This is a genomic window from Hymenobacter sp. BRD67, assembly GCF_013256425.1.
Lineage (GTDB): Bacteria > Bacteroidota > Bacteroidia > Cytophagales > Hymenobacteraceae > Hymenobacter.
This window is the reverse complement of record NZ_CP053904.1, coordinates 2,045,348-2,098,545: the sequence shown is the minus strand read 5'-3', so window position 1 is coordinate 2,098,545 and position 53,198 is coordinate 2,045,348. Positions and strand designations below refer to the sequence as shown.

Sequence of the window (53,198 nt, the reverse complement as noted above, 5' to 3'; positions counted from 1 at the left end):
TATAAGGAGGCCAAGCCCGACTATGCGGCGGCCCTGCGCACCATGCGCGGCAACCCCGACCTGTACTACAACAAGGCCGTAAACGAGCTGATGCTGAAGGAGTACAAGGCGGCGGCCAACGACTTTAGCGGGGCCGTGAAGCTACGGCCCGACGACAAAGAAGCTTTCTTTGGCCGCGGAGTAGCCAAAATGCAGATGTATCAATACAAGGCGGCCGTGTCGGACTTTACCCGCGCCATTGCTCTCGACTCGCTTTATGCCGATGCCATTGAATACCGGGGCATCAGCTACGCCAGCTACGACCGCATGGCTGAAGCCCGCAAAGACCTGGAAAAAGCAGCCAAGCTGAATCCGGAAGCCGAAAAAAGCCTGCGTCGCTACGGGAAAGGCAGTAGCATGGTGAGGAAGTGATGAGCAGTAGGCACTGGATAATAGTAAATTAATTTACTATTATCCAGTGCCTACTGCTCATCACCCATTAGACTTGTTCCTAAATTAAGAAAATCAAGAAAAAACGTCGGTCATGCGATAGAGATGCTTCGACAAGCTCAGCATGACGTTCTTATAGCTTTTTATTAGGGCAGGTTCGGACTGGCAGAACAGGAGCGCGGACTTTTAGTCCGCGCTACTTGCCAGCCGTACACTGACTGCCCTTTACCCAAGTAAGGAAAGATGGGCCAGGTGATGCTGACCGTGCCAGGCGTACAGCGCCAGGGTCTGGTCGAGGGAAGCAGTCTTTTGATTGCCGGGGTGGTAGAAGGTGCGTTGCCACTGCGCCTCATCGAGGTGTTGCAATAGGGTTACCCAGCGGCTGTGCAGGTGTTCGAGCAGGGCCAGCGATACGGTGATGGGGGTGGCGGCCACGTCGGGCAGCTCGGCCCAGGCCTGCTCATCATAGGGGCGAATAGTAGGGGTATCTTCGGTGAGCGCCAGCCGGAAGCGGCAATAGGCGTTCAGGTGCGAGTCGGCAACGTGGTGGATAACCTGCCGGCCGGTCCAGCCGCCGGGGCGGTAGGGCAGCTGCAGGCGCTCGCCCCCGCGTGGCGGGCCGCGGCCGTAAGCTGGGCAGGTAATTCGGCCAGCTGCTGAAGGTAGCGTGTGCGTTCAGCCGGGGTAAGAGGCGCGGCTGGCAGCTGGGGCCGGCCGATGGGGTAGCGTAACGGGTCGAGTTCAGACATACAAGCGAAGAAGAAAAGAAAACATATAAAAAGCTTAATATTTAAGCGATGTTCAGCCAAATGCCCAGCAGTACACTGGCGGCACCCAGCGCCAGCAGCAAGCCATAGAGTGGCCCGGCAAAGCGCAGCCACTGGTCGTAGCGTACGCCGCAGGCGGCCAGCATTGCCATGAGCGCTCCATTGGTAGGCGTGAGGAGGTCGGTCATGCCCGCGCCGTATTGGTAAGCCAGCACCGTTACCTGCCGGGGCAGGCCAATGAGGTCGGAGAGCGGCACCAGCAGCGGCATCGTGAGCACCGCCTGTCCGCTTACGCTGGGCACGGGCAGGTGCAGGGCGGTTTGCACGCCCATCATACCCAGGGCGGCCAGCGCTACGGGCAGGTGGGCCAGCGGGGTAGCCAGGCCCTGCACAATGGTATCGACGATGTGCCCCTGCTCCAGCACGACAAAGATGGCCCGCGCAAACCCAATCAGAATAGCCGAGAAGGCAATGTCGCGGAAGCCCGTTACAAAGCCCTCGGCCGTACCCGTAAAGCCCAGGCCGCCCAAGAGCCCGGCTCCCACGCCCAGCACAAAAAACAAGGCCGACATCTGGTCAAAATCCCAACCCAGGCTCACGACGCCATAGGCAAAGAGGCTGAAAGCAAGGAGCATGAGCAGCAGTACCAGCCCGTGCCGCCCGGCACCAGCAGCGGGGTCGTCAGCCTCCGGCGCGCCGATGTCGGGGGCCGTGCGGTAGCGGGTGGCGTAGCGCACGGTGCCGGCTATCCAGATAAGCAGGGCCAGGCCCAGAAATACCAGTCGGTAGCTGGCGGCTGACAAAAGCGGCAACTGGGCCAGCTTCTGGGCAATGCCGACCTGGAAGGGATTAATGGGGCTGAACGCCGCCCCGACCACGGCCGCCCCCAGGCTGGCCGCTACGGCGGTAAGCACCGGGTAGCCGAGCCGCCGCATCAGAACCAGCAGCACCGGCACGAGGGCAATAATCTCTTCGCCCATATTTTCCAGGGCGCCCATGGTGGCAAACAGCAGGCAAACAAGCGGAATAAGCAGCACCTCGCGCCCCTGGGCGTGCCGCAGCAGCCAATCGACGCCGTAGCGCAGCGCACCCGTCTGGTCTACTACCGTGAAGGCCCCGCCGGCCAGAAAAATCAGGAATACTACCGCGCCGGCTTCCAGCAGTCCTTTCGGGACGGCCAGTGCTACCCCCAGTGGCCCCACGGGCGTAGCCGGCAGCCGCTGGTACGAGCCCGGAACTACTACCTCACGGCCGGTAGCGGCATTGAGACGGCGGTCGAACTGACCAGCGGGCAGCACGTAGCTCAGGGCAGCGGCCAGCATTATAAACAGGGTAAGCAGCACCAGCGGGTGCGGAAAGCGAAACGATTTCATAGCCGCAAAGTTGCGGAGCCGGCGCTAAGCACGGCACTATCGGGCCCGCCCGTTGTATCTTCGGGATACTCCTATGACGTTTGCCACTTTTAAAAACCTGCACCAGCGCCAGCAGGCCGATTACCTGACCCGCCACGGCCACCCGCTGGCTCAGCGCACCGAAGACAGCTTCGACCTACACCTGTTTGCAGTCGGAAGCTTCTATGCTGAAGTGTGGCGCAGCCGCGGCGAGGACGCTATTTTATTTATCCACGTGTTTGAGCATGCTGGCGGTCTGCACGACTACCTGGCCTTGATTTCCATCGGCAGCTATTAGCCTGCTTTAGCCAGGGCTAGCGGGTGGGGGCTAATTTTTATGGTGCTCTACGGAGGTAAGCTGCTGCTCTATCTCCGTGGCCAGGCGCTCAATCTGCTCCAGGCCGGTGCGAGCCTGCTCCAGCTCGCCGCGCTGGTACTGGCGCACCAGGCCCTGGCCGGTATCGAGCGTCTGGCGAAGCAGCCGCTCAATAGTAGCCACTTCGGGCCGATGGCCGTACTGAGGCTTCAGCACAGTAGTAAGCCACTGACCCAGTGGGTTTTCTTTCATCGAAAATAAGCCGGGCTCTGCTTCCCGCACCCCATACAGCACCGAGCGCAGGCGCGACTTAAACAGCACCTGCTTGACGCGGGCTTGCTGAAAGTCGAGGGCGGTAAGCTCCATAAAAGGTGTGGAAAAGGAAGTGGCAGGGCCGGTCTGCTGGTTATAACTACCGGCCAGCGGGATAGCCAAAAACAAGTAAAAGGCGTTTTTGTCTCCGTAGAGGCAACCAGCTGCCCTGCAAATTAACGGCCAAACTGGAGAAAATCTGTTCTCTATTGGTGCGCAATAAGTCAGAGAACAATTTCTGACGGCAAAGGTTGCAGCTATTCCTGTGCTTTACGGGCGGCTACCAGCTCGGTTACTTCAAAGGCAAAAACCATAATGCCGGCAACCTGTCCCAATTCCTTGAATTGCTGATAGGTAAAGTTGAAGTACCCCTGGCGCATCTCAGGGCTGCCTTCGTGCAGCTGCAGCTGTAGCGGCACCTCGTTGCCAATATAGGTTTTGCCGGTTTGGTACACGCCATTGAGCAACTCTAAAATACCTTGGCGGCTCACTTCCGGCAGGGCCTCCTGCAGGGGGCGCCCAACCAGCTGCCGGTCGGGAAAGAGCGACTGATAAGCGGTGTTTACGAACTCGAACCGATGCTCGGGGCCGCGCAGAATGCAGATGAGCGCCGGGGCCTGCATAAAGAGCCCGTGGTAGGTAGCCCGCTGGCTTTCCGCCCGCTGGTAGTTCTGATACGCCTGCTCCGAGAGCAGCGCTTGCTGCTCGTTGGCTTCCAGAATCTCCTGCACCAGCATTTTCTGGTCGTGGATATCGGTAGCCCCACCCACCCACATGGTAATCTGGTCGTTGGCGTCGCGGCGGGCCTGGGCCCGTGCCAATATCCAGCGGTACTGGCCATCGTGGCGGCGCAGGCGGTATTCTACCTGGTAGGGCGTGCCATTTTTCACGGCCTGCTGCCACTGGGTACGCACCCGCTCTTGGTCGTCGGGGTGGAGGTCGTTCAGCCACTGGTAGCCTTGCTGGTCGGCTAGCTCCTTGCCCGTAAAGCTCAACCAGCGGGAGTTAAAAAAGTCGCGTTGGCCATCGGGCGTAGCTGTCCAGATAAGCACCGGCAGGTTGGCCAGCACGAAGCGCGTACGCTCCTGCTCATCGGCCAGCTTTTGCTGCGCGTCGGCAGTCGCCTGGGCGTTGCGCAGCTGCTGGGTGACGTTCTGGGTGCGCTGCAAAATATATTGCAGCTTGCCATCGGGGGTCAGCAGCGGGTAGTGGGTCGCCTGCCAGTACGATTCCTCAAAGCCGCCGCCCTGCTCGGCCGGCCGCTCCAGGTCGTAGCGGATAACAGGCATGGCATGCGGCTCCAGGAAATTGCGCACGTGCTCGTGCGACTGAAAAATGACATCACCCTCGTTTTTGTCTACCGATGGGTAGGCCTCAAACAGCGTGCGCCCCAGCACAGCTGCCCGGGGTTTCATTGATACGGCTTCGTGGCTATTGGTATTATCCAGAATAGTCGAATCGGGAGCCATCAATAGGAAGTTTTCGGGCAGCGCCCGAAAAAGCTGTTGATAATCGACGGGCAGAGCAGGGGTGGGCATAGCGCAGAAAAGTAAGCGTGCCGAAAGTTAAGCACATAGGCCCTAAACGCGAGTGCAAGCCGGGTGTTGCGGGTTTTCGCCCAACCTCTTCTGCCAACGGTTCAGCTTCGGCTTTTGCTGTTTCGGGCACTTTTACTTGAAGGCCGCCGGCCGGGCCGGGCACCTTTGAGCCAGTCAATCGCCTCCCTTGCCGGCCCATGAAAACCCCGCTCCTTGCCGCCCTGCTTACCCTGAACATTCCGCTGGCTGCGCTGGCCCAAGCGCCTGCCCCCACTGCTTTTTCGGCCGCTACCAGGCTCAGCGGCCTGGTGCTCGATGCGGCGGGCCGCCCGCTGCCGGGGGCTAATGTCTTTCTCAAAACCACCTTCGACGGCGCCATTACCGACTCGCTGGGCCGGTTTAGCTTTGCTACCAACGCTACCGGCACCTTGCCGCTGGTTATCACGCTCATCGGCTACGAGTTGCAGGAAACGCCGCTGGCGCTGCCCGCCGGGGGCGGGCCGCTGGTGCTGCCGGCCCGTCGCCTGCGCGAAAGCCGGGCCTCGCTGGGCGCGGTCGTTATCACGGCCGGGGCTTTCGAGGCCAGCGACGAAAAGCGCTCGGCTGCCCTCAAGCCGCTCGATATTCTGACCACGGCCGGGGCGATGGCCGACATCGCCACGGCGCTCAATACCCTGCCCGGCACCACGCGGGTAGGGGAGGAAGGCAAGCTGTTCGTGCGCGGCGGCGCGGCCTCCGAAACCCGCACCTACCTGGATGGCCTGCCTGTGCAAAGCCCCTACGGCGGGGCCGTGAGCGGCGCACCGGCGCGGGGCCGGTTTTCGCCGTCCTTATTTAAAGGTACCATGTTCAGCACCGGCGGCTACTCGGCCGAGTACGGGCAGGCGCTGAGTGCGGTGGTGGGGCTGAGCTCCATCGACCTTGACCCCGAAACCCAGACCGGTATCTCGCTGCTGAGCGTGGGCGGCAGCCTTTCGCGCACCCAGCGCTGGGACCGTACTTCCGCCTCGGCAAGTATCGACTATAACAACCTGGCACCCTACTACGGCCTCACCAGCCCCGATAACCGCTGGGAGCGGGCCCCCGAGCGCCTCGGCGGCTCACTGCGCCTGGCCCATCGTACCGGCGAAACCGGCATGCTAAAAGCCTACGCTACTTTCAGCAGCCAGCAGGTAGCCGTGCGCCAGCCCGACCCCGAAGCCGCTTACGCGGCCAATGGCCGCCTTACCGGCCTGCGCAACGACAATTTCGCCCTCAATACCACTTACCGCACGGCCCTGCGCCGGGGCTGGAGCCTGAACACCGGCCTGGCCCTGGGCCGCGAGCGCAACACCATGCAGCCCGAGCCCCAGCGCATCGAGGAGCTGGAACAGACCGCCACCGGCCGCCTGGTGCTCACCAACGACTCGGCCAGTACCTGGTTCAACCTCAAGCTTGGGGCCGAAACCACTTTGCAGCGCTATGGCCTCACCTATCAGGCCGCGCCCGACTCGGCCAGCTATACGCCGGGCTTTCTGGAAAAACGCACTGCCTTGTTTGGGGAAAGCGACCTGAGCCTGGCCCCGCGCATCACGGCGCGGGTGGGGTTGCGCGGCGAGTATTCGGCCCTGCTCGGCCGGGCCAACCTGGCCCCGCGCCTGGCCCTGGCCTGGCAGCTCGGGCGGCCAGCCAGCTCTCGGCCGCCGGCGGGCTGTTTTACCAAAACCCCACCAACGACCTGCTGCGCGTGCGCCCCGACCTGCGCTTTGAGCAGGCGGCGCATTATATAGTAAGTTATCAATATATGGCCCACGACCGCACCCTGCGCGCCGAGCTGTACTATAAGGATTACCAGAAGCTGGTGCGCTTCGATGGCGCTAATCCGTTGAATGCGGCGGCTTATGCCAACTCGGGCGGCGGCTACGCCCGCGGGCTCGACCTCTTTTACCGCGACCGCTACCAGACTTTTAAGAAGATAGACTTTTGGGTAAGCTACGGCCTGCTCGATACCCGCCGCCAGTTTCGGGCCGACCTGGCCCCGGCCGTGCCCACCTTCGCCGCCACCCACAACCTCAGCCTGGTGGGCAAGTACTGGCTGGCCACACTGCACACGCAAGTGGGCGCTACCTACAGCTACGGTAGCCCCCGCGCCTACTACAACCCCAACCTGCCCGGCTACAACCAGGGCCGCACGCCCAGCTTCCAGACCCTCGACCTCAGCCTGAGCTACCTCACGCACCTGGCCGGGCAGTATACCATCGTGTACCTGGGCGTCAGCAATGTATTGAACCGCGACAATATATTCGGCTACCGCTACGCCGCTGCGCCCGATGCCGCTGGCCACTACGCCGGCGTGCCTACCCGCCTGCTGGCGCCGCAAATGCTGGTGGCCGCCGTGTTTATCTCGATTAATAAAAAGGCTCCCGGCGATACCACGGTAGCGCCCGACTAGCCGGGGCACGCTTTGGCAGCCTTTGCCCTCGCTTCGGAAGCGGCTTTTGCGGCTTCGGCTCCGGGAATTTTTGCGGCGCTCCCTCTCCCGCCACCTTTGAAACAGCAACCCGCTCATCTACTTTCTCCTTCACCTACTTCCTCATTGCCATGAAAAAGTCGCTCTTCACGCTCGCCCTGCTTGCCGCGGGCTTCGGTGCTTCGGCCCAGACTATACCTGCCACTACTGCCGCTAAGACCCAGGTGGCTATGCCCGCCGGCTATGCCGACCTGCTCGGCGCAACCATTACCGAGGTAATGAACACCGGCGATGCGGCCACGCTCAAAGGCTTGGCCAGCAAGCTGGAGCGGGCCGCTGCGGCGGCCCCGGCCGACTGGCTGCCGCGCTATTACCAGGCCTACGCGCTGCTTATTAATGTTTTCCAAAGCAAAGAGGCTGCCGATGCCAAAGACAAGACCCTCGACCAGGCCGAGGCGGCGTTGGCCCAGGCCCGCAAGCTGGGCGGCGACGAGTCGGAGCTGCTGACGCTGCAAGCCTATATGTACCAGGCGCGGCTGGGCATTGCGCCCCAGCAGCGCGCCCAGAAATACTCGGCAATGGTGGCCGAAACCGTGGGCCAGGCTGAAAAGCTGAACCCCGCCAACCCGCGCCCTTACCTCGTGGCGGCTAATAATGTATATTACACGCCGGCTATGTTTGGCGGTGGCTCCGAAGCTGCCCGACCACTCTACGAAGCGGCGAAAGCGCGCTTTGCGGCCTTTCAGCCGGCTAGTGCCCTGGCGCCCAACTGGGGCCAAAGCCAGGTGCTTGGCCGGCTCAGGCAGTACGAAATGGCCGCTACTGCGCTACCAGCAACCCATTAGCTAACCTGAAAACCACGCGAAGCTACTGGGCTTCGCGTGGTTGCGTTGTAGCTTTCGCCCTTGTTTTTTGGATATAAATGAACGTCTCTGCCCTCTCACCCGAACCGGCGGCCTGCGCTACGGCTAAGTCTGGAGCACGCTGGCAATCGGCGGAGCTGCGCCGCATACTGCTGTATATGGTGCCCGTGGCGGTCATCGTAGCGTTTATGACCAGCGGCCCCGACTGGCGCAACCCGCTGGCGTTGGCCTTGAACTTTGGGTATGCCTACTTATTCGCGGCCGGACTGGGCGTGGGCAACAGTCTGCTGGCCGATTGGCTGAGCCTGCGCGTAAGCTGGACCAAAGAGCCCACAAAGCGTCTCTGGCTCTCGCTCACGCTTACGCCGCTTGTATCGGCAATAATTATTGGGGCCGTCGATGGACTCACGGTAGCTATCTGGCAGCTATCGCATCACGCGCTGCTGTTTCGCATCAGCTGGTTCTGGAATTTCTGGTTTCCGCTGGTTATCACCAGCGTGATTTCGCTGGGCTTTCATTCCAGCATTTTTTTGCGAAACTGGCAGGCCGCGGCCGTGCGGGCCGAGCGCCTCGAAAAGGAAACCGCCGTGGCCCGCCTCGACTCGCTGCGCCGGCAGGTCGACCCGCATTTTCTCTTCAATTCGCTTAACGCCCTCACCAGCCTGGTAGAGGAAGACCCGACCCGCGCGGTGCGCTTCATCCGGCAGCTCAGCAGCGTGTACCGCTACGTGCTCGACAGCCAAAGCCAGGAGCTGGTGCCGCTCGGCGAGGAGCTGGTATTCGCCGAATCCTATATTTTTCTGCAAAAAACCCGCCTCGCCGATGCCCTATGCGTGGAGTTTAGCGGCCGGGAGGCTACTGCCAGTGGCTTCTATCTGCCGCCGCTGGCCTTGCAGCTTTTACTCGAAAATGCCCTGAAGCATAACACTGCCTACCAGGCCGACCCGCTGCGCCTGCGCGTGAGCGTGGACGCCGCCGTTGCCACGCTCACCGTGCGCAACACGCTGCGCCCCCGCCGCTTGCCGGCCGATGAAGCCTCGGGCCGCGGCCTGGCCAACCTGCGCGCCCGCTACGCCTTTCTCACCACGTGCCCCGTCGAGGCCGGGCCGGTGGGAGAGGAGTTCGTCGTAACCTTACCGCTGTTGAAGCTATGAATTCTAAAATGCTACTACCACGATTTCGGAGTTGCGGGACAGTAACGCGGACTTTTAGTCTGCCAGTAGGCCGGCCGGATGCGGCCGGACAAAAAGGCTGCGCTACTTGCCCGGCCGAACACTGACTCCGCCATTGTGCTAATAATTAAATAAACCCTATGCTCCGAGCCTTACTCGTTGAAGATGAGCCTCTGGCCGCCCGCCGGCTAACCAACCTGCTGCAAAGGCAAGCTGAGCCGTTTGAGATACTCGGCCCGGCCGAGTCGGTAGCGCAGGCCGTGGCCCTGCTGCAAGCCGGCCCCGCGCCCGACGTACTGTTCCTGGATATTCACCTGGCCGACGGCCTCAGCTTCGAGCTGTTTGAGCAAGTACGCATTACCTGCCCCGTCATCTTCACCACCGCCTACGACCAGTATGCGCTGCGGGCCTTCAAGGTCAACAGCGTCGATTACCTGCTCAAGCCCATTGATGAGGAGGAGCTGCGCGGGCCATCGCCAAGCTACGCGCCCGGCTCGTCCCGATGCCCGGCGCAGTGCCTGCGCCCGTGGCGCCCGCGCTCGATGCCGCCACGCTGGCCCAGCTGGTGCAGCAGCTGCGCCAGCCTACGCCCAGCTACAAAACGCAGTTTGTGGTGCGGGTGGGCGAGCACCTCAAGGTGGTGCCCGTCGAGCAGGTGGCGTACTTCTTCAGCCTCGAAAAAACGACGCTTCTGCAAAGCACCGACGGTCGTAAGTACGTGGTCGACTACACGATGGAGCAGCTCGAAAGCCTGCTCGACCCGACTCAGTTCTTCCGTCTCAACCGCGCCTACCTGGCCCGGCAGGCGGCCATCCACGACATCATTCACTACACCAACTCGCGCCTGCAAACGGTACTCAAGCCCGCCCCGCCCGAAAGCGAAGGCCCCATCCTGGTAAGCCGCGAAAAAGTAAGCGTGTTTAAAAGCTGGCTGGACAGGTAGGGAAATCAGTGAGCAGTGAATTGTTCACTGCTCACTGTTCACTGATTTACTGTTGTCGAAGGCGGCGTAGCTCCAGGGTGAAGCCGGGTAGGACGGGCTCGGCGTTCAGCAGCTGGTCGAAGCCGACGACCGGGCGCACAGGCTGGCCGGGCTCAAAAATGTAGGCCGATTCGCTGGCCGGTACCAGCAGCCAGCCCAGCCGGGCGCCCGCTTCGAGCCACTGCTCCATCTTGCGCATCGTATCGGTGAGGCGGTCGGAGGGAGAAAGCAGCTCGGCCACAAAATCGGGGCAGATGCGGGCGAAGCCGCGCCGGTCGTCAGCAATCAGCGCATCCCAGCGCACCCGGGCAATCCAGCTGGCATCGGGCGAGAGCATGGCCCCGGTCGAAAGCGTGAAGCCGGCCGATGAGTCGAAGGTGAGGCCAAGTCCGTGCTGTCGGTTCCAGCTAACCAGCTGATAGGTTAACTCGCTGTTGGTAGAGCCGGTTTCGGAGCTGGCGGGGGCATAATGGTGATTTGATGGGCGGAATCGCGCTCAATGCGCAGGTCGCGGTGGTCCTGACAGAACTCGAAAAACTCCGCGTCCGTGAGGCGGTCCAGCACCGGGGTTTTCAACTTGATGACGTCCATAGCGGCGGGCAGTTAAGGCAACAAGATACGGGAAAACTCAGCCTTCGAGCCAGCTTTTTACGGCGCCGGCGCGCTCCTTGCTCACCAGTATCTCGTCGGCTGGCGCGGGGTGCAGCTCCACCAGCAGCTTGCCGCCGAAGTGCGGCACCAGCCGACGCACGGCCGGCAATTGGGCAATGAGCTGGCGGTTGAGCCGGAAAAACTGGGCCGGGTCGAGCAACCGCTCCAGCTGTTCCAGGGTGTAGTCGACCACAAAGCGGCGGCCGTCGTGGGTGGCCAGCGTCACGGTTTCGTGGCGGCTCCAGAACCAGGCCGCCTCGCCGGTGGGCAGCGGCAGCAGGCTCTCGCCCTGGCGCACCAGAAAGCGCGCCTTGTAAGGCCGCTGGGGCCGGGGCAGCGCATCGAGCAGGCGCTCAATGGAAAAGTTATGAGTTATAAATTCTGAGTTAGGAGTTGCGCTTGGAGCGGCGGCCGGCACGGTGGGCAGCTCATACCGCATGGCTTGTAGCTTGGCAAGAGCTGCTTGCAGCTCGGGCAGCTTTAATGGTTTTAGTATATAGTCGATACTATTAGTCCGGAAAGCTTGCAACGCGTACTGGTCGTAGGCCGTGGTGAAGATGACCGGACTGCGCACCACGGTCTGGGCAAAGACGTCGAGACTGAGGCCGTCGGCCAGCTGGATATCACTGAGAATGAGGTCGGGCGCGGGGTGCGTGTCGAGCCAGGCCAGCGCCCCGGCCACGGTGTCGAGCACGGCCAGCACCTGGGCCGTAGGCGCGGCCTGGCTCAGCAGCCGCTGGAGGCGCTCGGCGGCCGGGTACTCGTCTTCGAGAATCAGGATACGCAGGTCAGGCATGGGGCAGGCGGGCGGAAAGCAGCGGCAAGGTTACGGCAAACTTGTCCGCCGTCTGCTCCACGCGCACCGGGTACGCCGCGCCCAGCAGCGCGTAGCGCTGGCGCACGTTGGCCAGGCCCGTGCCGGTACCGGGCGCCAGCCCGGCGGTGCGGGGCTGCCAGTCGTTTTCGACGCGCAGGCTGGCCGCGTCGGCCACGAGGCGCAGGTGCAGCGGCCGGGCCTGCGAGGCTTCGTTGTGCTTAAGCGCGTTCTCGACCAGCACCTGCACGCTGAGCGGGGCAACGTGGCCCGCCAGCGCAGCGTCGGCAATGTCGTAGCTCACCCGCACGTTGTCCCGAAACCGCACTTTTTGCAGCGCCACGTAGGTCTGCACGAAGGCCAGCTCCTCGGCCAGCGGCACGGTGGGGCGCTCGCGACTCAGCAGCACGTAGCGGTATACATCGGCCAGGCCCTCGACGTAGTGCTGCGCCGGCTCGTTGGCCGGCTCGATGAGCGCGGCCAGGGTGTTGAGCGAATTAAAGAGAAAGTGCGGGTCGAGCTGCCGGGCCAGCGCATCGAGCTGCGCCTGGGTGCGGGCCTGGGTTAGCTGGTCGGCGCGGCGCAGGTTGGCTTCCCACTGCTCAAACAGGTGTCGGCTTTCGTAAACGAGCAGCACGATAAGGGTCGAAACCAGGTTGAGGCCCGTTTCGCGCAGGGCCTGGGGCAACTGTAGGTGGTAGCCTTGCAGCGCCCCCAGGCCCGCGCCGAGGGCCAGCGTCACGAGCAGCGTATAGCCCACCGACCCGGCCGCCAGCCACCACAGGCGGTGGGCCGTGTCGCGCGCCTGGGGCCAGCGCAGCAGCAGCCGGCGCCACAGCGCCACGTTACCAAGCCACAGCGCCAGCGTGAACGTGAGCGAGATACCGTAGGCTACCAGCCAGTGCCGGCCCGGCGGCACCTCGAAGATGCCGCGCGGCACCAGCTCCAGTGCTGCCACCAGTAAGATACCCACGCGCAAAAACTGCCGGTTGTTCATCGCCGCGAAGGTCGGAGTAATTGCCGGGCCGGGCGCTAGAGCAGCGGCCGGCCCGCCAGTGCTTGCAGCAGCAGCCCGCCTACGGCAGCCGCGTACAGTGCCGCGCCCACCCACGTCAGCACTGCCGCCCGGTGCGGCACCTGGCGGCTGAGCGCCCAGCCCAGCAGCGGCAGGGCCTGCAAGGCGTGCATCCCCAGGAAGTGCGCGATGCGCAGGTCGCCGGCTGCGGTGCTCCAGCCCAGGCCCGGCAGGCCAGGCCCCCCGTCGGGCGCGCCTATGGTATGCTGCTGATTGTGAATCATGAAGCCGCCCAGCGCCGAGCCCACCAGGAACACCAGCAGCCCCAGCCTCAGGCCCCACACGTAGCCAGCCGGACCGTGCGGCCGGTAGCGCCAGGCCAGGTACAGCGCCCAGCCGGTCATGGCCGTGTTGACTACGATAAACACCCCCATCAGCCCAAACAGCACGCCGTTGAGCGGGCTGCTCACGTTGTAGTGCGAGGTAATTCCGCGCCCGGCCTGGATGAAAATCACGGCTTGCTCGACCACCATGCTCAGGGCCACGCCGCCGCTGAGGCGGCGCACCGCCCGTTGGGCCGGCGCGGGCAGGTCGGCCAGCAGCCAGGCCAGCGTCCAGGTATAAGCCACGATGGAGAGCGAAAACTTGAGCGGCTTCACCCACACCAGCACCCCGGTAACGTGGCGATGGTCGAGGGGTAGCAAGGCCAGCGCCAGCGCGGCCAGGCCCACGTTCAGCCAGCCGGCGGTCGACAGGGCGGGGTTGACGCGATGCAGCACGCGCCGGGCGTCGGCCAGGCGCTGGCCCAGGCCGGGCGCGGCGGCCGGGCCAGGGGCGTTCGTGCTGAAATCAGCGAGCGAGAGGGTTTTCATATGTTTGATTGCTAGCGGGTTGAGGGAATGTTTTTTGTCCGAAAAGGCGGCGCACCCCGAAGTACACCAGCAGCCCCACCGGCCCGAACAAAAAGGTGAGTGCCAGCGCCGGCACCAATGCCCAGTGCGGCACGCCGCGTCGCTGGGCATCGCGCACTTCCCAGGCCCCCGTAAACAGGTCGAAGCACAGGTAGTGTACCCAGCCCGCCAGCAGCGCCCAAGGGTCCTGAAACAACGCCGCCACCTGCGCCAGCGAGCCGAAGCCGCCCGCGCTGCCGTGCGGCCCCAGATAGTGAGCGGTGATGAGCCCGGCGTAGGCCAGGCCTAGGCCCAGCGACCACGCCCCGCTGAGGACCAGGGCTTTGGTAACGCGCCAGCGCGGGGCCAGCACCAGCAGTACCCAGCCCAGCAGGGCCAGCGAGTTGGCAATTGAGAATAACAAGTCAGGAGTCAACAGCATGAGGCAGGAGTGGGTAGGTGCCTCAAAAATAGCGTTTGCCCCCACTGGGGTGGCGGTGGTTTCGGGGTGAGGCGGCGCTTTGGGCCCGTGAAGCGGCCGGGGGCCGGGGTGAAGCGCTGGCGGGGATGGGACTATATTTGCGGCCCGGTCAGGGTCAGGCAAGCCGGTAGATGCTATGCTGGTTTTGGTACAACACACGGCCTGGCGGGGCCGGTTTTTTTTAGAGACAATGGGCCGTTTTCGGCTGGTGCTGGCCCTGGCGGCGCTGCCGCTGGGCGCCGGCGCCCAGGCGCGGCACCCAGCGCCGCCCTTTAAGGCCCCGGCTTTTCGGTCGTCCACGCCCGAGCCCGTCGGGGCGGGCGTTGTGGTGAGCGGCCACCTCGATAAAGCGCCGGCCAACGTAATTACCCTGAGCTATGGGCCCGACTGGCGGGGCACCTTACCCAAACGGTGGCCGCCAGGCTGAGTCCGACCGGCGATTTTCGGCTGGTGCTGCCCCAACTGGCTGCTCCTACCGAAGCCCGACTGGGCTACAACAACGAGTACGCTACCCTCTATCTTACCCCCGGCGACGACCTGCGCCTCTCCTTTGACCCCGCCCGCCTCAACCAGACGCTGGCCTTTGCCGGGCGCGGGGCCAACGCCAATAACTACTTGACCCAGAGTAGCCTGGTAGCCAGTCTCGACGACGAGGCCCGCCGCGCGCCCGATGCTCAGGCGGCCCACCTCAGCGCCGCCGCCCTGCGCGGCGCAGCCGATACCTACCGCCAGCAGCGGCTGACCGCGCTCACGGCCTACGCCGCCCGCCGCCCGTTGCCGCCCGCTTTTGTGCGCCAGCAGCAGCAGGCCATTACCTACGAGTGGGCCAGCACGCTGCTCAGCTACTCGTCGCGGCAGTCGGCGGAGCGTCGGCGCGATGGCTATGCCACGCTACCGGTGAATTACTACGATTTTCTGCGCGAGCTGCAGCTCGACCGCCAGGATTCGGCCCTTACCCAGAATGCGTTTCAGAGCCTGCTCATGACGTACGGCTTCACCCAGCTCAACGACGAGGCCGGCAACCTGCCCGCTGGCCCCGATGCCGGCCGCCGCCTCTACCAGCGGGCCACCGATGCGCTCGGCGATGGCCGCGTGCGCGATGTGGCTGTGGGGCAGTACCTGATGGGCAAGGTCGAGTCGGAGCATACTGATATCCGGGCGCTGCTGCCCGATTTTCAGGCCCACAATCACGACTCAACCATTGCCCGCGACCTGCGCCGGGCCGTGCGTGCGCACCTGGCCCTGGCCAACGGCCAGCCCGCCCCCGACTTTACGCTAACCGATGCCAGCGGCAAAAAAGTAGCGCTTAGCGAGCTGCGGGGCAAAGTGGTGTACCTCGATTTCTGGGCTACCTGGTGCGGGCCCTGCCTGGCCGAGATGCCCGCCAGCCTGGAGCTTCGCCGTAAATTCGCGGGGCGGGATATAGTATTTCTCTATGTATCGCTCGATGCCAGGGCGGCCGACTGGCAAAAATACCTCACTACCAAGATGGTCGCTACGCCCAATGCGGTAGAGCTGCACGATGGCGGGGCGTTTGACGGGCCCGCTGCCCGGGCATTTAATGTGCAGTCAATTCCCAGCTACTGGCTTATCGGGCGCGATGGCCGGCTCATCTCCAATAATCCGCCCCGGCCTTCTACCAGCCCGGCCATCGACAATGCCCTGGAGCAGGCCCTGAAACCTTAGCCTTGCCGGGTAATTAAGAAGGTATTATTATTTATTTGCAATAATGTATCCATATCTTGCGCGCCGGCTGCGTGCAGCTGTTAGCTCATTTGCTTGCTCCTACTACTGCCTTAGCTCAATTGCCTGGAATATTGGTTCTTATACTGCTGGTAGCCGGCCCGGCTCGAGCTGACCCCGCCCCAGCCGATACGCTGCGGCCCGAGCCACTTTTTGCTCGGCGGCGGCTGGTGGTGCAGTACGACTCGCGCTACTCCATCATCAACAGTCACTTTTGTACTATCAACGGCCTCAAGCTGGGGCTAGAGTGGCGCGGGCGGGTGCGTACCGGCGCGGCCGTCTATTTTCTGAGCTCAGGTATCCCCACCGTGCGCGAACTGCCCGATAATGCGGCCGATGCCGCCAATGCGCAGCTGCGCTTTCGCTACCTGGCCCTTTACGGCGAGTATGCCATCTTAGAGAATCCCCGCTGGGAGCTGAGTGGCAGCCTGCAGGCGGGCCTGGGCTCGGCGTACGTGCTTTATCAGAACGAGGACAATGTGAGCGACACCACCCCGCGCGACCTCATCGGCCTGCTCGAACCCTCCGTCGCGGCCCAGATGCGGCTCTTTCCGTGGGTGAGCCTGGGGGCCGGGGCCGGCTGGCGACAACCGGTTTTCGTGCCCCAGCCAATTCGTCGCGAATTAAGCGGGCCCGTCTTCTACCTCAGGGCCAAGGTGTTGCTGGGGCCGCTGGTGCGCACCGTGTGGCAGCATAAGCCGCTTTTTACGCAGGAGGGCCTCCAGGTGCAGCCCCAGAGGCATCACCGTCGTTAACGCGTACTCCCTGGCCGGCTATACCAGGGAGCAGGAAATACAATAGCTTATTTGCCAGTCGAATACGTAAAGCCTACGGTCAGGTTTGTATTGAGTGAGCTGCGATTCTCCACCGCAATGCTTTCGTAGGAGTACGTGTAGGCGGCCGTCAGGGCCAGGTGCCGGCTCACGCTGAAGCTCAGGCTGCTGGTCGAGTTGAGGCGGTAGTCGTGAGTGAAATCCTGCAGCGAGGGCTGGTAAAAGCTCAGTGCCGTGAACACTACCGGTCCCTTGCTCAGGCGTAGCTTGAGGCGGGTAGAAGCACGCGGCACTTCGCGTAGCAGTCCTTCGAGATACTGCGTGTGCTCATACAGAAAAAACTGGCTGAGACTGACTTCATTGCGCAGCGTATCGAGGTACAGCTGATAACCCGCCCCCACGCCGCCTACCAGGCGCCGCGCAATGGCGCGCAGGTTGCTCTGCTCGCCTTCGGCCAGGGCATAGTACTTCAGGCGGCCCCGCTTGTAGGCCGGGGTCAGCAGGCCCAGCAGTTCGCGCTCGCGCAGGGCGCCGTCCTGCTTGCCGTAGCTGAAGTTGAGCGCCGCCGGCAGCAGCCAGTGCTTGCCAAACGCCAGGTTGCCGGTGTGGCTGGTGGTGAGGTACACGCGCTCTACCGTGCCCGTGCTGTAAATACCCGTGAGCGCCGCCGTGTAGCGGATGCCCTGGCCACTCACGTTATAGGTTTCAAACTCCGACGACGGCAGGCCACCCGCCGCGTTGGTGCTGGCCGCCACTACCGGCGCGGTCGTAGTTGCAGGCGCCGTGCGGGTCGAGTCGGCCGGGGTTTGGGCTGGGGCCTGATGTGCGGCAACCAGCAGCGCGCCCACGATAAGGAGTGTTTTAAATATAATTTTTACTATATTCATCGGGCCGGCTTACTGGTCGCGGCGCGGGCTCTCCACGCCCCGCAGCGTAGCGGGGCGGTCAAGCTTGCCCGAGGCCGTAGCTTTAAAGGCGGGCACGTATACCACGCTCTTGGGTACCTCATATTTAGCGAGGCGGGTGCCGAGCAGGCTCAGCAGGCGCTTTTCGGCGGCGGCGGGCAGCGCTTCGCCCTCCACGTAGGCCGTTACGGCCTGGCCGAGGCGCTCGTCGGGCCGGCCGGCTACAAAGGCCCGGCGCGATTGCCCCAGCTCGGCCAGGGCCACGTCGAGCACCTGCTCTACCTTCTCGGCCTGCACCTTCACGCCGCCCGAGTTTATCACAAAATCGACCCGTCCCAGCCAGTCGAAGGTATGTTTGTCAAGCAGCTCGATGCGGTCGTTGGTCACCACGAGCTTGTCGTCGGTCACGTCGCCGCGCACCGTGAGGCAGCCGCGCTCGTCCTGGCCCAGGTGCAGGCCCGGCAGCACGCGGTAGTGCGGGCCGGCGTCGGGACCATTGAGGCGGCGCAGGGCCATGTGCGAGGCCGTTTCGGTCATGCCATACGTCAGATACACCGGCACCTTCAGCTTCTGGATTTCCGTCAGTAAGCTCGGCTCCACGCCCGCGCCACCCACCAGAATGGCCCGCATCTTATTGAGCCGCGCCGCCCGGCCGGCCGCCAGCACGGCCCGCAGCTGCAAGGGCACGAAGGCCGCAAAATCGAACTCCGCCCCGGCTGCCACAAAGTCAAACGGGTCGGCGTGCGGCTCCACGATAGTCAGGTGCATGCGCCGCTCCAGGCCGCGCACCAGCATCATCTTGCCCCCGATAAACTCGCAGTTGAGACAGACCAGCGCCCGGTCGCCCGGCCCGAGGTCGAAGTAGTCACCCGTGCGCGCCGCCGAAGCCGCCAGCTGCCGCCGCTTCAGCACAATCAGCTGCGGCTGCCCGGTGCTGCCCGAGGTGCGCAGCCCAAACTCCTGGGCCCCCGTCAGCCACTGGCGCAGCAGCTCCAGCACCTTGGCCTCGTAGCCATTGAGGGCGGTGTGCGGGTTGGGCGTCTGCTGAATACTTGCGTAGCTGAACTCGCGGCCGTTGAGCAGGAGCGAGGTGGGGAGGTTGGGGGAGGACATGGGGGCAAAATTACGGGCCAGCCCTGCACTAGGAGATGTTATTTCATCCAATAGCGCATAATATTATTATTTTCTAATATGTTAATCATGTGCTATTTTAAGCCTGCTTAATGCCAAAGACTATGAAAGTGAAAAACTATTGTTTGCTGGCCCCTTTTCACAATTGCCGACAAGTCACCTCGCTTCTTTATCAGGCTGTCACCAGCTTGCACATAGGCAACCAGCGAATACTGTTCTGCTCGCAAATAGGCTTCACGAGCAGGAGGCGGGAAACTGTCATTTGTTAGCTCTGACGAAAAAAACGACCTTCCCCAATCTATCTCCTCTGCTAGCAAGGTGCCTTGCGCAATGGATAATACAGGCTCACCACGGACATTTAAGTACTTCTGCCGAACTACTGCTTTGCTATAGAGTTGGCGAGCGTCAGCGGCGTCCTCCGCCGGAGTAGGCAGTCTGTTATTAGCTACTACCCAGATAAATATCCCTATCATCGGGATGACTGGCAGCACTTTCCACTCAATTGAGTACGACTTTTCACCTAGTAAGTACTCAAGCGCTTTTGCGAGGGATAGCCTAGGTGGCATCTGTTCCTAACCGGGTTTGGTTATCAGTTTTTTTTGCCATACTCATATACCACGTAGCCCCAGGACTCCATCTTCCACGGCTTGCTCGTGAGCGGCTCAGTGGCGTACCTGAACAGGTTAGAGGGCTTGCCCTGCAAGGCTTTTTCCTTCACGCTGATAGTCTGGGCCTTGTTTGATAAGTTCAAAATGACCAATACCTTTTTGCCGGCTTTTTCGCGCACGTAGGCATACACGGCCCGGTCGTCGCCCACGCTCACCTTGCGAAACGAGGCATCGGCCGCTAGGGCCGGGTTGCGCTGGCGCAGGGCCAGCAGCGTCTGGTAAAACCTGGCCCGCTGATACTTGCCGAAAGCCATCGGGTCTTTATCAAAAAACTCGAGCGGACGCAGCACCGGCTCTTCCTGCCCGCTGTAGATGAGCGGCACGCCGTTGCCCATCGTTTGCGTAAACACCGCGAACGGCGCGTGTACCCGGCCCGGAAACGTGCCGTAATCGGCTTTGTTCCAAGTGTTTTCGTCGTGGTTGCTGGTGAAGTACATTTCAATCGTGCCCTTCGGATACCTGCCCTGCCAGCCCCGGTACACGCTGTCGAGCGCCGTAGCCGGGCTCTTACCGGCGGCTACCTTTTCCATTGCGTGGAACATGTGCCACGGGTACACGGCGTCGAAGCCGCTGCGGGGCAGGTAGGCGCTGTCGCCCTCGGCCAGCATAAACAGCGGCTTGCTCTGGCGCAGCGTCGGGATGGCGCGCTGCCAGAAGCTGGCCGGCACGTTCCAGGCCACGTCGCAGCGGAAGCCGTCGATGTTGCTGGTTTTTACCCAGTAGCGCATGGCCGCAATCATGCTGTCCTGCATTTCAGGGTTTTTGTAGTCGAGCTGCTTGGTATCGGCCCAGTCGAAAGCCACGGCGGGCTGGCCAGCCTTGTCCTTTACAAAGAAATTGGGGTGCTGGGTCAGCCAGCGGTTGTCGGCGCCGGTATGGTTGGGCACCCAATCGATAATCACTTTCATGCCCTTCGCGTGGGCAGCCTGCACCAGATGCCGCCAGTCGGCCATCGTGCCGTACTCGGGGTTGAGCTTGGTATAATCGGCCACGGCGTAGTAGCTGCCCAGGCTACCCTTGCGGGCCACCTTGCTGATGGGGTTAAGCGGCATAAACCACAGGGTTTCGACGCCCATTTTATGCAGGCGGTCAAGGTGTTTGGCAAAGGCATTGAGGGTGCCTTCGGGCGTGTACTGACGCACATTCACCTCGTAAATGTTGCCTTGTAGTATCCAGGCCGGGTGGGCCGCCGGGGTGCTGGCCGCCACTGGCCGCTGCCCAAAGGCCGGATGAAAGCAGCTTATGCTGAGCAAAGCCAGTAGCAAATAGTTTTTCATGACCGCAAAGTAGAATGGCAGCAAATGGAATAATACTCCACGCCCGGCTATTTTAAATAAAAAGGTGAGTGAGTACTTGCTTTTGCAAAGAAAGCTTCGTATACTTACTACGCATTACACCCGCTCCGCCATGACAACCTATTCGCATTCCGCCCCCGAATCGGTACCGGCTACCGAAGCCAGCAATGTGCAGGCCACGATTGTCCCTTGTCCTATTATGGCAGCTGTGAAAGCGCGTGCCAAGGCCTTGAAGAAGCTGCGTAAGCACGAGAACAAGCGGTTCTTCTTTAGCTGGTGTGCCTGCCTGCACGCGCTTGGCTTCAGCTTTTAGCTTCCTGAGATTATCCTAAAAGAAACGCCGCACTGCTTATATGCAGTGCGGCGTTTCTTTTGATAGTCCGGGCCTTACACAATCTTGCAGCGAATAGCGGCGTCCTCATTCACTGCATACACAGCGCACAGGCGATGATAGCCGTCGGCAATTGTCACCTTGGTATTGGCGCTATCCCGGACTAGCAGCAGCGGAGCAAGCTTTTCGCCACGGGTTATCTTATTATACTCCTGCTCCACATACCGGTTGCCAGTGTCCAGCATCGGCAGCGCTGATGCCCGAAAGATATCCTTGGCCTGAAAATCGGAGGACGAAGTTTCTTCCAGCTCCTTTACCATCTGTTTGGCTAGGTCCGCTTTATATAACAGGCTCAGGTAGGTAGTGGCTGCCTTGTAGTCGTGCTTTTTAGGCTTTTTCAGCCATTTTATTTTGTAGTCGTCAGACATCGAGAATAGTGCAAAATGCCATTGCTGTTTGAGCGTTATACTTCCGGTTCAGGCGCCGGGTTTAAGTTATCACCATAAAAAGCATGGCCTACTCTTCTATTATCACAGTTTTCAGATAAGGCGCCCTGTTGTAGAGACGCATCTTTGCGTCTCTACAACAGGGCGCAAGCTGCTGTAGCAGAAGAGCAACTGAAGTTTATAAATATATTGAAAATAATATATTTAACCTACGGAAACTTCGGAAACTTCGAGAAGTCGGGCTTGCGCTTTTCTATGAAAGCGTTTTTGCCTTCTTTCGCCTCTTCGCTCAGGTAGTAGAGCAGCGTGGCGTTGCCGGCCAGCTCCTGAATGCCGGCCTGGCCATCCAGCTCAGCATTGAACGACGATTTCAACATGCGGAGCGCCAGGGGGCTCTTTTCTAAGATTTTGTGGCACCAGGCCACGGTGGTTTCTTCGAGCTTGTCGAGCGGCACTACTTTGTTTACCAGGCCCATATCGAGCGCCTCCTGGGCGTCGTACTGGTCGCAGAGAAACCAGATTTCGCGGGCTTTCTTCTGGCCCACGATGCGGGCGAGGTAGCTCGCGCCAAAGCCGCCATCAAACGAGCCCACCTTGGGGCCGGTCTGCCCAAAGCGGGCGTTATCGGCCGCAATAGTCAGGTCGCACACCACGTGCAGCACATGGCCGCCCCCGATGGCCCAGCCCGCCACCATGGCAATAACCGGCTTGGGAATGGAGCGAATCATTTTCTGCAGGTCGAGCACGTTGAGGCGCGGCACGGTGTCGGCGCCCACGTAGCCGCCGTGGCCGCGCACGCTCTGGTCGCCGCCCGAGCAGAAGGCCTTGCCGCCCTCGCCCGTAAACACGATGACGCCGATATCGGAGCGATTGCGGCAGATATCCATCGCCTCAATCATCTCCTGCACCGTGAGCGGCGTGAAGGCGTTGTGCACCTGCGGCCGGTTGATGCTGATTTTGGCAATACCCCCGTGCTGGGAGAAAATGATTTCCTGGAACTCCTTAATCGGGGTCCACTCGATTGTTTCAGACATAAAAAAAGAACTTTGCGAAACTTTGCCAACTCTGCGAAACTCCGCGCTAATTGCTTTCGCGCGGAGTTTCGCAGAGTTGGCAAAGTTTCGCAGGGTTAGGAAAAAGCCTGTTTTACCGCTGCTCGGTACTCTTCGAAAAAAGCGGCGTTGGTTTTGGAGTCGGTGAAGATTTCCAGCACGGCCGCGCCGCTTTCGGCTGCAAAGAAAACCGGCAGCGCGGCATTGAGTTCGTCAAAAGAAGAAACCGGGAAGTAGCGCAAGCTGAAATCGCGGCACAGGTTCTCGGCCGTGAGCGCCTGGGTGGTTTCAAAAAACTCGTCCAGCTCTGGCTGCTGGCGCGGCCCGTCGATGATGCGGAAGATGCCGCCGCCGTGGTTGTTGAAGAGTACCACCCGCAGATTTGGGGTAGGGTAGTTGTGCCAGAAGGCATTACGGTCGTAGAAAAACGCCACGTCGCCGGTGAGTAGCACCACCGGCCGTTCGGGCTGCGCCAGCGCCGCGCCCACGGCCGTACTGGTGCAGCCATCGATGCCGCTGGTGCCCCGGTTGGCAAAAACTTCGATTTGCCGGCCGGCGGGCAGGCCCAGAATATTAGCGTAGCGCACGGCCATGCTGTTGGCCAGGTGCAGGGCGGTGTGTTCGGGCAGGGCCGCCAGCGCGTAGTTGAAGGCCGAAAACTCGTTGAACGGCTGGCCGCTGGCGCTGAAAAAGCGAGCTAAAAAACTGGCTGCTTCCGCATCTGCCCGCTGCCAGGCCGCCGCGCCGGAGGGCACGTTCGACGGCGCGGTCTCATCAGCGACCGCAGAGAAGGAGGGATTCGAACCCCCGGACCCGTTATAGTCAGCGGTTTTCAAGACCAGGAGCTGTTGAAAAAACGTGGCGGGCTGCACCCGAATAATACGCGTAAGCCGGCGAAAGGTATCGGCTGCTTCGCCGGAAGCCTGCAGGTGCCAGTGCTGCGACGGGGCGGCGTCGCGCAAAAACAGCTTTAGGCTTTTCGAAATTAACGATTGCCCGAACGTGATAAGCAGGTCGGGCTGGAGCGCCGCTTGCTGCGCTTTGGGAAGTCCCGCCAAAAAGATGTCCTGCCGCTGCACCGTGCGGCGCACGTCGCTCAGATTCGAGATGACATCGGCTACTACGGCCGCTTGCCGGGCCGCCGCAAACTCATCGAGCGCTGCTGCCAGGCCCGGACTGGCGGCCTGCTGGCCGACCACTACCACTACCCGCCCGGCCGTGCGCAAGTGCTCGCGCAACTCCAGAATTTCCGCCGGGGGTAGGGCATAGTGCGAGTGGTCGTCCCGAATGATTTTTACATCCTGCTCGTACACCACTTCCTCGCCCGCCTTCGGATAAAACGGCTCGCGCAGCGGCACATTCACCTGCACCGGCCCGGCCGGCCCGGCTTGCGTCAGATTAATCGCCTCGTTGATAGCTCTTTCACCATGCCACTTGGCATCGGCGTGCGAGGTGTCGGCCGGAAAGTCAAAGGTACCCTTGGCGTGGGCGCCGTAGAGGTTGCGCTGGCGGATGGTCTGGCCGTCGAGCTGGTCTATCCACTCGGGGGGCGGTCGGCGGTGAGAACCAGCAGCGGAATTTGCTGAAAGAAAGCCTCGGCCACGGCGGGCGCGTAGTTGAGGCCGGCCGTGCCGCTGGTGCAGACGAGTACCACGGTGCGGCGCGTGGCCTGCGCAATGCCCAGGCCGATGAAGGCGGCGGCGCGCTCATCGGGAATAACGCGCAGCTTGCTCCGGTAGGCCGGGTGCCGCGCAAACGCCAGCGTGAGGGGCGCCGAGCGCGAGCCCGGCGATAGAATAACATCGGTAATCCCATGCCGGGCGCAGATTTCGGCGATGTTAAAAACGGCTTGGTTGTTCATCTACTAGGGTAATTCGGAAGGCGCCGGGTGGTGGCGCTTAGTGGCCTGTACGCACAAAAAGGAGGCTCGGCTAAGGGTTGGGCTTGGCGCCGGCAGCAGGAGTTTTAGGGGCGGGGCTGCCTTGCACCAGCGCTCCGAGCAGGCGCACCAGGCTGGTCATGTCGCGGTAATCGAGCACTTCAACGGGCGAGTGCGAGTAGCGGCCCGGCCAGGAAAGCGGTACCGACGGAATGCCGTAGTTCATAAACTCCATGCCGTCGGTGCCGCCCGCCGTCATGCCTTCCTGAATCGGAATGTGCTGACGGTCGGCCAGGGCGTGCACGTGCTGCACCAGGTCGCGCCGGGCAAAATTGATGCTTTCGACTACCCGTATCACGGCACCCTGGCCAAGCGGGCAATAGCCAAACACCCGCGACTCCTGCGGCGCGTCGGACGACACAAACGTGTCGATGGGATATACCACATTGGCATCTTGCAGCTGCTGCGCGGCAAAAGCCGAGCCCAGCAAACCGATTTCTTCGCCCGTCGACCACACGTAGGTAACGCGGCAGGGCAGCCTGGCCGGGTCGAGGTGTTGCAGCGTCAGCAGCAGGGCCGCGCAGCCCACGCGGTCGTCGAGGCCGCGCGCAGCGGCCCGGTTCGGTCCCAGCGGCCGCAATTGCTTGGGCATGGTCACGGTAGTGCTCCCCACCCGAACGCCCGCCGCCTGCGCCTGCTGCGCCGAGGTATAGCCCGCAAACACGGTGAGCGGCGTGCTCGGGGCGCTTTTGGTTGCCTGCTGGTAGTGCGGACGCGGCTCAAACAGGGCCGGCACGTCGGCCTGGCCCGGCGTGTGCAGCAGGGCCGGCTGCGCTTCCCACAGCCACGGGTAAGCACCGCCTTTCAAACTCAGCACGAGCCGGCCGTTGGGGCGAATGGAATCGACCACAAAGCCGACCTCATCCATGTGGGCCACGAACACGAGATGGCGCGGGCCCTGCCCAAAGGTCAGCACGAGGTTGCCCGCCTGGTCTACGGTAGGCCTGGCCCAGGCCGGCAGCTGCCGGGCAATGAAGTCACGCACCGGCTTTTCGGCCGTGCTCACGCCGTACTGGCCCACTAGGCCGGCCAGGAGCTGAGCCGCGGCCGGGTATGAAGACAGCACGGGCGCCGAAGCTGCGGTGGGAAGTGCCGGAATAACCATCGGGGTAGCTGGGGCGCCAGCTGCCAGTAGCCAGGCTTGCGCGAGCTGCTGCACGTCGGCCACCGCGACGGCCTCCACGGGCGTATTGGCATAGCGGGCGGGCAGGCCGAGCAGGTAGGTGTGCGCGGCAGCCAGCTTCGTATTGGGTAGCACGGGCTTGCGGGCGGGCCGCGCGGGCGTCGTCAGCACGACGCTTGGCAGAGAGTAGGGCAGGGCCTGGTCGGCCAGAAGCTGGCCGGTGCCGGCAGCCTCGGTTTCGAGGGTGCGGTCAAATCGGTACACTTCCTCAAAGGGACCGTAGCGATTAGCTATGGCCTCAAACCCTTTGCCATTCAGCAGCTCCAGGGTAGTCCAGGCGATGACCACGGTGCCCCGTACCGGCGCGGCGGCCAGCGTCTGCGCTACGCCGGCCAGCGCGATGGCGGCGGCTTTGGCTTTCATGGCCGGCGCGGCTACCCACTGCTGGCCCAGCACAGCCGGCTTTTTTTCCAGGGTAAGCGGGTCGAGCAGCTGAATGCCTTGCCGGGCCACGTCGGCGGCCGAGGTGGCCCCCACATCGAGAAATGCGGCTTGCCACGAAAAAGGCGGCTTGTTTTTTTCGGGCTCGGCACGCAGGTTGTCGTAGTGTGAAGATGGTACGCACGAAATGGCATTGCGGGCCCCGTGCGCGGTGACGATACGCACGTCGTGGCCTTCCAGAAACTGGTGAAACAGCGGCCCGGCCTGCCCGCCGCCCACCGGCGCCACGCGCAGGTAGCCATCAGCCTGAATCTGACTTACCACGTAGCCCGGCTCGTCGAGCGGGGCCACGAGCAGGCGGCGCGGACTGCCGCTGCCGAGCACCAGCACCAGGTTGCCGAGCTGGTCCTGCTGCAAGGTGCCGGCTTTAAACAACGACTGCACAAACCGGCTGGCTTCGGCTTCCCGGCCGGTTACGGCGCTGGTGCGCGCATAGGCCTGCAGCAGCGCCGGCAGCTGGGCCTGGGCAAGCCGAACCCAGCCAATTAGTAGTAGGAACAGGGTAGTAAAGCGCATAGGCCAGGCAGGGAAAAGTAGAACGTACTAGGAACTTGCGTTGTCAGGCAGCGGCTAAGCCGGGGGGGTAATAACGGATGCCACGGTCTGGAGCTTCAGCTCCGTTTCCTGCCATTCGCGTAGCGGGTCGGAGTCGGCGGTAAGGCCGGTGCCCGCATACAGAATGGCTTCTTTGGGCCGCAGCTGCAGGCAGCGCAGGTTAACATAGAGCCGCGAGATACCCGGCGCGGCCACGTTTACCGGCCCCAGAAAGCCGCTGTAGTACGCCCGGTCGTAGCCCTCGTGGCGGTGCAGAAACTCCAGCGCCGCTACTTTCGGCATGCCGCCCACGGCTGAGGTGGGGTGCAGCAGGCGCAGCATATCGGTACCCAGCGAAGAAGGGGCCGGCACGTTTTTCAAATTAACCTCAAAGTCGGTGCGCAGGTGCAGCAGCTGGCCGGCCACCGCCGTGCGCGGGCCGGCTTCGTGGTATTCACGTAAGCGCAATTGTTTAAAGCAATTTACTATATAACGTGAAACTAATGCTTGTTCCTCAATCTCCTTCTGCCGCCAGATGGCATCCTGGGGGCGCGGCCCGGCACCAGCGGCTGGGTGCCCGCCAGGGCCATGGTATGGAAGTGGCCGTCGGCCGTGACTTCGGCCAATACTTCGGGCGAGGCCCCGAGCCAGGTGCCCACGCCCGGCACGCTCACCAGCGACACAAATGCCCGCGGATACTGCCGGCTCAACTGGCCAAATGCCGCCAGCGGGTCGAAGCCGGCCGGTAGCGGGCGGTGCGCTACGCGCGACGTCACTACTTTCACTACTGCCTTGTCTTCAATAGCCTGCACGCCGGTGCGCACGAGCTGCGTGTAGTCGGTTTCGGTGGTAGCCGGCGGGGCAGGCTGCGCGCTGTAGTGCCAGGCCAGCTCAGGTGGCGTCGGCAGGCTGAGCCAGGCCGTAAGATTGGGCACCAGTTCGCGGGCGGCCGGAGCCACGCGCACTACCTCGGGCCGGGCGAGGTCAAACTGCACATCGGCGGGCAGAAACAGCGCCGGGTTGTGGTCAGAGTCGCGAAAAGGAAAGAAAGCGAAGCCTACCGGTGCCTGGGTATCGAGGGCGGGCGGCAGACCAGTATAAGCGGCTTCGAGCGAGCGGCTCACCAGCAGGCGCGGGTGCTCGCTCGCCGGCTCGCGCCAGATGGCCAGCGGCCGGCCGGTGCGCAGGGCCCCTGCCGCCAGGTGGCGCAGCCGCGCCGTCGCATCGGGGCTGGCCGCGGCAGGCCAGGGCAGAAGCCGGGGTTCAGCTGCTTGCATTACGCTTTTTTCTCCCTGGCGGCGGGCAGGTCAATCACGGCCATCGTGATGCGGCTGATGCACACCAGCACCCCGGTTTCTTCGTGCGTGATGCGGATTTCCCACACTTGCGTGGTGCGGCCTACGTGCAGCGCCGTAGCGCGGCCGCGCACCCAGCCATCGCGCACGCCTTTGATATGGTTGGCGTTGATTTCAAGGCCTACGCAGGCCTGGCGCGTCACGTCGATGCGGGTAGCCGCGCCGATGCTGCCCAGGGTTTCGGCCAGCGCTACTGAGGCCCCGCCGTGCAGCAGGCCCATGGGCTGGTGGGTGCGGCCATCGACGGGCATCCGGCCTTCGAGGTAGTCGTCGTTGAGAGCCGTCAGCTCAATGCCCAGGGCATCGGCCAGCGTGGGGCGGTGGGCCGCCCAGATTTTCACGTCGTCAAGCGTCATTTTATACTAGGCAGTGGGTAATGGGCACTAGGTAATTATTCGACTGGATGGGCTGGAGAAGGGAGGGCGGCCGGGGCCAACATGCCTTCAACACCCCTTGCTTATTACCTATTACCCGTTGAAAAACCCCGTACTTTACAGCATTGTTCGGCAAAACTACTCGACTTCCTTACCCGTGCCAGTTCAGCAGCTCTATCTTCTTCGCCACGGCCAGACCGACTTCAACGTGCAGGGCATTGTGCAGGGCAGTGGTATCGACTCCGACCTCAACGAGCGGGGCCGCCGCCAGGCCGCGCAGTTCTGGCAAGCATATCAGGCCATGCCATTCGACCGGATTTATACCTCCCGGCTCCGGCGCACCCAGCAGTCGGTGCAGCAGTTTATCGACGCGGGAATTCCGCACGAGCAGCACGCCGGCCTCAACGAAATCAGCTGGGGCACCCGCGAAGGCACCCGCATTACGCCCCAGGAAGACGCCGAATACGCCCAGGTACTGACCGAGTGGACCACCGGCAACGACCACGCCCGCCTGCCCGGCGGGGAAAGCCCGGCCGAGGTGGCGGCCCGCCAGCGCCCGTTTATCGAGCTGCTTCAGAGCCGGCCCGACGACGAGATTGTGCTGGTGTGTCTGCACGGCCGGGCCCTGCGCGTGCTGCTCTGCCAGCTGCTGGGTTACCCGCTGCGCTGCATGGATGGCTTTGAGCACCAGAACCTCTGCCTCTACAAGCTGCACTACACGGGCTCGCACTACACTATCCGTAATTTTTTAGACGTAAGCCACTTAGTGGTGGGCTAGCAGGTAGTGAGCAGTGAGTAGTAAGCAATGAACAGTTGACTGCTATTCAGCTGCCCAACTCAACTGTTCACTACTCACTGCTCACTGCTTACTTTTTTCGAATTGTTTCCCCACCTTTTGGCGGCTAATTTTGGCCCCCAATCCCAACCTGCAATTCCGATGGCCGAAATTATCAAAATGCCGAAAATGAGCGACACGATGACCGAAGGGGTCATTGCGGCCTGGCTCAAGAAAGTAGGCGACAAAGTGAAGTCGGGCGATATCCTGGCCGAAGTCGAAACCGACAAAGCCACGATGGAGCTGGAAAACTACGAAGATGGCACGCTGCTTTACATAGGCCCTAAAGAGAAAGATTCGGTGCCGGTTGACGGTGTTTTGGCCATTGTGGGCAAGGAAGGGGAAGATATTTCGGGCCTGCTAAATGGCCAGGGCGGTGGAAGCGCACCGCAGGCGGCCGCGCCCGCTCCGGCGGCGGCTCCGGCACCAGTAGCTGCTCACGCAGCGGCAGCAACTGCCGCCCCAGCGCCCAGCGCGCCCGCCAATGGCAAGAAAGCCACGGTGGTACGCATGCCCAAGATGAGCGACACGATGACCGAAGGCACTATTGCCGCCTGGCTCAAAAAGGTAGGCGATAAAGTGAAGTCGGGCGACGTGCTGGCCGAAGTCGAAACCGACAAAGCCACGATGGAGCTGGAAAACTACGAAGACGGGATTCTGCTATACACCGGTCCCAAAGAAGGCGAAGCGGTAGCCGTAGATGGCATCCTGGCCATCATTGGGGAGGAAGGCGCGGATGTGCAGGCCCTGCTGGGCGGCCAGAGCGGCGGCGCAGCGCCCGCTGCCCTAGCCCCGGTCGAAACGGCTGCTCCGGCTACTCAGCCTGCCGCCAGCACTTCGCAGCCCGAGGCCAGCACCGGCCGCCTGCTTGCCTCACCCTTGGCCAAGAGCATTGCCAAAGACAAAGGCGTTGACCTGCGCCAGATTAAGGGCAGTGGCGAAAACGGCCGCATCGTGGCCCGCGACCTGCAAAGCACCCAGCCCCAGGCTGCTCCCACTGCCGCGCCTGCCCCGGCTGCTCAGACCGAGCGAGCGCCTCAGCCAGTGGCCGCTGCCCCGGCTCCAGTGGCTACCGAAGGGACCTACACCGATACGCCCGTATCGCAGATGCGCAAGGTGATTGCCAAGCGCCTGTCGGAAAGCCTGTTTACGGCCCCGCATTTCTATCTCACGATGGAAATTCTGATGGACAAGGCCATGGAAGCCCGCGTACGCATGAACGAGCTGTCGCCGGTAAAACTGTCGTTCAACGACATGGTTATCAAGGCTTCGGCCGTGGCGCTGCGCCAGCATCCGGTTATCAACTCGTCGTGGCTTGGCGATAAGATTCGCCAGAATAAGCAAATCAACATCGGCGTGGCCGTGGCTGTCGATGAGGGCCTGCTGGTTCCCGTCATCCGCAGCGCCGATGGGAAAGGCCTCTCGCAGATTGCCACCGAGGTGAAAGAGCTGGCCGGCAAGGCCAAGAGCAAGAAGCTGCAACCCGCCGAATGGGAAGGTAGTACGTTTACTATATCTAACCTGGGTATGTTTGGCATCGACGAGTTCACGGCCATTATCAACCCGCCCGACGCCTGCATCCTGGCCGTGGGCGGCATCAAGCAGACTGCCGTGGTAAAGGATGGCCAACTGGCTATCGGCAACATCATGAAGGTGACGCTGAGCTGCGACCACCGTGTGGTAGACGGCGCCACCGGCGCAGCCTTCCTGCAAACCCTGAAAGGCTTGCTTGAAGACCCCATGCGGATGCTCATTTGATAGTAGTGAGCAGGTAACAATGAGCAATGAGCAGTGGCCATCCGGTCACGCTCATTGCTCATTGTCCTTTCAACTGCCCGCTGTTCACTGTTTACTGCTCACTGTTAACTGAAGATGAGAATCCGCTCCACAACTGTGCTTGGCGTGCGCCACAACGGCCAGATTGCCCTCGGGGCCGACGGCCAGGCCACCATGGATAAGCACGTAGCCAAAAACAACGTGCGCAAGGTGCGGCAGCTCAACGACGGCAAGGTCGTGACCGGCTTCGCCGGCTCCACGGCCGATGCGTTTATGCTGCTCGACCGCTTCGAGGAAAAGCTCGCGGCCTATGGCAACAACCTCAAGCGCGCCGCCATCGAGTTGGCCAAAGACTGGCGCAAAGACCAGTACCTGCGTAAGTTAGAAGCCATGATGGTCGTCTGCGACAAGGATGAGCTGCTCATCATCAGCGGCACCGGCGACGTGCTGGAGCCCGATTCTGATGTAGCGGCCATTGGCAGCGGCGCCATGTACGCACAGGCGGCTGCCCTGGCGCTTAAAAAGCACGCCCCGCACCTCACCGCCCGCCAGATGGTAGAAGACGCGCTGCACATCGCGGCCGATATTTGCATTTATACCAATCATAATTTGATTATTGCCGAGCCAGCGTAATGGTTTTAGTGGTTAGCCGATAAATTATATATGCAACCACTGCTTGTGAGGTATTCAAAATGGTATTTTATTTTTCAACCGCTGGCGTTTCTGTGCTTCGTTAGCGGTGCGTTCGGCATATTTCATGAGGTAAAATCCTTAAAAGTCATGGATTTCATAGGAATCCTGCTTTTCGGAGTAATGGCCATCGTAACCGGCTGGGGACTTTTACAGCTAATTCGCTGCAAACCTTTTATTGTACTTAACGACAAAGGGGTTTTCAGTAAAGATTGGGGGCTGGGAACAATACCTTGGTCAGACATTGAGCAGGTATTCATCTCGTCAGAGCGATGGCCAAAAAACGTTGAATTGCTATTACGCAGCCCTGAGTCGTATCTGAAGCGTCAGTTCTGGCTACGTCGCATTTTAACAGCTTGCGAGTCAGCCTTTGGTAAATCGCCTTTCCTTCTGCTCACTGGAATGTCTGATACCTCCGCCGACACCGTAGTAGAATACATCTGCCAACGACTGAGCCAACAGCATAACTCACCTATTCAATAAATTCTGCTTATCCGTATTTAATGTTGTAATCGTCACATAAATTCACCCCATGCACATTACGAATTTCCTCAAGCACCACTACCGCCACTTCAACGCTGCTGCGCTTATCGACGCGGCCGAGGGCTACAACAAGCACCTGGCCGAAGGCGGCAAAATGATGATTACCCTGGCCGGGGCCATGAGCACCGCCGAAATGGGCATTCAGCTGGCCGAACTTATTCGCCAGGATAAAGTGCAGATTATCAGCTGCACCGGCGCTAACCTGGAGGAAGACATTTTCAACTTGGTGGCCCACGACTTCTACGAGCGCGTGCCGCACTACCGCGACCTCACGCCCGCCGATGAGCACGCCCTGCTCAAGCGCCACATGAACCGCGTAACCGATACCTGCATCCCCGAAGAGGAGGCCATGCGCCGCATCGAGCACACGGTGCTGAAGTTCTGGGAGCAGGCCGACAAAGCTGGTGAGGCGTATTTCCCGCACGAGTTCTTCTACCAGATTCTGAAATCGGGTGAGCTGGAGCAGTACTACCAGATTGACCCCAAAGATTCCTGGATGCTGGCCGCCGCCGAGAAAAACCTCCCTATCATTTGCCCCGGCTGGGAAGATTCTACCCTGGGTAATATATATGCCGGCCACGTTATTACGGGCGACATCAAGAACGTGCACACCATGAAAACCGGCATCCAGTACATGATGTACCTGGCCGACTGGTACACTGAGCAGGCCACGGAGGAGAGCAAGGTGGGCTTCTTCCAGATTGGCGGCGGCATTGCCGGCGACTTCCCCATCTGCGTGGTGCCCATGCTGCACCAGGATTTGCAGCGCCACTCGGTGCCGCTCTGGGGCTATTTCTGCCAGATTTCGGACTCAACTACTTCCTACGGCAGCTACTCGGGCGCAGTGCCCAACGAGAAAATTACCTGGGGCAAGCTGGGCGAGAAAACCCCGAAATTCATCATCGAAAGTGACGCGACTATCGTAGCACCGCTGGTGTTTGCGATTGTGCTGGGGCAATAGGCCGGTCAGCTGAATAGGAAAAGGAAAGGCCGAACGCTACCCATGCGTTCGGCCTTTCTTTTTGCCAATGGCTATAGGGTTAGCGACCCAACACCTCATCGGTGAAATGCGCCTGGTGCGGGCCCTGAGCAAATTTCTCCGCATTAAAAGCGGCCGAGTTGCCGCGTGGAATAGAGAGCGACTGCCAGGCATCGCCGGCCACTAGCTTGCCGATAAAAACCAGCTGCCCCACGTGGTACGGGTAGTGCGCCAGCTGTCGGTTGATGGCCTCCATAACCGTATGGCCTTGGTTGCGGATATAGATAAGGCGGTCGCCATCGGCTTCCGTCAACGTATCGAGGGCGGCAAACAGGCACTGCCAGCCGGCTTCCCAGCGCTGAAGCAGCGCGTCGCGCGTCTGGAGGTCGTTGTCAAATTCGGCCTCGCGGTCGCGCCAGGGCTTTTCACCGTCGGAAGTCAAAAAATCAGTCCACCGCGACAGCATATTGCCCCACATATGTTTTACGATGGCCGCCATGCTGTTGCTGGCCGCGTTGGGCTGCCAGAAAAGCTGGTCGTCGGGCACCTGCCGCATGGCCTGCTCGCCAAGCAGCTTGTAATAGGCAAATTGCTTACGGGCGCTGGAAAGAAAGTCCGGGAACATAAGCTGCTAACGGTTAGTCTTTATGCTGTTGCCAATCGCAGTTTTACCAGCGCTTGCGCTGGCGATACGCATCTACCTGCTGGCGCAGCGCGGCCAGCACGCTACCATAGTGTTGGCGGGCATCCTGTTGCTGCTCCAGCCGTTGGAGGCGGCTGTTGATTAGCTCAGAAAATTCTTCTACAGAGTAAGAGCGTTTCGGCTGGGTAGACACTGGCAAAAAGGGGGCAAGACCAACAACACGTAGCGGTCGCAATTTAAGCAGCGCAGCCGAATTGTTACGTTCGGGAAATATAAATTTCCCGCCTGAGTGCCGGCTTGCTAGTTAGCGCCTTCCCAAAAAATGTCCGCGTCCTTCATTAGGCGAAAAGCGAACGTATCAGGCAGCGAAAAAAGGAGGCTATTTCTCAGCCATTGAAGCTGTTTAGGAAGTAGGAGGCGGCGCAATTTTACGCAGTAGGAGCACCGTAAAGGCGAGCCAGTGCAAAGCCAGCCAGTTTTGCAGGCTAGTTTCGTAGCGCACGAGCAGGGCTTTGAAGCTGTCGAGCCAGGCGTTGAGCCGCTCGATAACCAGCCGTCGGCGGTACAGTTGCGGGTCGAACGGCGTGTCATCGTCGGTCTGCCAGTCGGCCGAGCGTCGGTTGCGCGGGATGTTGACCTCGATGGCGCGCCGGGCGCAGGCTTGTCGCAAGCTGCTGACATCGAAGGCCTTGTCAGCGTTCAGAAATAGGCCTTCCAGGCGCAGCTCGGCCGCTTCGAGCAGGTCGCACAACTCGGCAAAGACGCGCTCCAACTCGAACGTATCGTGCTGGTTACCCGCCTGGGGCGTGGCCACGGCCAGCGGCAGGCCTTGGTTGTCAGCCAGGAACAGGGCGTTGGTGGTGCGGCCTGCCTTGCGGCCCTGGTAGCCGATGGCCGCCCCGCCGTTCTTGGCCAGCGTGTGGCTGCCATCGAGTTGGATGCTGGACAAGTCGAGAGTACGCCGATGCAAGCGTAAGCTAATGAGCCACAAATTTTTCCAGGCACCCTACTTGCCCCAGGCAGTGAAGTGGTAGTAGACGCCCTGCCAACTCAGCGGCTCGCCCGTGAACAAGGCCTTGACCGGCAGCCAGCGCCACTGGCAGCCGGTTTTGAGCTTGTAAAAGATAGCGCCCACCACCTCGGCCGGGTCAGTGGTGCGGCGGCCCCGTTGCGCACGGGCAGGTGGGGCAGGAGCCAGCGGGTAATCATATCTTTGCTCAAGACTTCCATGAGGGAGGGAAAGGAGATGGGTCGCACCTCAAATTTCCCGCTTTTGTGGGAGTCTTTTCTGTTTTGTGCTCGGCTGGCTACTTCCTAAACAGCTTCACTATAAAACGGAGGGCCGCTCCGCGATCCAGTGGCTGAGAAATAGCGCTAAAACCGGAAAAGTGGCCGGGCCGGATTCCAGATTCCCCACGGAATCATGAGCAGCACCAGCAGCAGGGCAATACCATAGTAAATGAAGGCAGTTTTGTGCTTTTGCGAATCATTAAGACGCTTTTTGGAGAGTGTGCGGCCTACCTGGGCAATCACAACGGCCAGCACCATCACGGCAATATGCTCCATGCCGAAAAAGCGGGTAGTCGGGTCTTTCATCGCGCCGGCCACCTTCATGGCCTTGAGGCCGTAGGGGCTCAGGCCAAAATACAGCCCCAGCCCAATAATAAGCTGCAGCAGCATGAAACCTACAAAGCTGGCTCCAAAAGCATTGTCGCCCTTGCCAAAAGCCCTGCGGCCCGACCAGCCCACATAGCCGCGAAATACGGCCACCAGGCCCGCGCCCAGTACAAACCACCGAAGCCAGGAGTGAAGAAAAAGAAGAATCTGGTACATAGAAAAAGTGTAATATACCGGGCAGCCCGGTCGGTGAAAACCCGGTGCGAAGCTACGGGCGGGGGTGCGGTTTACTCAAACTCGCCTGGCTGGGGCACGGGAGCGGGGGCCCCGCCCCGGGCCGCTGCCGCCCGCTGCTTGTGCCGGATGGCCACGGCGATAGCCAGAAAAACCGAAACGAAGGGTAGTACCAGCCCCACCACCAGCCACCGCCCAACCGACTGCCCATGCGAGTAGGCGATATAAGCCGTGAGCAGCGCCAGCGGCACGTTCAGCAAATAAAGTAGCAGATAGGGGAGCAGGTAAAATAACATAGTAAAAATAAGATATATTGTGCCTGGCCGCTGAATAGCTCGTCTAGGTAAGCTGCCTACCGCGCCTTGCCGCGCTTTACCAGGTAGGCGTAGAGTACTTTGTCGAAAGGCTCACGTACATCTACCGGCACAAAATCAATTTTGAGCTGCCCGCAGCGCAGGGCCAGCTCTTCCTCAAATTGGCGCATAGCCGCCCGGTACTGCGCGCGCACCTGCGCCGGCTGCAGCCGTATCTCCTGGCCCGTTTCGACATCCTCGAAAATGTAAGGACGGTCCTGGAAGTCGAAATTCGACTCGGTGGCCCGGTCCAGTACATGAAACAGCAGCACTTCGTGGTGCTGGTGGCGCAGGTGCTGCAAGGCCGCCAGGGCCGCTTCCTGCTCGGCCGCGCTGCGCCCCAGCATATCACTAAACACGATAACGAGCGACCGCTTGGGTATCTGCTGCGCAATGGTGTGCAGCACACCGGCCACGTCGGTCCGGGCCGTGGCGCGCCGGGTGGCGGCCAGGGGCGCGGGCCGCTCCAGTAGCTGCTGCATGGCCAGCAGCAGCGTGTGGCGATGGGCCGAGGTCGAGCGCACGGGGGTTTGCAGCTCCACGGTTTCGGCAAACGTGACGAGGCCCACGGCATCGCGCTGACGCTGCAGCAGCGTGGTGAGCGCGGCTGCCGCCAGCACCGCAAAGCGCAGCTTGTCGTGGCCGGGCTCGGGATAATACATACTCGGGCTTACGTCGAGCAGCAGGTGGGCGCGCAGGTTGGTTTCTTCCTCGTAGCGCTTCACAAACAGCTTGTCGGTGCGGGCAAATACCTTCCAGTCGATATGCCGGGTGCTTTCGCCGGGGTTATAGAGGCGATGCTCCGAGAACTCGACCGAAAAGCCGTGGTAGGGCGACTGGTGCAGGCCGGTAATAAACCCATCGACTAATTGCCGGGCCAGCAGCTCCAGATTTTCAAATGAGCGGATGGCGGCGAGGTCGAGGGCAGGAGCAGGCATGGTAGCGAAAGGTGGCGCGGGAGTATAGAATTAGCAATCAGCAGGCTACTGTAATCTAGCGCAGCGTTTACTAAGATGGGTTTGTCAGGGCGGAGCCAGACAGTGACTGAACTAATCTTACGTGCTGATAAACAAGCCGGCCACCAGTTGAGTTTCGTCGGCATTGCTACCCCATTTAGGTAAGCAGTTTCGCCTTTATCTTTGTCTGAGCCTACGCAAGTTTAGTGCCTTATAACTAAAAATCAACTTACTTTCCCCTTCTCAGCTCGTGGAAGACCGCTACTCAAAAGACCAGGAAGAAATCTACTCGCACCGCATGAAGGCGGGCAAGCGTACGTATTTCTTCGATGTGAAAGCTACCCGTGGTCAGGATTATTACCTGACCATTACGGAAAGCAAGCGCCGCCCCGGTGCCGACCCCGATGGCCCGGCCAGCTACGAAAAACACAAGATTTTCCTTTATAAAGAGGATTTCAATAAATTTATTGACGCCTTGCACGATGCCGTGGACTATGTGCGCGACGAGCTGCTGACCGAGGAAGAAGTGGCCGAGCTCGACCGCCCGCGCCCCGGTTTTGAGGGTGAGCAGCCGCGCGCCGGTGAGCAGCCGACGGATGATGGCCGCCCGGCCGCTCCCGACCTGGGCGAAAGCACCTACTAAACACCGATACGCAGTTGGAGGGGAGAGAATAGTAGTGCGCCGCTGGCTCTGGTAAAGAGCAGCGGCGCTTTGCATTGGTGCCCCGCGCCGTTGCCCGCCGTACCTTTGCCAGTGGATTATGCGAACTCATAATTCATACCTCATAATTCAACACTCAATAAAATGGGCCTCCGCTGCGGTATTGTCGGCCTGCCGAACGTCGGCAAATCCACGCTTTTCAACGCGTTATCCAACGCCAAGGCCGAATCGGCCAACTATCCTTTCTGCACCATCGAGCCCAACGTGGGCGTCATTACCGTGCCCGACGAGCGCCTCCAGATTCTGGAAGCGCTGGTGAACCCCAAGCGCGTGCTGCCCACTATCATCGAGTTTGTCGACATTGCCGGCCTCGTGAAAGGGGCCAGCAAGGGAGAGGGCCTGGGCAATAAATTCCTGGCCAACATCCGTGAGGTCGATGCCATCATTCACGTAGTGCGCTGCTTCGACGACCCTAATATCGTGCACGTAGCCGGCGGCGTTGACCCCGTGTTTGATAAAGATGTTATCGACACTGAGCTTCAACTCAAAGACCTCGAAAGTGTTGATAAAAAGCTGGTAAAGTCGGAGCGCAGCGCCAAGGCCGGTGATGCTGCCGCCAAAAAGGAAGTAGCCAGCCTCCAGAAATTCAAGCAGGCCCTCGAAGCTGGCGAAAACGCCCGCGCGGTGCCAGCCAGCGAAGAAGACCTCGCCGCCGTGGCCGACTTGCAGCTGCTCACTATTAAGCCCGTTATCTATGTGGCCAACGTGGACGAGGCCAGCATCGCTACCGACGGCAACAAGCATGTGGCGGCCCTGCGCCAGCACGTAGCCGCCGAAGGCGCCCAGGTAGTGCTGGTGTCGGCCGCCATCGAGGCCCAGATTGCCGAGATGGAAGACCCCGAGGAGAAGGCCATGTTCCTGGGCGAGTATGGCCTCACTGAGTCGGGCCTCAACAAGCTTATCCGGGCCAGCTACGAACTGCTCAACCTCATCACCTACTTCACGGCCGGCGTGCAGGAAGTGCGCGCCTGGACGGTGCACCGCGGCGACAAGGCGCCCGCCGCCGCCGGCGTCATTCACTCCGACTTCGAGAAGGGCTTTATCCGCGCTGAGGTTATCAAGCTCGCCGATTACCAGGAATACAAAACGGAGGTAAAAATCAAGGAAGCCGGCAAAATGGCCGTCGAAGGCAAAGACTACGTGGTGCAGGATGGCGACATTATGCACTTCCGCTTTAACGTGTAAACCAGGGGCTTACTTAAATCTTTGCGTTTCAACTTCTTTAGTTAATGGCTGTTTGGTGCATAAAAAAGCCTGGCGTAATTACGTCAGGCTTTTTTATGGAAATGTAATAAGGCTTACTACTTAAAAAGGGCTTCCAGCGATACGTCAAATTGGGTAATTGGGTCGTGCAAGGTGCCCGAACCATATACCTTGGCTGGCTGCCCAGGTAGAAATAAATAGACCGATTTTACAGCCGGAGCGATTAGCCAGGCAGACTGTACGCCTGCGGGAAAGTAAAATTCCCTGATTTTAGTAATTAAAAGGTCAAGAGCCTGGGTAGGCGATAAAATCTCGATGGCGGTAGTAGGGGCGAGGGATAGCGAATTATATCTTTTTCCCAGTTGTAAGTTTGGCGGGGCATAATGGCCACATCGGGCTTGAGCCGCCCGGTGCTCAGCTCAAATTCCAGCTCCGGTAGGATATCGTATTGCTCTTCGTAGGCGGCCAGTAGTACATTGAGTCGGCCAATGAGCCGGGAGTGATTAAGCGACATAGCTTCTTCGAGCACAACCTCGGTTTCGATAACTTCGATGGCCTGCGTATTCATGAGTAAGGGCTTTTTTCAAAGGTAGACGAATTACCTTTAAAGTTAGCGCCAAACCGCCGGCCGAAGTATCTTTGCCCCCTGCCAAAACCTAGCCCAACCCCACCTTTATGAAGTTCATTGTTTCGTCCTCGGCCCTGCTCAAGCAGCTCCAGAGCATCAACGGCGTGGTTACGAACAACCCCGTGGTGCCCATCCTCGAGAACTTCCTGTTTGAGATTGAGCCGGGCAAGCTCACCATCACGGCTTCCGACCTGGAGACGAGCATGATAACCGAGCTGCCCATCGAAGCCCGCGAAGCGGGACGCATTGCCGCGCCGGCCCGCATCCTGCTCGATACCCTCAAGAACCTGCCCGACCAGCCCGTAACATTTAGCCTGGATGAGGAAACCTACACCATCGAAATCAGCTCGGCCAATGGCCGCTACAAGCTGGCTGGTGAGAATGCTGCCGACTTCCCCCGCGTGCCGGTGGTGAAGGGCTCGGCCCCGGTCGAGATGCCCTCGTCGTCGCTGGCGCGGGCTATTAATAAAACCATCTTCGCGGTGAGCACCGATGAGCTGCGCCCGGCCATGACCGGCATTCTGGTGCAGCTGGGCGAAGCCCAGGTAACGTTTGTGGCCACCGATGGCCACCGCCTGCTGCGCTACCGCCGCCAGGATGTGGGCGCGGGCCAGACGGCCAACCTCATTATTCCGCGCAAAGCCTTCAACCTGCTGAAAAGCTCGCTGCCCAGCGAGGCGACGCCGGTGCATATCGAGTTCAACCAAAGCAATGCGTTCTTCTCGTTCAACCAGATGCGCCTGGTGTGCCGCCTCATCGACGAGCGCTACCCCGACTACGAGAACGTAATTCCCGTCAGCAATCCTAATAAGCTTATTATTAATCGCCAGGAGCTGCTGAACTCGGTGCGCCGCATCAGCATCTACTCCAATAAGACCACCCACCAGGTGCGCCTGCGCCTCACAGGCTCGGAGCTGGTGATTTCGGCCGAGGACCTCGATTTCAGCAACGAGGCCAAGGAAACCCTGGCTTGCCAGTACGACGGCGAGGATATGGAAATCGGCTTCAACGCCCGCTTCCTGCAGGAAATGCTCTCGAACATTGACTCGGAGGAAATCACGCTGGAGCTGAGCACGCCCAACCGGGCCGGCCTGCTCATGCCTACCCTGGCCGACGAGAACGAAAGCATCCTGATGCTGGTAATGCCGGTGATGCTCAATAACTACGTGTAGCTGCTAGCCTATTAAAACACGTTTGTCATTGCGAGCCTGCGAAGCAATCGCACTAGAACGAGCCGCTTGAGTTTCGTTCAGGTGCGATTGCTTCGCAGGCTCGCAATGACAAACTTTTTTAGAATCCTGCCCAATCCTTTTATGAAAAAATCAGAAATTCACTTCAGCATTGCACTCGACGACCAGAAGGTGCCCGAAGCTATCAGCTGGCAGGCCACCGATGCAGGCAAGGATATTCACTTTGCTAAAGCTATCAACGTAGCCATCTGGGACCGCAACGCCGACGCGACGATGAAAATCGACCTTTGGACCAAGGATATGCCCACCGATGCCATGAAGTTTTTTGTAGTCGATAACATCGGCTCGATGGCCGAAACCATCGTGACGGCCACCGGCGACAAGAAAATGGCCGAAATGATGCGCACCCTCTGCAAAGAGCTCAGCGATTACCTCGAAGAGCAGGGGCAAACGAATAGCTAATACATATTGTATTTTATATATTTAAAAAGGCCTGCCGCACTATGCGGCAGGCCTTTTGTTTGGTGCGTGGAGTGTAGGTTAGCGCATGGAGCGGCCCAGGGAAGCTGGCCGGGTACCGGAAGTTCCTGCGCTCTTGGCTGGCGCTGAGGGTCTGATAACGGCATCGTTGGCCCGCGCCGGCACTGGGTTCTGGACTGAGTTGACGAGTAGCGAAGCCGAGGCATTGTGGGCGTAGTCGTGGTCGGCCTGCGCGTAGCGCTTGCGGGCGTCGAAATAATCGGTGTACTGGTCGGTCGAGAGAACGGCCTGCACTTCCGCATCGCGCTCGTGGCTGATGGCTTTCGACTGCTTGTCCAGCATATCGGGGTCTTTGGCGTACAGGTGTTCGGCCGCCGCCAGCTTGGCAATTTTATCGTTGTTGATGTCGCGCATGCGCGACGCCTGGTAGCCATTCAGGCGCAGGTCGCGCGTCATCTGCTCGGTCAGGTGCTCCGAACGGGCTGATACGGCCGGGTTTAGGCGCGGGGTAGGCTGGGTTTTATCCTGCGGCATTGGCGAGGCCGGCCCCTGGGAGGGCGATGCCTGCTGCGCCCGGGCAGTAAGGGTAGCAGCCAGCAATAGAAAGGCAAAAGCAGATTTCATTGGCGGGCAAAGCATGGGTTAGAATGACTGGTAGCCAACTGGTGCGCCAGCAGCGGGCGGCGCGAGGCTGCTGCTACTAACGCAAAACCTGCCCGCGAAGTTGATGCTAACGCGCTGGCGGCACTGGTCAAAACTGGTTTTTCCACATCATGCTCTCTACCGGTCGGTCGGTGCGGTCATTGTATTTGGCCGACTGCTTGCGGTTGTAGAACGTTTGCACATCGCCTTGCAGGCTGAAATAAATCAGCTGGCCGATAGGCATGCCTGGGTACACGCGCACGGGCATAGAAACGCTGATTTCCAGGGTCCAGTGGTTGCAAAAGCCCACGTCGCCCTTGCCGGCGGTAGCGTGAATATCGATGCCCAGGCGACCCACGCTGCTTTTGCCCTCCAGGAAGGGAACGTGAGCGTGGGTTTCGGTATACTCCTCCGTTACGCCCAGGTAAAGCGTGCCCGGCTGAAGCACAAAGCCTTCATCGGCCGATAGCTCGAAGGTGGTGATTTGGTTGTGGCGGCGGGCATCGAGCACCGCGTCGTTGTAGGTAGCCAGGTAGCGGCCCAGGTGTACGTCATAGGAGTTGGTACCCAGGCAGCTCGGGTCGAAAGGCTGCACTACAATGGTACCGCGCTCCATTTCGGCGCGGATTTGCAGGTCGGTCAGAATCACGGATTAACGGGTAGTTTAGCGAATTTCAGGGTTGTGTAGGGGCGGCTCCGGCTGAGGTAAAGGCCCGCGAAAGCAGGCGCTTATTCGGAGTCGTCGTAGCTGTCGGCCGGCAGTTCGCCGGTAGACTGGGGGCGGAAGCGGCTGAAAAAGCCGGCGTTAGGTCCGGTAGCCGTGCCGGGCTCGTCGGGAGTTTCTTCCTCGCCTTCGGGCGGGGCTGTATAGTACGCCTGCTCGGCCTCCAGGGCCCGCACGCGGGCGCGCAGGCGCCGCAGCTCGGGCAGCAGGCTGGCTGCCGAGTAGAGCAGCAGGCCAAACGAGCCCAGGCTCAGCAGCAGCGTGATGTAGCCTACCCAGCCGGGGCCGCTGGTGGACGCGGTGCTTGCGGAGGAGTAGGCCGCCGGCCGGATTTCCGGCTCCGCTGCCGCCGGCGTGGTCTCGTCGCTGGGGCCGTTGGTAGTAAGCGGCGCAGCTGCGGCCAGCGGCTCCTCGGGCTCGGGGGCGGGTTTGGCGGCGGGGCTGGCGCTGGCGTTGAACTGCGCGGTGGCTTGCTTGATAACGCGTTGCTCGGCGCGTACCAGGGCAGACTTTTCATCGTGCGGCAGGCCCCGGATAAAGAACTCGAAATTGCGGTCGAGCAGTACGCCGTTCAGCTGCTTCTCAAACTCAGCCAGCGTGAGTGGGCCATTGCCAAAATGCGTTTTGTAGCGCTCAGCCACCCCGTTGTAGTTCAGAAACAGCTTTTGCAGCTCAGTATTATTCTCAAAGTTGGTAAACTGCCGCCGGGCCGCTGCCGAGCGCAGGTTCTCAGGAAATTTCTGACGCGTAAAGTGCTTGTCGTACACCGTTTCGAACGTGCGGAAGTTTAGCTCGTCGATGGTGCGGTCGAAGAGCTGCTTGTTGGCTTCGGCGGGCGTTTGGGCACCGGCGGAGCCCGCCAGCAGCAGGGCAAAAAAGAGGGGCAGCAGGTAACGCATAAGGGGGTTAGCGCAGAGTTTCGCAAAGTTGGCAGGGTAGCGCAAAGTATTGAAGCGGAAGCCTCTGCCAAACGCTGCGCCAAAAAGTCTAGTGGTGCGCTTCGATGAGCGACTCGCGGCAGGCGGTAAGGTACTTTTCTACCAGTTCGTCGGTGATGGCCGTCGAGATAAAAAGCGCCTCAAACTGCGACGGAGCCAGGTAGATACCCCGGTTCAGCATGGCGTGGAAATAGCGCCCGAAAGCCGGCAGGTTGGCTTTCTTGGCGTCTTCGAGGTTATTAACCGGCTCCGGCGTGAAAAACAGGCTGAACATCGAGCCCACCTGATTAACGGTATAATGGAGACCCAGCTCCTTGGCAATCTGCCGGGTGCCATCGGCCAGGCGGGTGCCGATAGTTTCCAGCTGCTGATACACTTCGGGGTGCTCGTGGAGGTAGCGCAGCTGGGCCATGCCGGCCGCCGTAGCCAGCGGATTGCCCGAAAGCGTACCGGCCTGGTACACCTTACCGGCCGGCGCCACCTGGTTCATGATGTCGGCCCGGCCCCCGTAGGCACCTACGGGTAGGCCGCCCCCAATAATCTTACCCAGCGTGGTCATGTCGGGTACCACGCCGTAGCGCTCCTGCGCGCCGCCCGGCGCAAGGCGGAAGCCCGTCATTACTTCGTCGAATATTAGTACAATACTATGTTTGGTGCAGAGGGCCCGCAGCCCGGCCAGGAAGCCCGGCGCCGGCTCCACGAGGCCCATGTTGCCCACCACCGGCTCGATGATAATAGCAGCCAGCTGGTCGGGGTTGGCCGCAATGGCGGCCTCAACGGCGGCAAGGTCGTTGTAGGGCACGGTGAGGGTATCGCGGGCCACCCCCTCAGTTACGCCCGGCGAGTCGGGCGCGCCCAGCGTGAGGGCCCCCGAGCCGGCGGCAATCAGAAATGAGTCGCCGTGCCCGTGGTAGCAACCCTCAAACTTGAGGATTTTGGCCCGGCCCGTGTAGCCGCGCGCCACCCGAATGGCCGACATCGTGGCCTCCGTGCCTGAGTTCACCAGGCGCACTTTCTCCAGGCTGGGTACCAGCTCGATAAGCAGCTCGGCCAGCTCAACTTCGCGCCGGGTGGGTGCTCCAAAGGAAAGCGAATCGGGCAGGGCTTTGGTGAGGGCATCAAGTACCACGGCCGGCGCGTGGCCGAGTATCATCGGGCCCCAGGAGTTGATAAAATCAACGTACTGCTTGCCATCAACATCGGTAAGCCAGGCGCCCCGGGCCGATTGCATAAATACGGGCACGCCGCCCACCGAGCGAAACGCCCGGACCGGCGAGTTAACTCCGCCCGGAATCAGCTCCTGGGCGCGGGCAAATAAGGTTTCGGAAGTGGTCATGCTAAAAGTCTGCTTGCTTTTTAAATATAATAACGTCTGTCATTGCGAGCCTGCGCAGCAATCACATAAAAACGATGAGCGCACGACTCGCGCCAGGGTCGTTCTCGTGCGATGACTTCGCTTTGCTCGCAATGACAAACGCGAAGAGCTTGCGGCTTACCGCACCAGCTGCGGCTCGAGGTTGCTGAGCTTGAACAGCGGCACGGTTTGGTTGTCGTGCGCCGTGCTAGGGTAGGTGAGGCCTTCGAAGATGGCTCCGGGCTGCGGCGGGGCGCTGGCCAGGCCGCTCTGAAAGGCCGGCCCGTACTGGAGTAAGGCATTGCCAAAAAACAACAGCAGCTCGAAGCCCTGGTTGGCAAACACGGAGGGCGGCAGCTTTTGCTTGGCCAGGTAGAGCTGGCGGAAGCGCCGGTAGCCGGGCCGCTGCGTATCAAAATACTTGGGGTGATAATAGTACACGCCCGCGCTGCCCAACTGCCCAACGCCCAGGCCGGGATTGTCGAGCCAGGTGCCGGGCACCACCAGCGCCGGGCGGCTGGCCGCCGGCACCGCAGCCAGCGCCGTAAAGGCTGCTGGCCCAGCCTTGCGGGCGTCGGAGGCTACTACGAAGTGGCTGGCTCCGGCCAGCTCGGCCGGCAAAAAGGCCGCGGCCAGGCTGCCGGGGTCGTCGGGCCGGAAGGCGTGGGTGGCCAGCAGGTGGCCGCCGGCCGCCTCATAAGCTGCCTGGTAGGCCGCCGCAAAGTCATTCTCATCCTTGCTGTCCTCGTGCAGCAGCACGGCCGGGCGGCCCGTACCAAACGCGCTGGCGGCAAACTGCGCGGCCACCCGGCCCTGGGTAGCGGCACTGGGAGAATAGAGGTAGTGATAGGCATTATCCTGCACCAGGTCAGCATCCTGCGAAAGCGGATTGATACAGATAATCTGATGCTCACGGGCGTAGCGGGCCAGCAGCTTGGCGCCCGACTTGTACACCGGCCCGATGAGCAAATCCATGCCTGCCAGCTCGGGCAGGGCCAGGATGCTCTTGAGCGTCAGCGTATCGGCTCCGGTATCGTAGGCATAGAGCTGCACCGGGTGCCCGGTGCGCTGCAATGAGTCCTGGGCCAGGCGCAGGCCGGCGTAGAGGTCGGTTACAAACTGATTTTTGCGCTGGGTCTGCCAGGTATTATCCTGAAGCTCAAAAGGTAGTAAAACTGCTATATTGTAGCTTCCCTTGCGCGGTAGGGCCTTCGGCGCGGCTGGCCCGGTGGCGGTAAGGGCCGTCGCGTAGCGGGTACGGTCGAGCTTAAACTGACTAACGAGGGCCTCCAGCTGCTGGCGGTCGGCCTCATTGAGCGAGCCACCGGCCAGCAGGTAGTCGGCATAGTACCGGCCGATGAGCTTGCTTTGCGGGTAGCGCTTCTGGAGGCGCTGCCAGGTGGTTCGGTCTTTCAGCCTGGCCAGGTAAGTGGCCTGCATGGCTTCGCGCAGGGGGCCGTACTGCTCGGCGGGCAGCTGGCCCAGCGTACGTAGCGCCGTATCATAATCGCCCTGCTCAAACGATACCTGGCCTTGCAGATACAGCGCCTCGTTGAGGTTGCCGTAGGTAGGGTATTGATTTCGAATAAGATTGAGCATCTGCTCGGCCTCGGCCCACTGGCCCAGGCGGGTGGCTGCCACCGCGTAGAGGTAGGCGGCATCGCCGGCCTGGGCAAACTTATTGATGGGTTGGGCCAGCGGCTCCAGCTCCTGCATGGCCGTGGCGTAGTGGCCCTGGTCGAGCTGCATTTTGCCGGTACGGTAGCGCGCCAGCTGGCCCTGGGCGGACGCGCTCAGGCTCAGCAGCACGAGTGGCAGTAGAAACAGCTGCCGCCAGAACCAGAAGGCGGCAGCACGATACAAGTGGGTCATGCGGAAGGGAAGGGCCGGCGTTGGCCAGCGCAAAGGTACGGGAGGGGAGCAGGGAGATGTAAAAAGCCTAGGCGGCGGGCCACGCACCTGATTGGGGCTGCTACCCGGCCCGCCGCTTACCTTAGCGCCTTCGCCAGGCTTGCTGCTTATGCCACTTTCTGTTGCGGCGCTGCGGCGCCGGCTGCCGCTGCTGCTGGTACTGGGGCTGTCGCTGGCCCTGAGCTTCACGCTTATTGCGGCGCGAATAGTTATCACCCGGCAGCTGCTGTTCGTCTTTCTGCTCTGGAACCTGTTTCTGGCCGCTATTCCCTTTGGGCTGAGTGCCGCGCTGCACCTGGCTGCCCGGCCGCCCGGCGCGCGGCTGCTGCTACCCATCGGCTTGGTATGGCTGCTGTTTTTCCCCAATGCGCCCTACCTCATCACCGACCTCTTTCACCTGGAGCCCCGGCCCGGCGTACCCTACTGGTACGACCTGGCCCTCATCATGTCCTGCGCCTGGAACGGGCTGATGCTGGCCTTCGCCTCGCTGCTCGACATGCACACGCTGGTGCGCCAGCGCCTGGGCCTCTGGGCGGGCTGGGGTTTTGCGACGGCCGCCCTGGGCCTTAGCGCGTTTGGCGTGTATCTCGGGCGGTTTCTGCGGTATAATTCCTGGGATGTGCTCAGCAATCCGTTCACTTTATTCTACGATATCCTGAACCGGATTCAGCATCCCTTTACTTACCCGCGCACCTGGGGCGTCACGGTCGTTTTCTGGGCTTTTTTGCTCATTGCCTACGCTACCGTGCGGCTGCTGGGGCAGGGCCGGGAGCCGGGAACGCCCGATACCAGGTGAGCTAGTACTTCAGGTTACCTTCCCAGGCCGCTAATTCGGTGCGCCGCTCGCCGTAGGCGCGGGCCAGCAGGGCCGGGCTGGGGTTTATGCCGAGGTAAATAGTAACCCCTCGCTCGCGGGCGTAGGGAGTGGTCATTTCGCCCACTTTACGAAACTCCTGGAAATAAGGCACGAGCTCTTCGGGGTGGCCTTCACCCACGAGTAGCAGGTTGCGCCAGGGCCGGGCCGGCAGCGCCGGAAACCAATACAAGTAGCTGCCATTGAAGCTAGTAGCGGCAGGTATCGCCCGGTTACGGTTGTAGTAGTTGAGGGCCCCGGCCTGGCCGTAGTCGTCGCACTTGATGAGCGTGCGGGCGCGCGTGGAGTCGGGCAGCGCCTGATAGGCCAGCCAGGTTTTGTCGGCCAGCTCGTGCCAGCCCAGCATATCGGCAAAATCCTGGGGCAGCGGGTGCACCTGGCCGTCTTCCCAGCGGTTGAGACCCAGCTTCCGGTGCAAAGGCCGCTGGCTGAGACGCGCCATAGCTGCTGGCGGCAGAATGGGAAAGATGTCGCGCACGATGGGCACCCACAGCGCCAGCGGCAGGGCCAGCAAGGCTATTCGCAAGCCTAGCCGGCTGGCCAGCCGGGTTTGCCACCACACGGCCCCAATCGCAAACAATGCCGGGTAATAGCCTAAGCTATAGTAGCTTTTGCCATGCAGAATGGTCAGAATAAGCAGCCCGACCACGAATACGAGTCCGGCCACGCGGACCGCCGGCGCGGGCTGCCCGCGCAGTGCCGCCCATAGCCCCGGCACCCACACCAGGAGCGCCGCAAAGCATAGCAGAAGCTGGGCGCTCCAGAAGCTGGCCACCGTTACGTACACCAGCTGCGTGTCGTGCAGCAGAGCCATGTGGTGCCGAAAAGGCAGGCCGTGGCGCAGCTGCCACCCCAGCGTGGGGGCAGCCACCAGCAGCGCCAGGCCACCAGCCAGCCAGATGGGCCGCCGGGCAAATAGGCGTGGGGTGGTGAGAAGCAGCCCCGCCAGCACGGCGGCCCCGAAAAAGAAGGTCGTGTATTTATTGAGAATGCCCAGCCCCAGCACCAAACCCAGCCAATAAAGGTGCCGGGGCTGACCGTCGGGCTGCGCGTGGCGCACCAGCAGGTACATACCCAGCGTAAAGCTGAATACTTCAAACGCATTGGGTTGAAACAGCAGATTAACTCGGCCGTAAGCCGTAGTGAGGTAGCACACGCCGGCCAGCGCCTGGGCCCACGGCCCGCCACCCAGCCGCTGCGCCAGCCGCACCACGATATAAATCGTGAGGCTGCCCCAGAGCAGCGGCCACGCTTTCACCCAGAAAAACCCGCCGCCCAGCGCCAGCGATACCCAGCTTTGCAGGGCAGTGAGGGGCGGCACTTCGATGTAGCCCCAGGCCAGGTGCCGGCCGTAGTCAAGGTACAGGTACTCGTCGCGGTGCAGCTCGTAGGTGCCATAGCCGGCCAGCAATAGCCCCGAAACAAATTTGAGGAGCGCGAATAATAGGGGTAGACGGTGCTTCATACTTCAGTGAGCAGTGAGTAGTGAACAGAGAGCAGTTAGCAAAAGAACATCATGCTGACGAAGGAAACAGTTCTGCCACTTCGAAGAATTGTTACCCCAGCGGCGCAAGCGAGATGTCGCGCTGTGCCCAGTATGGCGTTCTTTGCTCACTGCTCACTGCTCACTGCTCACTGCTCACTGCTCACTGCTCACTGCTCACTGCCTATGTGGTCCCGCCTGCTTGCTACCCGCCGCTACCCTGACCGTCCCGCCGAAACGCCCGCGCCGGGCCGCTCGCCTTATCTGGCCGATTACGACCGCGTGGTGTTTTCATCGGCTTTCCGGCGCTTGCAGCGCAAAACCCAGGTGATGCCGCTGCCCGAAACCGACTTCGTGCACACCCGCCTCACGCACTCGCTCGAAACGGCCTGCGTGGGCCGCTCGCTGGGCCGCCTCTCGGCCCGCCGGGTGCTCGAAGCCGACCCCAGTATTGCCCGTGAGCTGCCCGACTTCGACCAGGACTGCGGCGACATTGTGGCCGCCGCCTGCCTGGCCCACGACATCGGCAACCCGCCTTTCGGCCACTCCGGTGAGGACGCCATCTCCGCCTACTTCGCCAGCCGGGCGGCCGAGCGCTTTATCACCGGCCTGAGCGCGGCCGAGCAGGCCGATTTGCAGCACTTTGAGGGCAATGCCGCGGGCTTCCGCATTCTCACGCACACCTACCCGGCGCTCAGCAGCGGCTCGGGCGGCCTGGGGTTGACGTATGCCACGCTCGGTGCCTTTACCAAGTACCCGCGCCCGTCGGTTATCGACCCGAGTAAAAAGCAGAACGGGGCCAGCGAGAAGAAATACGGCCATTTTCAAGCCGAAAATCCGCGCTTCAAGCTTATTGCCGAAGAGCTGGGCCTGCAAGCCAAAGACGCTCCGGCTGGCTTCTTCCACCGCCATCCGCTGGCCTTTCTGGTCGAGGCGGCTGACGACATCTGCTACCGCATCATCGACTTTGAGGATGGCCTCAAACTGGGCCTCATCGACCACGAAAAAGGCCTCACGCTTATGCGCGACTTGCGCGCCGCCGCGCCCAATGCCCGCCCTAAAAGTGCCGGCAGCAGCGGCCTAGAGTGGCGCGACTGGCAGGAAGAGCTGGGTTACCTGCGCGCCACGCTCATCGGCCAGCTCGTCGATGAAACTGCTACCCGCTTTGCCCACCACTCGCCCGCCATCCTGGCCGGTACCTACGATGCCTCGCTGGTGAAGGAACTGAGCGGCTACGAGCACTTGCAAGAAATTCAGCGCCTGAGTGTGGAGAAGCTCTACCGCTCGCGCCCGGTGCTCGAAATCGAAGCTGCCGGCTTCGAGGTGCTTGGCGGCCTGCTCGATGCGTTCCTGTGCGCCATTTTTGACAAGAAAGAAAATCACCGCTCACGCAAGCTGCTCGATTTATTGCCGAACCAGTTTCGGGCCATTGGCCCGCAGGCCGGCGCCTCGGCGTATGAGCAGATTATATTGCTTACTGACTATATTGCCGGCATGACCGACCAGCACGCGCTGAGCTTGTATAAAACGATTAAAGGGATTGAGCTACCGAAGGGATTTTGAGGGTAGACTGGCAGCTAAAGGCCGGTTTCAGACTCGTGCAACGCCACCATATTTTTCAGCAGTTGCTCAATTAGTATTCGGCCCTTCCACACCGATTTTAATTTGCTGCGAATCTGCGCGGCCGTTTGCACAAATTCCTGTTCTTCGGCTTCTTCATGGTTTTCGAAATTAATTAATTTCTCCACCATCTCCTCCGTCATTTCGGGGTGAAACTGGAGGCCGATAATGCCGTCGCCCCACACGTAGCCCTGCGCCGCGCAGCCTGCCGACATACCCACCCGCACCGCCCCCGGCGGCACCGTGAAGGTATCGACGTGCCAGTGCAGTACGGTGGCTTTGTCGGGCCAGCCGCGCAGCAGCGGGTGGGTGAGCGCTTTGGCCGAAAAGCGCACCGTCCAGAACCCGATTTCCGGCGCCGGATTGCGATGCACCTCACCACCCAGCGCCTGCGCCACCAGTTGTGCCCCCAGGCAAATGGCCAGCGTAATTTTCCCCGCCCGCAATGCTTCGCGCAAAAAGGCTTTCTCCGCCACCAGCCAGGGAAATTCGGCCTCTTCGTGCACACTCATTGCCCCGCCTAGAATCAGCAGCCCATCGAACTCCGCCAGCGCCGGAAAAATTGGATTTGGTTCAAACAGCCGCGTGTAGTTAAGCGTGTGGCCGTGTGCGGCCAGCCACTCGGCGGCGTAGCCAGGGCCTTCGTCGGGTAAGTGTTGGAGGCAGTGAAAGCGCATAATTTAATAGCTATAATTTTTCCGCGTGATTAAACATGATGAAAATTGTTGCTGCCATTGCTATTACAAAAAATCCTAATAATAAAATAAATAAAAATGAAATGCCTGCCCAAAAAATCGACCATATACTACTGTATTGCTTCTGTCCGAGTGCGCGATAAGCCCACGCACCATAAACCAGATAGGGAATCCCAAAGGCATAAAATTCACATGAGGAGAACAAGAGGCGTAGCCAGTCCATAACCTGTTCATAAACGAAAGTCGCCCTGGTAACCCAACGCGACTTTCGTTTATTCAGCCCCTCAGTATGAAATCACAGTTTCTATTCCCATTCAATCGTCGCCGGCGGCTTGCTGCTGATATCATACACCACGCGGTTAATTCCCCGCACCTGGTTGATGATGCGGTTGCTCACGTCGGCCAGGAAATCGTAGGGGAGGTGCGCCCAGTCGGCGGTCATGCCGTCCACGCTGGTTACGGCGCGCAGGGCCACCACGCGCTCATAGGTGCGCTCGTCGCCCATCACGCCCACGCTTTGCACGGGCAGTAGCATGGCGCCGGCCTGCCACACCTGCTCGTAGAGGCCGCGCTCTTTCAGCAGGTTGATGAATACCCCATCGGCGCGTTGCAGCAGGTCTACTTTCTCGGGCGTGATGTCGCCCAGGATGCGGATACCCAGGCCGGGGCCGGGGAAGGGGTGGCGGTTGAGAATCTCGCCGGGCAGGCCCAGCGCAGCACCCACCTCGCGCACCTCATCCTTGAAGAGCATGCGCAGCGGCTCCACGATTTTGAGGTTCATCTTCTCGGGCAGGCCGCCTACGTTGTGGTGGCTCTTGATGGTCACGGCCGGGCCGCCGTGCACCGAAACCGACTCAATCACGTCGGGGTAAATGGTGCCCTGGGCCAGCCAGCGCGCGCCTTCCACCTTCTGCGCCTCGCGGTCGAACACCTCGATAAACGTGCGGCCAATAGCCTTGCGCTTCTGCTCGGGGTCGCTCAGCCCTTCGAGCGCCTGGTAAAACTCGGGCGCGGCGCGCACGCCGGTCACGTTCAGGCCCAGGCCCTCGTAAGCTTTCAATACCGAGGCAAACTCATCCTGCCGCAACAGGCCGTTATCCACGAAAATGCCGTGCAGGCGCGGGCCGATGGCCCGGTGTAGCAATAGCGCCGCCACGCTGCTATCGACGCCGCCCGAGAGGCCCAGAATCACCTGGTCGTGGGGGCCGATGGTAGTTTGCAGCGCTTCCACCATCGAATCCACGAAGTGCTCGGGTGTCCAGCTCTGGTCGCAGCCGCAAATGCCAACCACAAAGTTTTCCAGCAGCTGCCGGCCCTCGGTCGAGTGCGTTACCTCGGGGTGAAACTGGATGCCGTAGGTTTCCTGGCCGGGTAGCTGGTAGGCGGCTACCGGTACCTCGGGGGTGCCGGCGATGATATGGTACCCGGCCGGCAACGTCTTGATAGTATCGCCGTGCGACATCCACACCTGCGTATCCAGGTGCAGGCCGCGCAGCAAGGGCGAGGACTCATCGAGGCTGGTAAGCCGCGCCCGGCCGTATTCGCGGATGGTCGCGGGCAGCACTTCGCCGCCACCCTGCTGGGCCAGCAGCTGCGCGCCGTAGCAGATACCCAGCACCGGCACCCGGCCCAGAATCCCGCTCAGGTCGGGGTTGGGCGAGTCGGCATCGCGCACCGAGCACGGCGAGCCCGAAAGAATGACGCCCCGCAGGTCGCCGGCGCTAATGCGCTCGGCCAGCTGAGAGGCGTGGGTATAGGGATGAATTTCGCAGAAGACGTGCAGCTCGCGAATGCGCCGGGCAATGAGCTGGGTGTATTGCGAACCGAAGTCCAGAATCAGAATTTGCTGCATAGACCACTGTTTAGCAC

62 protein-coding genes and 1 pseudogene (1 of these 63 cut by a window edge) are annotated in these 53,198 nt (G+C 61.1%); 23 read left to right on the top strand and 40 right to left on the bottom strand.

Annotated elements, in window-relative coordinates:
- Window positions 1–411 carry the 3' portion of a tetratricopeptide repeat protein gene (locus GKZ67_RS09790; protein ID WP_173242122.1) on the top strand. The gene continues 444 nt to the left of window position 1, outside the view, so 411 of the gene's 855 nt are visible here — the last part of the coding sequence; its start codon lies beyond the left edge, outside the window; the stop codon is at window positions 409–411.
- A 243-nt stretch (window positions 412–654) separates the two neighbouring features.
- Here GKZ67_RS09790 and GKZ67_RS09785 read toward each other — a convergent pair whose 3' ends face one another.
- The 3 genes from GKZ67_RS09785 to GKZ67_RS09780 are packed head-to-tail and all read right to left on the bottom strand — an operon-like array spanning window position 655 to window position 2,569.
- Window positions 655–981 (bottom strand): DinB family protein, encoded by a 327-nt coding sequence (locus GKZ67_RS09785; RefSeq protein WP_254245235.1) that lies wholly within the window; start codon window positions 979–981, stop codon window positions 655–657.
- Complete coding sequence (locus GKZ67_RS23390; RefSeq protein ID WP_254245186.1) at window positions 954–1,178, bottom strand: hypothetical protein; 225 nt, start codon at window positions 1,176–1,178, stop codon at window positions 954–956. The genes GKZ67_RS09785 and GKZ67_RS23390 overlap by 28 nt, the downstream gene beginning before the upstream one ends.
- Window positions 1,179–1,219: 41 nt before the next feature.
- On the bottom strand, window positions 1,220–2,569 hold the full coding sequence (locus GKZ67_RS09780) for a YfcC family protein (RefSeq protein ID WP_173242121.1): 1,350 nt from the start codon (window positions 2,567–2,569) through the stop codon (window positions 1,220–1,222).
- A gap of 73 nt (window positions 2,570–2,642) precedes the next feature.
- Between GKZ67_RS09780 and GKZ67_RS09775 the strand changes: the two genes are divergently transcribed.
- On the top strand, window positions 2,643–2,885 hold the full coding sequence (locus tag GKZ67_RS09775) for a hypothetical protein (protein ID WP_151088901.1): 243 nt from the start codon (window positions 2,643–2,645) through the stop codon (window positions 2,883–2,885).
- A 30-nt stretch (window positions 2,886–2,915) separates the two neighbouring features.
- Here GKZ67_RS09775 and GKZ67_RS09770 read toward each other — a convergent pair whose 3' ends face one another.
- Both GKZ67_RS09770 and GKZ67_RS09765 read right to left on the bottom strand, forming a co-directional pair.
- Window positions 2,916–3,269, bottom strand: a complete 354-nt coding sequence (locus GKZ67_RS09770; protein ID WP_173242120.1) for a hypothetical protein — start codon at window positions 3,267–3,269, stop codon at window positions 2,916–2,918.
- Window positions 3,270–3,472: 203 nt separating this feature from the next.
- Window positions 3,473–4,753 (bottom strand): PAS domain-containing protein, encoded by a 1,281-nt coding sequence (locus GKZ67_RS09765; RefSeq protein WP_173242119.1) that lies wholly within the window; start codon window positions 4,751–4,753, stop codon window positions 3,473–3,475.
- Between the two features lie 197 nt (window positions 4,754–4,950).
- On the opposite strand from GKZ67_RS09765, the gene GKZ67_RS09760 reads away from it, so the two are divergent.
- The 6 genes and pseudogenes from GKZ67_RS09760 to GKZ67_RS22570 all read left to right on the top strand — a co-directional run bounded on the left by GKZ67_RS09760 (window position 4,951) and on the right by GKZ67_RS22570 (window position 10,180).
- Window positions 4,951–6,522, top strand: a complete 1,572-nt coding sequence (locus GKZ67_RS09760; RefSeq protein ID WP_173242118.1) for a TonB-dependent receptor — start codon at window positions 4,951–4,953, stop codon at window positions 6,520–6,522.
- Complete coding sequence (locus tag GKZ67_RS09755) at window positions 6,480–7,184, top strand: TonB-dependent receptor (RefSeq protein WP_173242117.1); 705 nt, start codon at window positions 6,480–6,482, stop codon at window positions 7,182–7,184. The genes GKZ67_RS09760 and GKZ67_RS09755 overlap by 43 nt, the downstream gene beginning before the upstream one ends.
- A 149-nt stretch (window positions 7,185–7,333) precedes the next feature.
- A complete protein-coding gene (locus GKZ67_RS09750) occupies window positions 7,334–8,047 on the top strand; it encodes a hypothetical protein (protein ID WP_173242116.1) in 714 nt (237 codons plus the stop codon).
- Window positions 8,048–8,124: 77 nt separating this feature from the next.
- A complete protein-coding gene (locus GKZ67_RS09745) occupies window positions 8,125–9,219 on the top strand; it encodes a sensor histidine kinase (RefSeq protein WP_173242115.1) in 1,095 nt (364 codons plus the stop codon).
- A 158-nt stretch (window positions 9,220–9,377) separates the two neighbouring features.
- A pseudogene (locus GKZ67_RS25110) lies at window positions 9,378–9,644 on the top strand (LytR/AlgR family response regulator transcription factor); the annotation flags it as partial.
- Between the two features lie 95 nt (window positions 9,645–9,739).
- On the top strand, window positions 9,740–10,180 hold the full coding sequence (locus GKZ67_RS22570; RefSeq protein WP_217278725.1) for a LytR/AlgR family response regulator transcription factor: 441 nt from the start codon (window positions 9,740–9,742) through the stop codon (window positions 10,178–10,180).
- Window positions 10,181–10,226: 46 nt separating this feature from the next.
- Here the strand turns inward: GKZ67_RS22570 and GKZ67_RS09735 are convergent, their stop codons facing one another.
- The 6 genes from GKZ67_RS09735 to GKZ67_RS09715 are packed head-to-tail and all read right to left on the bottom strand — an operon-like array spanning window position 10,227 to window position 14,031.
- Complete coding sequence (locus GKZ67_RS09735) at window positions 10,227–10,634, bottom strand: Uma2 family endonuclease (RefSeq protein WP_254245234.1); 408 nt, start codon at window positions 10,632–10,634, stop codon at window positions 10,227–10,229.
- Between the two features lie 8 nt (window positions 10,635–10,642).
- Window positions 10,643–10,810, bottom strand: coding sequence for a hypothetical protein (locus tag GKZ67_RS22565; protein ID WP_217278724.1), 168 nt, complete (start codon window positions 10,808–10,810; stop codon window positions 10,643–10,645).
- A 37-nt stretch (window positions 10,811–10,847) separates the two neighbouring features.
- Complete coding sequence (locus GKZ67_RS09730; protein WP_254245184.1) at window positions 10,848–11,666, bottom strand: LytR/AlgR family response regulator transcription factor; 819 nt, start codon at window positions 11,664–11,666, stop codon at window positions 10,848–10,850.
- Window positions 11,659–12,681: a sensor histidine kinase gene (locus GKZ67_RS09725; RefSeq protein WP_173242113.1), complete on the bottom strand. Its 1,023-nt coding sequence runs from the start codon at window positions 12,679–12,681 to the stop codon at window positions 11,659–11,661. The genes GKZ67_RS09730 and GKZ67_RS09725 overlap by 8 nt, the downstream gene beginning before the upstream one ends.
- Window positions 12,682–12,716: 35 nt before the next feature.
- Complete coding sequence (locus tag GKZ67_RS09720; RefSeq protein ID WP_173242112.1) at window positions 12,717–13,571, bottom strand: hypothetical protein; 855 nt, start codon at window positions 13,569–13,571, stop codon at window positions 12,717–12,719.
- Window positions 13,549–14,031 carry an ABA4-like family protein gene (locus GKZ67_RS09715; protein ID WP_173242111.1) on the bottom strand — a complete coding sequence of 161 codons (483 nt, stop codon included), beginning with the start codon at window positions 14,029–14,031 and terminating at the stop codon, window positions 13,549–13,551. The genes GKZ67_RS09720 and GKZ67_RS09715 overlap by 23 nt, the downstream gene beginning before the upstream one ends.
- A 229-nt stretch (window positions 14,032–14,260) precedes the next feature.
- Here GKZ67_RS09715 and GKZ67_RS09710 point away from each other — a divergent pair, with 229 nt between their 5' ends.
- From GKZ67_RS09710 to GKZ67_RS09700, 3 genes are all read left to right on the top strand, one after another.
- Complete coding sequence (locus tag GKZ67_RS09710; protein WP_173242110.1) at window positions 14,261–14,497, top strand: hypothetical protein; 237 nt, start codon at window positions 14,261–14,263, stop codon at window positions 14,495–14,497.
- On the top strand, window positions 14,482–15,756 hold the full coding sequence (locus GKZ67_RS09705) for a TlpA family protein disulfide reductase (protein WP_173242109.1): 1,275 nt from the start codon (window positions 14,482–14,484) through the stop codon (window positions 15,754–15,756). The genes GKZ67_RS09710 and GKZ67_RS09705 overlap by 16 nt, the downstream gene beginning before the upstream one ends.
- 131 nt (window positions 15,757–15,887) lie before the next feature.
- The gene (locus GKZ67_RS09700) at window positions 15,888–16,568 is read left to right on the top strand and encodes a hypothetical protein (protein ID WP_173242108.1); all 681 of its coding nucleotides are present in this window, start codon (window positions 15,888–15,890) and stop codon (window positions 16,566–16,568) included.
- Window positions 16,569–16,615: 47 nt separating this feature from the next.
- Here GKZ67_RS09700 and GKZ67_RS09695 read toward each other — a convergent pair whose 3' ends face one another.
- The 3 genes from GKZ67_RS09695 to GKZ67_RS09685 all read right to left on the bottom strand — a co-directional run bounded on the left by GKZ67_RS09695 (window position 16,616) and on the right by GKZ67_RS09685 (window position 20,567).
- Window positions 16,616–17,473 (bottom strand): DUF481 domain-containing protein, encoded by an 858-nt coding sequence (locus tag GKZ67_RS09695; protein WP_173242107.1) that lies wholly within the window; start codon window positions 17,471–17,473, stop codon window positions 16,616–16,618.
- A 9-nt stretch (window positions 17,474–17,482) separates the two neighbouring features.
- Entirely contained in the window at window positions 17,483–18,604 is a 1,122-nt protein-coding gene (locus tag GKZ67_RS09690) for an AMP-binding protein (RefSeq protein WP_173242106.1), read from the bottom strand.
- A 607-nt stretch (window positions 18,605–19,211) separates the two neighbouring features.
- Entirely contained in the window at window positions 19,212–20,567 is a 1,356-nt protein-coding gene (locus tag GKZ67_RS09685; protein ID WP_173242105.1) for an alpha-amylase family glycosyl hydrolase, read from the bottom strand.
- Window positions 20,568–20,697: 130 nt separating this feature from the next.
- On the opposite strand from GKZ67_RS09685, the gene GKZ67_RS09680 reads away from it, so the two are divergent.
- Entirely contained in the window at window positions 20,698–20,898 is a 201-nt protein-coding gene (locus GKZ67_RS09680; RefSeq protein ID WP_173242104.1) for a hypothetical protein, read from the top strand.
- Window positions 20,899–20,972: 74 nt separating this feature from the next.
- Here GKZ67_RS09680 and GKZ67_RS09675 read toward each other — a convergent pair whose 3' ends face one another.
- The 8 genes from GKZ67_RS09675 to GKZ67_RS09650 form a co-directional block, all read right to left on the bottom strand.
- A complete protein-coding gene (locus tag GKZ67_RS09675) occupies window positions 20,973–21,344 on the bottom strand; it encodes a hypothetical protein (RefSeq protein ID WP_173242103.1) in 372 nt (123 codons plus the stop codon).
- A gap of 227 nt (window positions 21,345–21,571) precedes the next feature.
- Window positions 21,572–22,396, bottom strand: a complete 825-nt coding sequence (menB, locus tag GKZ67_RS09670) for a 1,4-dihydroxy-2-naphthoyl-CoA synthase (protein ID WP_173242102.1) — start codon at window positions 22,394–22,396, stop codon at window positions 21,572–21,574.
- A gap of 95 nt (window positions 22,397–22,491) precedes the next feature.
- The gene (locus tag GKZ67_RS09665; RefSeq protein ID WP_317172286.1) at window positions 22,492–23,784 is read right to left on the bottom strand and encodes a thiamine pyrophosphate-dependent enzyme; all 1,293 of its coding nucleotides are present in this window, start codon (window positions 23,782–23,784) and stop codon (window positions 22,492–22,494) included.
- Window positions 23,785–23,948: 164 nt separating this feature from the next.
- Entirely contained in the window at window positions 23,949–24,275 is a 327-nt protein-coding gene (locus tag GKZ67_RS24555; protein ID WP_317172285.1) for a thiamine pyrophosphate-binding protein, read from the bottom strand.
- A 70-nt stretch (window positions 24,276–24,345) separates the two neighbouring features.
- Window positions 24,346–26,493 carry a M20/M25/M40 family metallo-hydrolase gene (locus GKZ67_RS09660; protein ID WP_173242101.1) on the bottom strand — a complete coding sequence of 716 codons (2,148 nt, stop codon included), beginning with the start codon at window positions 26,491–26,493 and terminating at the stop codon, window positions 24,346–24,348.
- 54 nt (window positions 26,494–26,547) lie between these two features.
- Entirely contained in the window at window positions 26,548–27,000 is a 453-nt protein-coding gene (locus GKZ67_RS23380) for a chorismate-binding protein (protein WP_254245233.1), read from the bottom strand.
- Between the two features lie 11 nt (window positions 27,001–27,011).
- Complete coding sequence (locus GKZ67_RS23375) at window positions 27,012–27,788, bottom strand: chorismate-binding protein (RefSeq protein WP_254245183.1); 777 nt, start codon at window positions 27,786–27,788, stop codon at window positions 27,012–27,014.
- Entirely contained in the window at window positions 27,788–28,222 is a 435-nt protein-coding gene (locus GKZ67_RS09650) for a hotdog fold thioesterase (protein ID WP_173242100.1), read from the bottom strand. The genes GKZ67_RS23375 and GKZ67_RS09650 overlap by 1 nt, the downstream gene beginning before the upstream one ends.
- Before the next feature lie 118 nt (window positions 28,223–28,340).
- On the opposite strand from GKZ67_RS09650, the gene GKZ67_RS09645 reads away from it, so the two are divergent.
- The 5 genes from GKZ67_RS09645 (at window position 28,341) to GKZ67_RS09625 (ending at window position 33,045) form a co-directional block, all read left to right on the top strand.
- Window positions 28,341–29,018 (top strand): histidine phosphatase family protein, encoded by a 678-nt coding sequence (locus GKZ67_RS09645; protein WP_254245182.1) that lies wholly within the window; start codon window positions 28,341–28,343, stop codon window positions 29,016–29,018.
- A gap of 159 nt (window positions 29,019–29,177) precedes the next feature.
- Window positions 29,178–30,833, top strand: a complete 1,656-nt coding sequence (locus tag GKZ67_RS09640) for a pyruvate dehydrogenase complex dihydrolipoamide acetyltransferase (protein WP_173242099.1) — start codon at window positions 29,178–29,180, stop codon at window positions 30,831–30,833.
- Window positions 30,834–30,947: 114 nt separating this feature from the next.
- The gene (gene hslV, locus GKZ67_RS09635) at window positions 30,948–31,484 is read left to right on the top strand and encodes an ATP-dependent protease subunit HslV (RefSeq protein ID WP_173242098.1); all 537 of its coding nucleotides are present in this window, start codon (window positions 30,948–30,950) and stop codon (window positions 31,482–31,484) included.
- Between the two features lie 30 nt (window positions 31,485–31,514).
- On the top strand, window positions 31,515–32,024 hold the full coding sequence (locus GKZ67_RS09630; RefSeq protein WP_173242097.1) for an STM3941 family protein: 510 nt from the start codon (window positions 31,515–31,517) through the stop codon (window positions 32,022–32,024).
- 49 nt (window positions 32,025–32,073) lie between these two features.
- Window positions 32,074–33,045, top strand: a complete 972-nt coding sequence (locus GKZ67_RS09625; protein WP_173242096.1) for a deoxyhypusine synthase family protein — start codon at window positions 32,074–32,076, stop codon at window positions 33,043–33,045.
- A 79-nt stretch (window positions 33,046–33,124) separates the two neighbouring features.
- Here GKZ67_RS09625 and GKZ67_RS09620 read toward each other — a convergent pair whose 3' ends face one another.
- The 7 genes from GKZ67_RS09620 to GKZ67_RS09595 form a co-directional block, all read right to left on the bottom strand.
- Window positions 33,125–33,688, bottom strand: a complete 564-nt coding sequence (locus GKZ67_RS09620; protein ID WP_173242095.1) for a DUF1572 family protein — start codon at window positions 33,686–33,688, stop codon at window positions 33,125–33,127.
- 43 nt (window positions 33,689–33,731) lie between these two features.
- On the bottom strand, window positions 33,732–33,899 hold the full coding sequence (locus GKZ67_RS09615; protein ID WP_173242094.1) for a hypothetical protein: 168 nt from the start codon (window positions 33,897–33,899) through the stop codon (window positions 33,732–33,734).
- Window positions 33,900–34,109: 210 nt separating this feature from the next.
- Entirely contained in the window at window positions 34,110–34,655 is a 546-nt protein-coding gene (locus GKZ67_RS09610) for a transposase (protein WP_254245181.1), read from the bottom strand.
- 57 nt (window positions 34,656–34,712) lie between these two features.
- Window positions 34,713–34,904 carry a transposase gene (locus tag GKZ67_RS23370; RefSeq protein WP_254245232.1) on the bottom strand — a complete coding sequence of 64 codons (192 nt, stop codon included), beginning with the start codon at window positions 34,902–34,904 and terminating at the stop codon, window positions 34,713–34,715.
- Window positions 34,905–35,080: 176 nt separating this feature from the next.
- On the bottom strand, window positions 35,081–35,539 hold the full coding sequence (locus GKZ67_RS09605) for a hypothetical protein (protein WP_173242093.1): 459 nt from the start codon (window positions 35,537–35,539) through the stop codon (window positions 35,081–35,083).
- A gap of 71 nt (window positions 35,540–35,610) precedes the next feature.
- Window positions 35,611–35,853: a hypothetical protein gene (locus GKZ67_RS09600; protein ID WP_173242092.1), complete on the bottom strand. Its 243-nt coding sequence runs from the start codon at window positions 35,851–35,853 to the stop codon at window positions 35,611–35,613.
- A 56-nt stretch (window positions 35,854–35,909) separates the two neighbouring features.
- Window positions 35,910–36,848 (bottom strand): DUF58 domain-containing protein, encoded by a 939-nt coding sequence (locus tag GKZ67_RS09595; RefSeq protein ID WP_173242091.1) that lies wholly within the window; start codon window positions 36,846–36,848, stop codon window positions 35,910–35,912.
- A 268-nt stretch (window positions 36,849–37,116) separates the two neighbouring features.
- Between GKZ67_RS09595 and GKZ67_RS09590 the strand changes: the two genes are divergently transcribed.
- Together GKZ67_RS09590 and ychF are read left to right on the top strand one after the other, a co-directional pair.
- Window positions 37,117–37,509: a DUF3276 family protein gene (locus GKZ67_RS09590; RefSeq protein ID WP_173242090.1), complete on the top strand. Its 393-nt coding sequence runs from the start codon at window positions 37,117–37,119 to the stop codon at window positions 37,507–37,509.
- Window positions 37,510–37,671: 162 nt separating this feature from the next.
- The gene (gene ychF / locus GKZ67_RS09585) at window positions 37,672–38,772 is read left to right on the top strand and encodes a redox-regulated ATPase YchF (RefSeq protein ID WP_173242089.1); all 1,101 of its coding nucleotides are present in this window, start codon (window positions 37,672–37,674) and stop codon (window positions 38,770–38,772) included.
- Between the two features lie 116 nt (window positions 38,773–38,888).
- Here the strand turns inward: ychF and GKZ67_RS25105 are convergent, their stop codons facing one another.
- On the bottom strand, window positions 38,889–39,101 hold the full coding sequence (locus tag GKZ67_RS25105; protein ID WP_410505065.1) for a hypothetical protein: 213 nt from the start codon (window positions 39,099–39,101) through the stop codon (window positions 38,889–38,891).
- The gene (locus GKZ67_RS09575; RefSeq protein WP_173242088.1) at window positions 39,068–39,358 is read right to left on the bottom strand and encodes a hypothetical protein; all 291 of its coding nucleotides are present in this window, start codon (window positions 39,356–39,358) and stop codon (window positions 39,068–39,070) included. Before GKZ67_RS09575 ends, GKZ67_RS25105 begins: the two co-directional genes overlap by 34 nt.
- Window positions 39,359–39,465: 107 nt before the next feature.
- Between GKZ67_RS09575 and dnaN the strand changes: the two genes are divergently transcribed.
- Entirely contained in the window at window positions 39,466–40,590 is a 1,125-nt protein-coding gene (gene dnaN / locus GKZ67_RS09570; RefSeq protein WP_173242087.1) for a DNA polymerase III subunit beta, read from the top strand.
- Between the two features lie 141 nt (window positions 40,591–40,731).
- Window positions 40,732–41,070 (top strand): gliding motility protein GldC, encoded by a 339-nt coding sequence (gldC, locus tag GKZ67_RS09565; RefSeq protein ID WP_173242086.1) that lies wholly within the window; start codon window positions 40,732–40,734, stop codon window positions 41,068–41,070.
- Window positions 41,071–41,148: 78 nt separating this feature from the next.
- Here gldC and GKZ67_RS09560 read toward each other — a convergent pair whose 3' ends face one another.
- From GKZ67_RS09560 to GKZ67_RS09540, 5 genes are all read right to left on the bottom strand, one after another.
- Window positions 41,149–41,712: a hypothetical protein gene (locus GKZ67_RS09560; protein ID WP_173242085.1), complete on the bottom strand. Its 564-nt coding sequence runs from the start codon at window positions 41,710–41,712 to the stop codon at window positions 41,149–41,151.
- Between the two features lie 127 nt (window positions 41,713–41,839).
- On the bottom strand, window positions 41,840–42,379 hold the full coding sequence (gene dcd / locus GKZ67_RS09555) for a dCTP deaminase (RefSeq protein WP_173242084.1): 540 nt from the start codon (window positions 42,377–42,379) through the stop codon (window positions 41,840–41,842).
- An 80-nt stretch (window positions 42,380–42,459) separates the two neighbouring features.
- On the bottom strand, window positions 42,460–43,353 hold the full coding sequence (locus tag GKZ67_RS09550; protein WP_173242083.1) for a hypothetical protein: 894 nt from the start codon (window positions 43,351–43,353) through the stop codon (window positions 42,460–42,462).
- 88 nt (window positions 43,354–43,441) lie between these two features.
- The gene (gene hemL, locus GKZ67_RS09545; RefSeq protein WP_173242082.1) at window positions 43,442–44,728 is read right to left on the bottom strand and encodes a glutamate-1-semialdehyde 2,1-aminomutase; all 1,287 of its coding nucleotides are present in this window, start codon (window positions 44,726–44,728) and stop codon (window positions 43,442–43,444) included.
- A 156-nt stretch (window positions 44,729–44,884) separates the two neighbouring features.
- Window positions 44,885–46,618 carry an ABC transporter substrate-binding protein gene (locus GKZ67_RS09540; protein WP_173242081.1) on the bottom strand — a complete coding sequence of 578 codons (1,734 nt, stop codon included), beginning with the start codon at window positions 46,616–46,618 and terminating at the stop codon, window positions 44,885–44,887.
- Between the two features lie 148 nt (window positions 46,619–46,766).
- Here GKZ67_RS09540 and GKZ67_RS09535 point away from each other — a divergent pair, with 148 nt between their 5' ends.
- Window positions 46,767–47,453, top strand: a complete 687-nt coding sequence (locus GKZ67_RS09535) for a DUF1361 domain-containing protein (RefSeq protein WP_173242080.1) — start codon at window positions 46,767–46,769, stop codon at window positions 47,451–47,453.
- A 1-nt stretch (window position 47,454) separates the two neighbouring features.
- Here GKZ67_RS09535 and GKZ67_RS09530 read toward each other — a convergent pair whose 3' ends face one another.
- The gene (locus tag GKZ67_RS09530; protein WP_173242079.1) at window positions 47,455–48,996 is read right to left on the bottom strand and encodes an ArnT family glycosyltransferase; all 1,542 of its coding nucleotides are present in this window, start codon (window positions 48,994–48,996) and stop codon (window positions 47,455–47,457) included.
- A 204-nt stretch (window positions 48,997–49,200) separates the two neighbouring features.
- On the opposite strand from GKZ67_RS09530, the gene dgt reads away from it, so the two are divergent.
- A complete protein-coding gene (gene dgt / locus GKZ67_RS09525; RefSeq protein ID WP_173242078.1) occupies window positions 49,201–50,577 on the top strand; it encodes a dGTP triphosphohydrolase in 1,377 nt (458 codons plus the stop codon).
- A gap of 14 nt (window positions 50,578–50,591) precedes the next feature.
- Here dgt and GKZ67_RS09520 read toward each other — a convergent pair whose 3' ends face one another.
- The 3 genes from GKZ67_RS09520 to guaA all read right to left on the bottom strand — a co-directional run bounded on the left by GKZ67_RS09520 (window position 50,592) and on the right by guaA (window position 53,181).
- Window positions 50,592–51,311 (bottom strand): type 1 glutamine amidotransferase, encoded by a 720-nt coding sequence (locus GKZ67_RS09520; RefSeq protein WP_173242077.1) that lies wholly within the window; start codon window positions 51,309–51,311, stop codon window positions 50,592–50,594.
- A 10-nt stretch (window positions 51,312–51,321) separates the two neighbouring features.
- Window positions 51,322–51,552 (bottom strand): hypothetical protein, encoded by a 231-nt coding sequence (locus GKZ67_RS09515; protein ID WP_173242076.1) that lies wholly within the window; start codon window positions 51,550–51,552, stop codon window positions 51,322–51,324.
- A gap of 81 nt (window positions 51,553–51,633) precedes the next feature.
- Window positions 51,634–53,181: a glutamine-hydrolyzing GMP synthase gene (gene guaA / locus GKZ67_RS09510; protein WP_173242075.1), complete on the bottom strand. Its 1,548-nt coding sequence runs from the start codon at window positions 53,179–53,181 to the stop codon at window positions 51,634–51,636.
- Window positions 53,182–53,198: the final 17 nt, after the last annotated feature.

Bases quoted from the DNA above. Each gene is read 5' to 3' on its own strand.
- GKZ67_RS09690 (WP_173242106.1), bottom strand. From the start codon at position 18,604: ATGTCCTCCCCCAACCTCCCCACCTCGCTCCTGCTCAACGGCCGCGAG.
- GKZ67_RS09600 (WP_173242092.1), bottom strand. From the start codon at position 35,853: ATGTTATTTTACCTGCTCCCCTATCTGCTACTTTATTTGCTGAACGTG.
- menB (WP_173242102.1), bottom strand. From the start codon at position 22,396: ATGTCTGAAACAATCGAGTGGACCCCGATTAAGGAGTTCCAGGAAATC.
- GKZ67_RS09710 (WP_173242110.1), top strand. From the start codon at position 14,261: ATGGGCCGTTTTCGGCTGGTGCTGGCCCTGGCGGCGCTGCCGCTGGGC.
- GKZ67_RS09650 (WP_173242100.1), bottom strand. From the start codon at position 28,222: ATGACGCTTGACGACGTGAAAATCTGGGCGGCCCACCGCCCCACGCTG.
- GKZ67_RS09685 (WP_173242105.1), bottom strand. From the start codon at position 20,567: ATGAAAAACTATTTGCTACTGGCTTTGCTCAGCATAAGCTGCTTTCAT.
- GKZ67_RS09540 (WP_173242081.1), bottom strand. From the start codon at position 46,618: ATGACCCACTTGTATCGTGCTGCCGCCTTCTGGTTCTGGCGGCAGCTG.
- dnaN (WP_173242087.1), top strand. From the start codon at position 39,466: ATGAAGTTCATTGTTTCGTCCTCGGCCCTGCTCAAGCAGCTCCAGAGC.
- GKZ67_RS09630 (WP_173242097.1), top strand. From the start codon at position 31,515: ATGCAACCACTGCTTGTGAGGTATTCAAAATGGTATTTTATTTTTCAA.
- GKZ67_RS09730 (WP_254245184.1), bottom strand. From the start codon at position 11,666: ATGCCTGACCTGCGTATCCTGATTCTCGAAGACGAGTACCCGGCCGCC.
- GKZ67_RS09780 (WP_173242121.1), bottom strand. From the start codon at position 2,569: ATGAAATCGTTTCGCTTTCCGCACCCGCTGGTGCTGCTTACCCTGTTT.
- GKZ67_RS09715 (WP_173242111.1), bottom strand. From the start codon at position 14,031: ATGCTGTTGACTCCTGACTTGTTATTCTCAATTGCCAACTCGCTGGCC.
- GKZ67_RS09750 (WP_173242116.1), top strand. From the start codon at position 7,334: ATGAAAAAGTCGCTCTTCACGCTCGCCCTGCTTGCCGCGGGCTTCGGT.
- GKZ67_RS09695 (WP_173242107.1), bottom strand. From the start codon at position 17,473: ATGAATATAGTAAAAATTATATTTAAAACACTCCTTATCGTGGGCGCG.
- GKZ67_RS09515 (WP_173242076.1), bottom strand. From the start codon at position 51,552: ATGGACTGGCTACGCCTCTTGTTCTCCTCATGTGAATTTTATGCCTTT.
- GKZ67_RS09520 (WP_173242077.1), bottom strand. From the start codon at position 51,311: ATGCGCTTTCACTGCCTCCAACACTTACCCGACGAAGGCCCTGGCTAC.
- GKZ67_RS09535 (WP_173242080.1), top strand. From the start codon at position 46,767: ATGCCACTTTCTGTTGCGGCGCTGCGGCGCCGGCTGCCGCTGCTGCTG.
- gldC (WP_173242086.1), top strand. From the start codon at position 40,732: ATGAAAAAATCAGAAATTCACTTCAGCATTGCACTCGACGACCAGAAG.
- GKZ67_RS09775 (WP_151088901.1), top strand. From the start codon at position 2,643: ATGACGTTTGCCACTTTTAAAAACCTGCACCAGCGCCAGCAGGCCGAT.
- GKZ67_RS09595 (WP_173242091.1), bottom strand. From the start codon at position 36,848: ATGCCTGCTCCTGCCCTCGACCTCGCCGCCATCCGCTCATTTGAAAAT.
- GKZ67_RS09680 (WP_173242104.1), top strand. From the start codon at position 20,698: ATGACAACCTATTCGCATTCCGCCCCCGAATCGGTACCGGCTACCGAA.
- GKZ67_RS09675 (WP_173242103.1), bottom strand. From the start codon at position 21,344: ATGTCTGACGACTACAAAATAAAATGGCTGAAAAAGCCTAAAAAGCAC.
- GKZ67_RS09660 (WP_173242101.1), bottom strand. From the start codon at position 26,493: ATGCGCTTTACTACCCTGTTCCTACTACTAATTGGCTGGGTTCGGCTT.
- GKZ67_RS09550 (WP_173242083.1), bottom strand. From the start codon at position 43,353: ATGCGTTACCTGCTGCCCCTCTTTTTTGCCCTGCTGCTGGCGGGCTCC.
- hemL (WP_173242082.1), bottom strand. From the start codon at position 44,728: ATGACCACTTCCGAAACCTTATTTGCCCGCGCCCAGGAGCTGATTCCG.
- GKZ67_RS09530 (WP_173242079.1), bottom strand. From the start codon at position 48,996: ATGAAGCACCGTCTACCCCTATTATTCGCGCTCCTCAAATTTGTTTCG.
- GKZ67_RS09765 (WP_173242119.1), bottom strand. From the start codon at position 4,753: ATGCCCACCCCTGCTCTGCCCGTCGATTATCAACAGCTTTTTCGGGCG.
- GKZ67_RS09640 (WP_173242099.1), top strand. From the start codon at position 29,178: ATGGCCGAAATTATCAAAATGCCGAAAATGAGCGACACGATGACCGAA.
- hslV (WP_173242098.1), top strand. From the start codon at position 30,948: ATGAGAATCCGCTCCACAACTGTGCTTGGCGTGCGCCACAACGGCCAG.
- GKZ67_RS09560 (WP_173242085.1), bottom strand. From the start codon at position 41,712: ATGAAATCTGCTTTTGCCTTTCTATTGCTGGCTGCTACCCTTACTGCC.
- ychF (WP_173242089.1), top strand. From the start codon at position 37,672: ATGGGCCTCCGCTGCGGTATTGTCGGCCTGCCGAACGTCGGCAAATCC.
- GKZ67_RS09770 (WP_173242120.1), bottom strand. From the start codon at position 3,269: ATGGAGCTTACCGCCCTCGACTTTCAGCAAGCCCGCGTCAAGCAGGTG.
- GKZ67_RS09725 (WP_173242113.1), bottom strand. From the start codon at position 12,681: ATGAACAACCGGCAGTTTTTGCGCGTGGGTATCTTACTGGTGGCAGCA.
- GKZ67_RS09620 (WP_173242095.1), bottom strand. From the start codon at position 33,688: ATGTTCCCGGACTTTCTTTCCAGCGCCCGTAAGCAATTTGCCTATTAC.
- dgt (WP_173242078.1), top strand. From the start codon at position 49,201: ATGTGGTCCCGCCTGCTTGCTACCCGCCGCTACCCTGACCGTCCCGCC.
- GKZ67_RS22565 (WP_217278724.1), bottom strand. From the start codon at position 10,810: ATGGACGTCATCAAGTTGAAAACCCCGGTGCTGGACCGCCTCACGGAC.
- GKZ67_RS09575 (WP_173242088.1), bottom strand. From the start codon at position 39,358: ATGAATACGCAGGCCATCGAAGTTATCGAAACCGAGGTTGTGCTCGAA.
- GKZ67_RS09605 (WP_173242093.1), bottom strand. From the start codon at position 35,539: ATGTACCAGATTCTTCTTTTTCTTCACTCCTGGCTTCGGTGGTTTGTA.
- GKZ67_RS23390 (WP_254245186.1), bottom strand. From the start codon at position 1,178: ATGTCTGAACTCGACCCGTTACGCTACCCCATCGGCCGGCCCCAGCTG.
- GKZ67_RS09625 (WP_173242096.1), top strand. From the start codon at position 32,074: ATGCACATTACGAATTTCCTCAAGCACCACTACCGCCACTTCAACGCT.
- GKZ67_RS23375 (WP_254245183.1), bottom strand. From the start codon at position 27,788: ATGCAAGCAGCTGAACCCCGGCTTCTGCCCTGGCCTGCCGCGGCCAGC.
- GKZ67_RS09760 (WP_173242118.1), top strand. From the start codon at position 4,951: ATGAAAACCCCGCTCCTTGCCGCCCTGCTTACCCTGAACATTCCGCTG.
- GKZ67_RS09720 (WP_173242112.1), bottom strand. From the start codon at position 13,571: ATGAAAACCCTCTCGCTCGCTGATTTCAGCACGAACGCCCCTGGCCCG.
- GKZ67_RS24555 (WP_317172285.1), bottom strand. From the start codon at position 24,275: ATGAACAACCAAGCCGTTTTTAACATCGCCGAAATCTGCGCCCGGCAT.
- guaA (WP_173242075.1), bottom strand. From the start codon at position 53,181: ATGCAGCAAATTCTGATTCTGGACTTCGGTTCGCAATACACCCAGCTC.
- GKZ67_RS22570 (WP_217278725.1), top strand. From the start codon at position 9,740: ATGCCCGGCGCAGTGCCTGCGCCCGTGGCGCCCGCGCTCGATGCCGCC.
- GKZ67_RS09745 (WP_173242115.1), top strand. From the start codon at position 8,125: ATGAACGTCTCTGCCCTCTCACCCGAACCGGCGGCCTGCGCTACGGCT.